Here is a 54,318-nt window from a genome sequence, read left to right as displayed (position 1 = left end):
CGTCTTCACCATCACCGGCCGTGGCACCGTTGTTACGGGCCGCGCCGAGCGTGGAACCCTCGCCATCAACTCCGAGGTCGAGATCGTCGGCATCCGTCCGGTCCAGAAGACCACGGTTACCGGTATCGAGATGTTCCACAAGCAGCTCGACGAAGCATGGGCCGGCGAGAACTGTGGCCTCCTGCTCCGCGGTCTGAAGCGCGACGATGTCGAGCGTGGCCAGGTTGTCGTCAAGCCGGGTTCCATCACCCCGCACACCGACTTCGAGGCTAACGTCTACATCCTCTCCAAGGACGAAGGCGGACGTCACAACCCGTTCTACTCCAACTACCGCCCGCAGTTCTACTTCCGTACCACGGACGTAACCGGCGTTATCACCCTGCCCGAGGGCACGGAAATGGTTATGCCCGGCGACAACACTGAGATGACCGTTGCGCTCATCCAGCCGATCGCAATGGAAGAGGGCCTCGGCTTCGCAATCCGCGAAGGCGGCCGCACCGTTGGTTCAGGACGCGTTACCAAGATCATCAAGTAATTCTTGTTGAACTGGAGAACAGCCCCGCTGCTACTGCAGCGGGGCTGTTCTTTTCGGTTAACGCGGCCCTGATACTGTTGCTGGACCGAAAGGAGTTCACCATGGGCTGGCTAATTTTCCTGATCATCGCGGTTGCCGTCGTGGCCGGTGTGTTTTGGGCCAGGCGGTATTTCCGCCACGAGATCGACCGCGCGAAGCGCATCAACAGGGCTAACAAGGAGCTGTAGCTGCTCACGGCGGCCCCGCCGGGAGCACAAACTAGGCCTTGCCCGCTTTCCTTGCGCGGCTGAGTTCCTGGTACCAGTAGAAGGACTGTTTCGGGGTGCGCGCCTGGGTGTCAAAGTCCACATGGACCAGTCCGAAGCGTTGTGAATATCCGGCCGCCCACTCGAAGTTGTCCATGAGGGTCCACACGTAGTAGCCCCGGAGGTCCACGCCGGAAGCGATCCCGCCCGGAGCGGTGGCATCAAGGGCTGCTCCAAGGTGCGTGGCCAGGTAGCGCACCCGCTCCTCGTCCTGCCATGTTCCGGACACGGTCTCGGGCTCAGGGAAGCTGGCGCCGCCCTCGGTGATGAACACCGGCGGCAGTACTTCGCCGTACCGGTCGTGGAGCTCTTTCAGCAGGACACCCAGATGATCCGGGGCCACAGGCCAACCAAACCCGGTGCTGTCGTATTCCGGGTAGCCCACCTCGTGGAAGGGCAGTCGCGCCACCGCTTTGTGGACATCTGCCGGGATTGATGCTGCGCCGCGTCCCAGGGCCACCTTCACGGGGAAGTAGTAATTCAGGCCGTAGAAGTCCAGTGGCTGGTGGATGGTCCGCAGATCGGCGTCGGAGATTCTGCCGATGGAGCGCAGCCATGGCTTGGCATACAGGGGAAGATTCGGGTAGCGGCCTAGCAGCACGGGATCTGCGTAGATCCGGTTCATCAGCAGGTCATAGAGGTGGGCTACGAGCCGGTCACCTATCTTGCCGCTGGCGGGCCGCACGGGCGCGTGCAGGTTGGTCACCCCGATGCCTCCGGTTACGCCGGCTGCCCGCAGTGCCTGCGCACCAAGGCCGTGGGCCAGCAGTTGGTGGTGAATGGACGGGAGTGCGTCGAACATGAGCGCATGGCCGGGGGCATGCACGCCCAGGGCATAGCCGTTCAGGGTCACCGAGACGGGTTCGTTCAAGGTGACCCACTGCGCCACACGGTCCCCGAAGCGTTCGCCCGCGGCACTGGCATATTCGCCGAAGCGCTCGGCTGTCTCCCGGTTCATCCAGCCGCCGCGGTGTTCCAGCGGCAGCGGGGTATCCCAGTGGTAGAGCGTAGCCATCGGGCTGACCCCGGCCGCAAGCAGCTGATCCAGGAGCCGGTCGTAGAAGTCCAGGCCCTCTTTGTTGAAACCGCCGCGCCCCTCGGGTTGGATCCTCGGCCAGGACAGTGAGAAGCGGTAGGAGTCCACCCCAAGGTCCTTCAGCAGGGCCACGTCCTCCGGCAGCCTGTTGTAGTGATCGCACGCCACAGCGGGGGAGTGGCCGTCCACGATGGCGCCCGGCTTCTCGGCGAAGGCGTCCCAGCCGGAGGGCCCCCGCCCGCCGTCGGCCAATGCTCCTTCAATCTGGAAGGCAGCAGCGGCTACCCCCAAAGTGAACGACGCCGGCATCCGGCTGGCGAGTTCGGTCGCCGAGTCTGTGCTTTCCAGGGTCATGCCCCTATCATCCATTCGGTTGGGACGAGGGGCAATGGCCCCGGAAGAAGCACCCGCAGCCGGGCGTGAGCGGCGCCGATTCGCTTCTGCCGCCAAATTCCGGCATACTAGATGAGTTGTTCAAGCGCTTCTTCGCGTCCCGATCCGGATAATGCCGGATGCCAGGGTCCAAGTGGAAGACCAAACATAACCCACTCCCCATGGAATAGCGGATTTGTATGCGTGCATAGCGCGACACGCCCGACCGCGGGGGTCGGTTGCGCCGGCAAGGTGAGGAACCCGGATTCATCCGGATTCAGCTTGTGCGGCGGGTGGTAGTTACGACTTCAAATGCTTCGGCAGCCATACAACGAGAAATGAACAGGGCAGCCCTAACCAGGGGAAGCACAGACTGAAAGAGAGTCAGGCGACATGGCGGGACAAAAAATCCGCATCCGGCTGAAGTCATACGACCACGAGGTCATTGACGTTTCAGCACGGAAGATCGTTGAGACGGTCACGCGCGCAGGCGCAACGGTAGTGGGCCCCGTGCCGCTGCCTACGGAGAAGAACGTGTACTGCGTGATCCGCTCTCCGCACAAGTACAAGGACAGCCGCGAGCACTTCGAAATGCGCACGCACAAGCGTCTTATCGACATCATCGATCCCACGCCGAAGGCTGTTGACTCGCTCATGCGTCTCGACCTGCCGGCTGACGTGAACATCGAAATCAAGCTGTAGGGAGGTGCTGAGAGACTATGACCGCAACCCGTAACGTAAAGGGCCTGCTGGGCACGAAGCTCGGCATGACCCAGGTCTGGGACGAGAACAACAAGCTCATCCCCGTCACTGTGGTCCAGGCAGATTCGAACGTCATCACCCAGCTGCGCAACGCAGAAGCTGATGGCTACGTCGCCGTTCAGATCGGCTACGGCCAGATCGATCCCCGCAAGGTCACCAAGCCGCTGGCTGGTCACTTTGAAAAGGCGGGCGTCACGCCTCGCCGCCACGTCGTCGAACTCCGTACCGCAGATGCTGCTGAGTACGAGCTGGGCCAGGAGCTCTCCGTAGAGGTCTTCGAAGCCGGCCAGAAGATCGACGTCATCGGCACCACCAAGGGTAAGGGCTTCGCCGGTGTTATGAAGCGTCACGGCTTCCACGGCGTTGGAGCTTCCCACGGTGCCCACAAGAACCACCGTAAGCCCGGTTCAATCGGTGGCGCATCCACCCCGAGCCGCGTCTTCAAGGGCATGAAAATGGCCGGCCGCATGGGCGCCGTTCGTCACACCACGCTGAACCTCACGGTCCACGCGGTTGACGTCGAGAAGTCGCTGCTCCTTATCAAGGGTGCCGTTCCCGGCGCCCGCGGCCAGGTCGTCCTCGTACGCACCGCCGTGAAGGGAGCCTAGTCCAATGGCTAACACTGTCCAGGTTGACCTGCCTGCAGAGATCTTCGACGTCCAGACCAACGTGCCGTTGCTGCACCAGGTTGTCGTTGCCCAGCTCGCTGCTGCTCGCCAGGGTACCCACAAGACCAAGACCCGCGCTGAAGTTTCCGGTGCAGGACGTAAGCCGTTCAAGCAGAAGGGCACCGGCCGCGCCCGTCAGGGTTCAATCCGTGCTCCTCACATGACCGGCGGTGGCGTTGTCCACGGTCCCACCCCGCGTGACTACAGCCAGCGCACCCCCAAGAAGATGATTGCTGCTGCACTGCGCGGCGCACTGTCTGACCGGGCACGCAACGGGCGCATCCACGTTGTCGCCGAGCTGGTAGAAGGCTCCAAGCCTTCCGCCAAGGCTGCACTTGCAGCGCTGCGCGGCGTCTCCGACCGCAAGAACCTGCTGGTCGTCATCGAGCGCGCCAACGATGTTGCAGCACTGTCCGTGCGCAACCTCGCCGGTGTTCACGTTCTGTACGCAGACCAGCTGAACACCTACGACGTTCTCGTGTCTGATGACGTTGTCTTCACCAAGGCTGCCTACGACGCATTCGTTGCCGGCAAGGCAGTGGCAAAGAATGAGGAGGATGCCAAGTGAGTGCAGCCACCATCAAGGATCCGCGCGACGTCGTGCTTGCACCCGTCGTGTCGGAAAAGAGCTACGGCCTGATCGACGAGGGCAAGTACACCTTCCTGGTGGACCCCCGTTCGAACAAGACCGAGATCAAGCTGGCCGTGGAGAAAATCTTCTCCGTCAAGGTCGACTCGATCAACACCATCAACCGTGCCGGTAAGCGCAAGCGCACCAAATTCGGATGGGGTACCCGCAAGAACACCAAGCGTGCGATTGTCACCCTCAAAGAAGGCACCATCGACATCTTCGGCGGTCCGCTCTCGTAGCGGAGACCACTTTAACGAGGAAATAAATTATGGGAATCCGTAAATACAAGCCGACTACCCCGGGCCGTCGTGGCTCGAGCGTAGCGGACTTCACCGAAATCACGCGGTCGACTCCGGAAAAGTCGTTGGTACGTCCGCTGCCCAAAAAGGGCGGCCGTAACAACACCGGTAAGATCACCACCCGTCACAAGGGTGGCGGACACAAGCGCCAGTACCGTCTGATCGACTTCCGTCGTCACGACAAGGACGGCGTGGACGCCCGCGTTGCTGAAATTGAGTACGATCCGAACCGTACGGCTCGCATCGCCCTCCTGCACTACGTTGATGGCACCAAGCGTTACATCATCGCCCCGAACAAGCTGTCCCAGGGTGACTTCGTAGAGGCCGGCGCCAACGCTGACATCAAGCCTGGCAACAACCTGCCCCTGCGCAACATCCCCGTGGGTACCGTTATCCATGCAGTTGAACTGCGTCCGGGTGGCGGCGCCAAGATGGGCCGCTCCGCCGGTGCATCCATCCAGCTTGTTGCCAAGGAAGGCCGTTTCGCCCAGCTGCGTCTGCCTTCCGGCGAAATCCGCAACGTTGACGTGCGCTGCCGCGCAACCGTCGGCGAGGTCGGCAACGCCGAGCAGTCGAACATCAACTGGGGCAAGGCCGGCCGCATGCGCTGGAAGGGCGTCCGCCCGACGGTCCGTGGTGTCGCCATGAACCCGGTTGACCACCCGCACGGTGGTGGTGAGGGTAAGACGTCCGGTGGACGTAACCCCGTCAACCCCAACGGTCAGCGGGAAGGCCGCACCCGCCGCCCCAACAAAGAGAGCGACAAGCTTATTGTTCGTCGCCGTCGTACTGGCAAGAACAAGCGATAGGAGCCTGGACACATGCCACGCAGCCTGAAAAAAGGTCCTTTCGTCGACCAGCACCTCTTTGTGAAGGTAGCCAGGGAAAACGAAAAGGGCACCAAGAACGTCATCAAGACCTGGTCCCGCCGTTCGATGATCATCCCCGACATGCTCGGACACACGATCGCCGTACACGACGGACGCAAGCACATTCCGGTGTTTGTCACTGAGTCGATGGTCGGGCACAAGCTCGGCGAATTCGCTCCCACGCGGACATTCCGCGGCCATGTCAAGGACGACCGTAAGGGCAAGCGCCGCTAGGCGCCTGCACTTACGTCAAAGACGAGAGAAGGAAAGCAATGGAAGCCAAGGCAATTGCGCGCCACATCCGCGTAACGCCTATGAAGGCCCGGCGCGTCGTCAACCTTGTTCGTGGATTGCAAGCGAATGAGGCTCTGGCAATTCTGAAGTTTGCCCCCCAGGCAGCTTCGGAGCCGGTATTCAAGGTAGTACAGTCGGCAATCTCCAACGCCCGGGTCCTCGCGGACCGCGACGGCGTGGCGTTTGACGAAGGTGACCTCATCATCAGCGAAGCGTTTGTTGATGAAGGCCCGACCATGAAGCGGTTCCAGCCGCGTGCCCAGGGTCGTGCATTTCAGATCAAGAAGCGCACCAGCCACATCACCGTGGTAGTCGCTACCCCGGAGAAAGAGGAGGCTCGCTAAGTGGGACAGAAAGTAAACCCGCACGGGTTCCGACTCGGCATCACCACCGATCACGTATCGCACTGGTTCGCTGACAGCACCAAGGCCGGCCAGCGGTACAAGGACTTCGTTCGCGAAGACATCCGCATCCGCCAGCTCATGTCCACGGGCATGGAGCGCGCCGGTATCGCCAAGGTTGAGATCGAGCGCACCCGTGACCGCGTCCGCGTGGATATCCACACGGCCCGTCCCGGTATCGTCATCGGCCGCCGTGGAGCAGAAGCAGACCGCATCCGCGGCGAGCTCGAAAAGCTCACCGGCAAGCAGGTCCAGCTGAACATCCTCGAGGTCAAGAACCCCGAGATGGAAGCCCAGCTTGTTGCCCAGGGCGTTGCTGAGCAGCTGACTTCGCGTGTGGCGTTCCGCCGCGCAATGAAGAAGGCCATGCAGTCTGCGCAGCGTGCAGGTGCCAAGGGCATCCGTATCGCCTGCTCCGGTCGACTGGGTGGCGCTGAAATGTCCCGCTCGGAGTTCTACCGCGAAGGCCGTGTGCCCCTGCACACCCTCCGCGCGAACATCGACTACGGCTTCTACGAAGCCAAGACCACCTTCGGCCGCATCGGCGTGAAGGTCTGGATCTACAAGGGTGACGTCACGGCCAAGGAACTGGCCCAGCAGGCCGCTTCCGCCCCGTCCCGTGGCCGCGGTGCCAGCGACCGTCCGGGCCGCCCGGGTGGCGCTGACCGTGGCGACCGCCGCCGTCGCAACGACCGCCCGGCCGCTGACGCAGCTCCTGCTGCCGAGGCTCCGGCAGCTGAGGCAGCTGCTGCCGCACCGGCACAGGCTGTAGAAGGAGGACAGGCTTAAATGCTTATCCCACGTCGAGTCAAGCACCGTAAGCAGCACCACCCGGGTCGTTCCGGCGCTGCTACGGGCGGCACCAAGGTCTCCTTCGGTGAGTACGGCATCCAGGCCCTGAGCCCGGCATACGTCACCAACCGTCAGATCGAGTCTGCCCGTATCGCGATGACCCGCCACATCAAGCGTGGCGGTAAGGTCTGGATCAACATCTACCCGGACCGTCCCCTGACCAAGAAGCCTGCCGAAACCCGCATGGGTTCCGGTAAGGGTTCACCGGAATGGTGGGTCGCAAACGTCAAGCCGGGCCGGGTTCTCTTCGAGATCTCCGGTGTCGAGGAATCGGTAGCCCGCGAGGCACTGCGCCTGGCAATCCACAAGCTCCCGTTGAAGGCACGCATTCTGCGTCGCGAAGGTGGTGAATAGAAATGGCAGTAGGATCCAAGGATCTGGCTCCCGCACAGCTGGACGGTTTCGACAACGAGCGTCTCGTTGAAGAACTCCGCAAGGCCAAGGAAGAGCTGTTCAACCTGCGTTTCCAGTCCGCCACCGGACAGCTGGAGAACCACGGTCGTCTGCGCGCGGTAAAGAAGGACATCGCCCGCATCTACACCGTTCTCCGTGAGCGCGAGCTGGGCATTCGTGCCGAGGTTGCCGCACCGGTTGTGGAAGCCAAGGAAGAGAAGAAGTCCAAGAAGGCCGCAACCAAGAAGGCCGAGCCGGCTGAAACGGTTGAGACCGAGGAGGATGCCAAGTGAGTGAAAAGGACGAGAACGTGACGGAAACTGCTACCGCAGCCACGGCTGAGCAGCGCGGTTACCGCAAGACGCGTCGCGGCTACGTGGTCTCTGACAAGATGGAAAAGACCATCGTTGTCCAGGTTGAAGACCGCGTGAAGCACGCCCTGTACGGCAAGGTCATCCGCCGTACCTCCAAGGTCAAGGCTCACGACGAGAACAACACCGCCGGCATCGGCGACCTCGTTGTTATCGCCGAGACCCGCCCGCTGTCCGCCACCAAGAACTGGCGGCTCGTGGAAATCCTCGAGAAGGCCAAGTAGCACCTGCTGCTTCGGTAACCGGAAACCCCTGCTCCCCTGGGAGCGGGGGTTTCCGCTTTAACGGCGTGCACGCGTGGTGACCGCACGACGGCGGCGCTGCGGCTTCGCGGGGGAGTGGCACGCAAGGTGCGCCGAAAGAATTCTGCGCATGGCGCCGTCGTGCCCCCCGACGCTCTCTCACTTAACGTCGGTTTTTGGCCGATGCTCTCTCACTTTCCTGAGGACAGTGAGAGAGCGATGACCGAAAAGGCGCATTAAGTGAGAGAGCGTCCGACGGCGGGGAGCGGCACCAGAGGTGGGCCGTCAGGCTGCGGTGCGTAACGGCGTCGTCCGCCTTGCGGGGGAGCGCCGGCGGTGATATGGGGACTGGCCGGAACTGTGCTAAGATTTTGAGTTTGTATGGCGCCTTTCGTGCGCCGTCATCAACCTCGTAAACAAGCGTGCCACGGCATAGTGCCCCCTTGCGCCCAGGAGCAGTCCTGGACCGGATGGGAGCAACTGCTTCTGGCACGGGAGTTTAGGCCTGGTCTGGCAAAATCCAGGCAGGTCAAGAGACACCCCGATCAACCGTTCCGCAAGGCTCATTCCGTAGGAAGATTTTCGGTCTGAGAACCGGCGCGACGCAAGGAGTAAATAGTGATTCAGCAGGAGTCGCGACTCAAGGTCGCCGACAACACGGGTGCTAAGGAAATCCTTACCATTCGCGTTCTCGGTGGATCTGGCCGTCGCTACGCAGGCATCGGTGACGTCATTGTCGCCACCGTCAAGGATGCAATCCCGGGCGGCAACGTAAAGAAGGGCGATGTTGTCAAGGCAGTCATCGTCCGTACCAAGAAGGAACGCCGCCGTGCGGATGGTTCCTACATCAAGTTTGACGAGAACGCAGCTGTGATCCTGAAGGGCGACGGTGACCCCCGCGGTACCCGTATCTTCGGACCGGTTGGTCGTGAACTCCGTGACAAGAAGTTCATGAAGATCGTTTCTCTGGCTCCGGAGGTGCTCTAGTCCATGGCTTCTAAGATCAAGAAGGGTGACCTCGTTCAGGTCATCACTGGCGCCAAGGCTGAGCGCGGCGGCGACCGCGGCAAGCAGGGCAAGGTCCTGCGTGTTTTCACCGACACCAACCGCGTGTTGGTTGAAGGCGTTAACCGCGTAACCAAGCACACCAAGGTCGGTCAGTCGCAGCGCGGCACCAAGACCGGTGGCATCGAGGTTGTTGAAGCCCCGATCCACATCTCCAACGTGGCTCTGGTTGACCCGTCCACCAAGAAGCCCACCCGCGTCGGCTTCCGCACTGAGACCGTTGAGCGTAACGGCAAGCAGCGCGAAGTCCGCATCCGCGTGGCCAAGAGCTCAGGGAAGGACATCTAATGACTGAGACTCTCGAGACTCCGGCAACGAAGATCGTTCCTCGTCTGAAGACCAAGTACGCCGAATCCATCAAGAGCACGCTCATTGAGGAATTCAAGTACCAGAACGTCAACCAGGTTCCCCGCCTCGTGAAGGTCGTTGTGAACATGGGTGTTGGAGATGCCGCCAAGGACTCCAAGCTGATCGACGGCGCTGTCCGCGACCTCACCCAGATCACCGGCCAGAAGCCGCAGGTAACCAAGGCCCGCAAGTCGATCGCACAGTTCAAGCTGCGCGAAGGCATGCCCATCGGTGCGCACGCTACCCTGCGTGGCGACCGCATGTGGGAATTCCTGGATCGTCTTGTCACCCTGGCACTGCCCCGTATCCGCGACTTCCGCGGACTGAGCGGCAAGCAGTTCGATGGCAACGGCAACTACACCTTCGGTCTGACCGAGCAGGTTATGTTCCACGAAATCGACCAGGACAAGATCGACCGCGTCCGCGGTATGGACATCACGGTTGTTACCACTGCCAAGACCGATGACGAAGGCCGTGCGCTGCTCAAGGCGCTTGGTTTCCCGTTCAAGGCCGAAGACTAATCTAACTACGTAAAAGGTCCGGCGGCACGGCCCTGACTCCGGTCAGGGAAGCTGCGCCGCGGAAACCGTTACGAGGAAGGGCAAGAGCCCACCATGACAATGACAGATCCTGTCGCAGACATGCTTACGCGTCTGCGCAATGCAAACTCGGCATACCACGACACCGTGACCATGCCGTACAGCAAGCTCAAGGCACGCGTCGCCGACATCCTCAAGGCCGAAGGTTTCATCGCCGGCTGGAAGGAAGAGGACGCTGAGGTTGGCAAGAAGCTGACCATCGAGCTCAAGTTCGGACCGAACCGCGAGCGTTCAATCGCTGGCGTTCGCCGTATCTCCAAGCCGGGCCTGCGTGTTTACGCAAAGTCCACCAACCTGCCGCACGTGCTCGGTGGCCTGGGTGTCGCAATCCTGTCCACCTCTTCCGGCCTCCTGACTGACAAGCAGGCCGGCAAGAAGGGCGTGGGCGGCGAAGTCCTCGCGTACGTCTGGTAACGGGAAAGGAAGAGAATAATGTCACGTATTGGACGTCTCCCCATCACCGTTCCTGCCGGCGTTGAGGTCAAGGTTGACGGCTCTGTCGTCAGCGTCAAGGGATCCAAAGGCGAGCTGAACCACACTGTGGCCAGCCCGATCGAGGTCACCCTGGATGCAGACACCCTGACTGTCGCCCGCCCGAACGACGAGCGCGCCTCCCGTTCACTCCACGGCCTGACCCGCACCCTGATCTCCAACATGATCGAGGGCGTCACCAAGGGCTACGAGAAGAAGCTTGAAATCGTCGGTACCGGTTACCGCGTTCAGGCCAAGGGATCTGACCTTGAGTTCGCTCTCGGTTTCAGCCACCCGGTCAATGTCTCCGCACCGGAGGGCATCACCTTTGCAGTTGAGACCCCGACCAAGCTCTCTGTTTCAGGTATCAACAAGCAGCAGGTCGGCGAGGTTGCTGCCAACATTCGCAAGCTGCGGAAGCCGGACCCCTACAAGGGCAAGGGCATCCGTTACGCCGGCGAAGTCATCCGCCGCAAGGTCGGAAAGGCTGGTAAGTAACCATGGCCATCTCAATTAACAAGAAGCGTACGAACAAGAGCAAGTCTGCTTCGCGCAGCCGCCGCCAGCTTCGTATCCGTAAGCGCATCTCCGGTACGTCTGTACGTCCGCGTCTGGTCGTCAACCGTTCCGCACGCCACGTATTCGTCCAGGTTGTCGATGACACCAAGGGCCAGACCGTAGCGAGCGCCTCCACTCTGGAAGCCGACCTTCGTGCATTCGACGGCGACAAGACTGCCAAGGCCAAGCGCGTTGGCGAACTCGTCGCAGAGCGTGCCAAGGCTGCCGGTATCGAAGCTGTTGTCTTCGACCGCGGTGGTAACAAGTACCACGGCCGGATCGCCGCCGTCGCTGACGGTGCACGTGAAGGTGGGCTGTCACTGTGACGGAAGCAAACAAGGAAAAGGACACTGTGTCTGCAGATCAGAAGGCTACTGAAGCCGTAGCTGCCGCTGAGACCACTGCCCCCGCAGCTGCCGATGACCGCCGTGGTGGCGCTCGTCGCGGCGAGCGTGGCGACCGTGGCCAGGGCCGCGGCGACCGTGGTGGCCGTGGCGGCCGCGATGGCGGCCGTGAAGCCGAGAAGAGCCAGTTCGTAGAGCGCGTCGTTACCATCAACCGCGTTTCCAAGGTGGTCAAGGGTGGTCGTCGCTTCAGCTTCACCGCCCTGGTCGTCGTCGGTGACGGCAACGGTATGGTCGGCGTTGGCTACGGCAAGGCTAAGGAAGTTCCTGCCGCAATCGCAAAGGGCGTAGAAGAAGCTAAGAAGTCCTTCTTCCGCGTTCCCCGCGTTGGCAGCACCATCCCGCACCGCGTTCAGGGTGAGGCTGCCGCAGGCGTCGTAATGCTGCGTCCGGCCTCCGCCGGTACCGGTGTTATCGCCGGTGGCCCGGTCCGTGCAGTACTGGAGTGCGTGGGCATCCACGACATCCTCTCCAAGTCGCTCGGTTCCTCCAACGCCATCAACATCGTTCACGCGACTGTTGACGCCCTGAAGCGCCTCGAAGAGCCGGCAGCAGTGGCAGCACGCCGCGGCCTGCCCCTCGACGAGATCGCTCCGCCGGCACTGGTGAAGGCCCTTCTGAACATGAAGGCAGGTGCCTAGTCATGGCTAAGAACCTGATTCCCTCCGACGCGCAGTTGGAGATCACTCAGATCAAGTCCGCCATTGGCGGCAAGCAGAACCAGCGCGACACCCTGCGGTCCCTCGGCCTGAAGCGGATCGGACAGACTGTTGTCCGCACCGCCGATGCCGTGACTGTTGGAATGCTCAACACGGTTCCGCACCTGGTAAAGGTAGAGGAGGCGAAGTAAATGGCAGAGAACACTGCTGATAAGGCACAGGCTGCTGAGAAGCAGAACGCCCTGAAGGTTCACCACCTGCGTCCCGCCCCGGGTGCCAAGACCGCCAAGACCCGTGTTGGTCGTGGTGAAGCATCCAAGGGTAAGACCGCTGGCCGTGGCACGAAGGGTACTGCAGCCCGCTACCAGATCAAGGCTGGCTTTGCCGGCGGCCAGCTGCCGCTGCACATGCGCCTGCCCAAGCTGCGCGGCTTCAAGAACCCGTTCCGGGTCGAGTACCAGGTTGTAAACCTGGACAAGCTCAACGAGCTGTTCCCCGAAGGTGGCGCAGTCACCGTGGAGAACCTGGTCGAAAAGGGTGCCGTTCGCAAGAACCAGCCCGTCAAGGTGCTGGGCACCGGCGACATCACCGTCAAGGTTGACGTCACCGCCCACGCATTCTCGGCCAGCGCCGCTGAAAAGATTGCCGCAGCAGGCGGAAGCACCACCGCTCTCTAGAGCCGGTGGGCGCCAAGCCCGTTGTTGAACTCCCGGTCCCGGGGCTACGGCCCCGGGACCGGGAGTTTTTTCCATCCGCCCGGCGTTTTTTCGCCGCCATCCGGCGCAGCGCCGCTTCCGCGGATTGTTCGCAGGGCGCATACACCCGTTAGACTCGGTTGTTGGGATTCATCGATCCCCATCACACCACTCTTATAGACACCACAGGAGGACGCTTGCTTAGCGCATTTGGCCGGGCCTTTCGCACGCCTGATCTGCGACGCAAGTTGTTGTTCACGCTGGGAATCATCACCATCTTCCGCTTGGGTGCCTTCATTCCCTCGCCTGGTGTGAACTACCAGAACGTGCAGCAATGCTTGCAGGGCGGTCAGACGGCAGGCGGGCTGTACCAGCTCGTGAACCTGTTCAGCGGCGGAGCCCTGCTGCAGGTGTCCATCTTCGCCCTGGGTATCATGCCGTACATCACGGCAAGCATCATCGTCCAGTTGCTCCGGGTGGTCATTCCCCGGTTCCAGGAACTGTACGAGGAAGGCGCGTCCGGCCAGTCGAAACTGACCCAGTACACGCGCTACCTCACCATCGCACTGGGCCTGCTCAACGCCACCACCCTGGTGTCGCTGGCGCGTTCCGGCCAGCTGCTGCCCGGCTGCAACCTGCAGATCATTCCCGACAGCAGCGTGATCACCACCATCCTGATCATCATCACCCTGACGGCCGGTACCGGCCTGATCATGTGGATGGGCGAACTCGTGACCGAGAAGGGCGTGGGCAACGGCATGTCGCTGCTGATCTTCACGTCCATTGCTGCCACCTTCCCCACCTCCCTGGGCGCCATCTGGACCTCGCAGGGTCCCGGCACCTTCTTTATCGTCCTTGCCGTGGGCCTGCTCACCGTGGCCCTGGTGGTCTTCGTTGAGCAATCGCAGCGCCGCGTTCCTGTTCAGTACGCGAAGCGGATGATCGGCCGCCGGACCGTGGGCGGCACCAGCACCTACATCCCCATCAAGGTCAACATGGCCGGTGTCATCCCGGTGATCTTCGCGTCCTCCATGCTGTACCTGCCGGGCCTGGTTGCGCAGTTCAACCAGCCCAAGCAGGGCGAGCAGCTCCAGCCGTGGGTTGAATGGATCAACAACAACCTGACACGCGGTGACCACCCGATCTACATGGTGCTGTACTTCGCCATGATCGTGTTCTTTACCTACTTCTATGTCGCGATCACCTTCAACCCTGAAGAGGTCTCGGACAACATGAAGAAGTACGGCGGCTTTATCCCGGGTATCCGCGCGGGTAAGCCGACCGCTGACTATCTGCAGTACGTGCTCTCCAGGATCACCCTGCCAGGAGCCATGTACCTGGGCTTCGTGGCGCTGATTCCGCTGGTTGCACTGGTACTGATCAACGCGAACCAGAACTTCCCGTTCGGTGGCACCTCGATCCTGATCATGGTGGGCGTGGGTCTGGAGACCGTCAAGCAGATTGACGCACAGCTACAACAACGTCACTACGAAGGGCTTTTGCGATGACGAGAATGCTGATTATTGGGCCTCCGGGCTCCGGAAAAGGAACGCAGGCGGAACGGATTTCAGAGCGCCTCGGCGTTGTGGCCATCTCCACCGGCGACATCTTCCGTGCAAACGTGAAGGGCGAAACGCCGCTTGGCATCGAGGCCAAGAAGTACATGGACAACGGCGACTTCGTTCCGGACAGCGTGACCAACAAGATGGTGCGGGACCGGCTCAGCGAGTCCGACGTCGAAAACGGCTTCCTGCTGGACGGCTACCCCCGCACCACCGCCCAGGTGGACTACCTGGACGAGATCCTCGCCAAGGGTGAGGAAAAGCTCGACGTCGTCCTGCAGTTGACTGCCGACGATGAGGAACTGGTGCACCGGCTGCTCGGCCGGGCCAAGGAAACGGGCCGGAGCGACGACAACGAAGCCGTCATCCGCCACCGCCTTGACCTGTACCACGAGCAGACCGAAGCCGTGGTGGCCAAGTACGCCGAGCGCGGCATCCTCACCCAGGTGGACGGCATCGGCCCCATCGACGAGGTCACCGACCGCGTGATGCAGGCCATCAAGGCAGCGCAGGCAGCCTGATCCAGGCGGCAGTTATCCGAGGCTCCTCCCGTCATCCGGGAGGAGCCTCAGCCATTTGAAAGAAGGAACACCATGGCCTTTGGCCAGCCCCGCATCGAATACAAGACCAATGCCCAGATGCGCATCATGCACGAGGCAGGCCTGGTCCTGAGCCGCGCGCTTGACGCTGCCGTTGCCGCGGCCGTGCCCGGAGTGACCACCAAGCACCTGGACGACGTCTTCGCCGCCGTGCTGAACGAGGCCGGCGCAAAGTCGAACTTCCTCGGCTACCACGGCTTTCCGGCCACCATCTGCACCTCAGTCAACGAGGAAGTGGTGCACGGCATCCCCGGCAGCCGCGTGCTCAAGGACGGGGACATCATCTCGATCGACGGCGGCGCAATCGTGAACGGCTGGCACTCCGACTCCGCCAGGACCGTCATCGTGGGCACCGCCGATCCGGAGGACCAGCGCCTGTCTGACGTGACCAATGCAGCCATGTGGCGCGGAATCGCGGCACTGGCCACCGGCAAGCATGTGGGTGACATCGGGGCCGCCATCGACGACTACGTTTCCGCAGTCCCCGGCAAGCCGTTGGGGATCCTCGAAGATTACGTAGGCCACGGCATCGGCTCGGAAATGCACATGGCCCCGGATGTGCTGAACTACCGCACCAGCCACCGTGGACCCAAGATCCGGCCCGGCCTCTGCCTCGCGATCGAGCCCATGCTGGTGCGCGGCGGCATCGACACCGCTGTCCTTGAGGACGACTGGACCGTGGTGACCACGGACGGCCAGCGCTCCTGCCAGTGGGAGCACTCAGTGGCTGTCCATGAGAAGGGCATCTGGGTGCTGTCAGCGCCCGACGGCGGCGCGGAGCACCTGGTGCCCCTCGGGGTCACCCCGGTGCCGGTCCCGTAGCCCCGCGGCCTTCCTGCCCAGGCAGAAGCGCCGGCTGCCGTTGTGATTCCACAACGTCAGCCGGCGCTTCGTCCTTAAGGAGAAACTCAACCGAGCTTCGGCTTGACGTCCTTTTCGTAGATGCCCTCCAGCGTCTTCTTCAGGCTGGTCATGGTGGACTTGACGTCCGCCTGCTGGGTAAGGATCGCTGCGGCCGCCTTGGCCAGTTCCTGGTCAGCACCCGGGAGGAACACGCGGGCATTGTCCTGGACCCGCGTAACAGCCAGCTGGTCCACGGCAGTCTGGATCTGCGGCGTCCGGGCCAGGACCGCCTTCATGTCCGCCGACTCGCGGGTGGGCATGTAGCCGGTGGCAGCCGAGAAGGCTGCGCTGTTTTCCGGCTCGGTCATGAACTTGATGAACGTGCCGGCTGCCAGCTGCTCTTCCTTGGTGATGCCGCTGGGGATGCCCAGCCCTGCGCCGCCGGTGGGGCAGACGTTGGTCTCGGCCTTCGGTCCGCCGGGAAGGAAGCCCACACCCACATTGAACGGCGCGGACTTCAGCACGCCAAGGAGGGATCCGGTGGAGGAGATCGTGGACGAGGTCAGCCCGGCGGAGAAGTCGTCCGCAGCTTCCTTGGAGGAGACGCCGGCCCATCCGTTCTTGTAGATGGAGTCCTGGGCCCACTGCAGCGCTTCGATGGATTCAGGCGAATCGCAGGTGATCTCCCATTCCTTGGACCAGGAGCCACCCCAGCCCCAGAGGTTGTTTTGCAGGGTCCACCCCGCGTAGCCCGCCAGCGCAGGATAGATGTAGGCGTACTGCGCGCCTGAGCTGGCCTTCAGCTTGGGCGCCCACTCGCCGAACTCCTGCCAGGTTTTGGGTGCCCGGTCCGGCAGCCCGGCCGCCTTGAAGTGGTCCTTGTTGTAATAGAACAGGGGAGTTGAACGCCCGTAGGGGAGCGCCCATTGCTTGTCGTTGTACTTGTAGTCGTCCACGAGTGACTTCCGGAAATCGTCCAGCTTGATGTCCAGCTGCTTGACGAGGGCGTCCACCGGGATGATGCTGCCGTTGGTGAAGTAGCGGAACCACCAGACATCGGAGAGGACCACGACGCCCGGGAGGCCGGATTTTGCCGCCTGCGAGGTCTGGAACTTCTGCGCGATTTCCTCGTAGTTCGCGCCGGCTGTGACCAGGTTGACCCGGATGTCCGGGAACTTGGCGTGGAACTTCTCAATAATGGCCTTTTCGACGTCCTGCGACTTACCGGGGTGGTTGGACCAGAAGTCGATTTTCGCGGCCGGTTTCACTCCACTGAAGTCGAGTTCCGCGGCTTCGCTGGCCTTGGGCGTGCCGCTCGTGGACGGGCCGCCGCAGGCTGCCAGGGCAGCGGCCGACGCCGTGACCCCGGCGAGTCCCAGGAAGTGCCTCCGATCGAGGTGCTGTGTCATGTGCAGGTCCTTTCATTGGGTGCCGCATTGAGGAGTGGGGTGCTTCTTCTGTGACGAACGACGGCGGCACGGGCTTACCCGGTGACGCTGCCCTGGGTGAGCCCGGCGACGATGTAACGCTGGAGGGCTGCGAAAACGATAAGGATGGGGACGATGACCAGGACGGCGCCGGCCATGAGGATGCCCCATCCGGAGGCGTTGCCCTCGGAGTTCTGGAGCAGTGTCAGGCCCACCGGCAGGGTCATGGTGTCGGGACGGTCCGTGATGATCAGCGGCCAGATGTACTCGTTCCACTCGCTGACAATGGTCACGAGTGCCACCGTGGCGATGGAGGGAACGGAGACCGGCACCACGATCCGCCAGAGGCGGCGCCAGTGGCCGGCGCCATCGATTTCCGCCGACTCAAGGATGGAGGCGGGCAGTGTGAGGAAGTGCTGGCGCAGGAGGAAGGTTCCGAAGGCGGTTCCGAGGCCCGGGAGGATGATGCCCCACAGGGTGTTCTTTCCGCCCATTCCCGAGATCAGGATGTAGTTGGGCAGGATGGACACCTGGGGCGGCACCATAAGGGCCACCAGGATCAGGACGAAAATCGCGTTCTTGAACGGGAAGCGCACGAAGACCAGGGCGTAGGCCGTCAGGATGGCAAGGATGACTTTCACGCTGGCGCCCGTCACCGTGACGATGGTGCTGTTCAGGAAGAACTGGCCGAAGGGCACAGTGGTCATCGCGATCTGGTAGTTCTGCAGATTGAGGCTTTCCGGCAGGATCTTCAGGTCCATGGTGATGATCTCACCAGGCTGCTTGAATGAGCTGAGCACCATCCAGAGCAGCGGCAGGAAGACCACCAGGGTTGCCAGGACCAGCGGGACGTAGCCGCCGAGGACGGCTTGCGCCAGGTTGCGCCGCGAGAAGGGCCGATCGCGGGGAAGAAGTGGTTCGGCTTCCTGCGTTGCCGGGACGGTGGGGTCCGGGTTGACCGGTGACAGGGAGCTCACGAGTAGTGCACCTTCCGCTCCACGAAACGCAGTTGGAACACGGTGATCACCAGGAGGATCGCGAACAGGACCACCGAGATGGCCGCCGAATAGCCTGCGCGGTTGAAGGCACCAAACGCCTGGAGGTACGCCTCGTAGATCAGGGTGCTGGTACCGGTTCCCAACGGGGTCATGATGCGGATCAGGTCGAAGGCCTGCAGCGAGGACAGCATGGTGGTGATCAGCAGGAAGAACGTGGTGGGGGACAGGAGCGGCAACGACATGCTGATGAACCGCCGGAACCCGTTCGCGCCATCCAGGGACGCCGCCTCCATGACATCCTGTGGCAGGGACTGCAGCCCGGCCAGGTAGACCACCGCGCAGTACCCCAGGTTCTTCCAGACGTAGACGAGGATGACCATGACCAGGGAAAGCTGCGGGTCATTGATCCACTGCGGGCTCTGCTGGCCGATGCCCCGGAGCAGCCAGGCCAGGACGCCGTAGCCGGGATCGAAAATGAAGAGCCACACCAGGCCCACGCCCACGCCGGACAGGACGTAGGGAGCGAATACCGCTGAACGGGCGAAGGTGGTTCCCGGGACTTTCGCATTCAGCGCCAGGGCGATGAGCAGCCCCAGGATCATGGATCCGCCCACCGTGACTGCAGTGAAGATCGCCGTGGTGCCCAGTACCTTGGAGGCGTCGTCGCTGGTGAAGAAGGTGACGTAGTTATTGATGCCCACCACCGTGGCTGAGGGCGACCCCAGGGTCCAGTCCAGCGTGGAGTAGTAGATGTTGCTGACCAAAGGCCTGTATGTGAAGACGGCGATCAGCACCAGGTTGGGCAAAGCGAGGGCAAGGAACACGAAGAAGTCACGCCGGGTTCGCTGCGTCCAGCGCCGGCGTCCAGGGGCGGCGGCGGGTCCGGGCTTCGTGGGATCGGTGGACGGATGGGGTGCGAGTTGACGGGTCATGCGGTCTCTCACGGGATTCGTGCCTGCTCGTGGCCGGCCGTGGTCGGGGGAGTCTAGCCATTACTTCACCACAAAGTCAGTAGGCGGAAAGCTACGAATGCCCTCGTGAGGGGACTGTTATACGAGGCTTCATTGCCTGTTAACGCTGTGCTGCCTGCAGTCTTGCACAAACTTTGTTTGAAAGTCAGGGACCCGCCGTATTCATCAGTTTGCTGGTCAAAAGGGCAGAATGGATGGCATGGGAGCGATCACCGATGTCCCCGGCATCCGGGTTGGCCACGCGCAAAGGTCCGACGACGGCTGGCTGACCGGGGTGACGGTGGTCCTTCCGCCGCCGGGCACGGTGGGTTCGGTGGATGTCCAGGGAGGCGGACCGGCCACCCATGAGACGGACGCTCTGGATCCCACCACCCTGGTCAGCGCCGTCGACGCCGTGGTCCTCACCGGCGGCAGCGCGTACGGCCTTGCCTCCGCCGCCGGCGCCCAGCGCTGGTGCGAGGAGAACGGCCGCGGGTTCCCGGTGCCCGGGGGAGTAGTCCCTATCGTGCCGGCCGCCGCGATCTTCGACCTGGGCAGGGGCGGGGACTTCTCCGCACGTCCGACGGCGGACATGGGCTACGCGGCAACCGCCGCCGCTGCGTCGCAAACGGAAGGGCACGACGTCGGACGCGGCAACGTGGGCGCCGGCACCGGGGCCCTCATCGGCAGGGGACAGTTCAAAGGCGGCGCAGGCACGGCCTCCATCACGCTGGACAACGGCATCGTTGTCGGAGCCCTTGCCATCGTCAATGCGTTGGGACTCCCCTTTGGGTTCGAGAGGCCCAATCGCCATGATGCAGACGCCCCGCTGAACACCACCCTCGTTGTTGTCGCCACCAATGCGGTGCTCGATGTTGCCGAGTGCAAGCGAACTGCTTCGGCGGCGCACGCCGGGATAGCAAGGGCCCTGAATCCGAGCCACACCCTGGCTGACGGGGACACTGTATTCTGCCTGGCCACCCAGGCTGCGGCACTCGATCGTTCGGACGAAGCTGCCCGGCGGCTCAGCCTCATCACCCTGCAGAGTGCGGCAGCCGACGTCGTACGTTTGGCCATCCTCGACGGCATAGCCAGTGCCCGGGCCGTGAGCACTCCGGCGGGGGAATATGGTGCGTACGGCGGCGGGATGCGCTAGCATGGCTGGATTTAACTTTCGCTGCAAAGTGGCGTAGTGTTGTTTGTTGGTTGTCTGGACTGCCACGCCCTTTTGGGTCTGGAGCCGGCAATCGATCCAACCAAAACGTTCGTGGCCATGCCCGGTGCAATCCGGCAGGGCTGCGGCAACAACAGTTAGCGGAGGGTATGGCCAAGAAGGACGGGGTCATTGAGATCGAAGGCGTTGTGACCGAGGCGCTGCCTAACGCGATGTTTCGCGTTGAGCTCACCAACAAGCACATCGTTCTGGCACACATCTCTGGAAAGATGCGTCAGCACTACATCCGAATCCTCCCAGAGGACCGCGTAGTGGTGGAGCTGAGCCCGTACGACCTCACCCGTGGTCGTATCGTCTACCGCTACAAGTAAATTGCTGGGCGGCTTCAGCGCGAGCTGAGCGCCGCTCCAGTTGACCAACTGTTACACGCAAAGGAATGCCATGAAGGTCAAGCCGAGCGTCAAGCAGATCTGCGAAAAGTGCAAAGTGATCCGCCGTAATGGCCGGGTCATGGTGATCTGCGAGAACCCGCGCCACAAGCAGCGCCAGGGCTAATTTCCCTTCATCGGGAAATCCTGGGTTGCTAACCCACGCAAGTAAATAAAGGCAGCACAAGCTGATCTGGAACATTGAGCTCGAAAGAGTCCGGACAGCTAACCCCCGGTCGGAGGCTGGGGCCGCACAGAACGTGCGGGTGTACTGCCTAGGACCTCCGGTTTATCAAGGAGTACTGCCACTATGGCTCGTCTCGCTGGCGTAGACATTCCCCGCGAAAAGCGGCTGGAAATTGCGCTTACTTACATCTACGGCGTGGGCAAGACCCGTGCACACGAAACCCTGGCTGCCACGGGCATCAGCGCTGACGTTCGCGTCAAGGACCTGACTGACGCCCAGCTGGTTGAGCTGCGTGACTACATTGAAGGCAACTACAAGGTTGAGGGTGACCTTCGCCGCGAAGTAGCAGCAGATATCCGCCGCAAGGTTGAGATCGGCAGCTACGAAGGCCTGCGCCACCGCAAGGGCCTGCCCGTACGCGGACAGCGTACGAAGACCAACGCACGTACCCGCAAGGGCCCGAAGCGTACCGTCGCCGGCAAGAAGAAGGCCCGTTAAAATCCCCGCCGGGACTAACGGACTTTCCCCCGATAACTTTCTGTAGGAGAAAAAATGCCCCCGAAGACTCGTGGCGCGGTTCGCAAGCCGCGTAAGAAGGACAAGAAGAATATCGCGCTGGGCCAGGCGCACATCAAGAGCACTTTTAACAACACCATCGTTTCCATCACGGACCCGAACGGCGCTGTTATCTCTTGGGCTTCCTCAGGTGAGGTTGGCTTCAAGGGCTCGCGTAAGTCCACCCCGTTCGCAGCCCAGATGGCCGCCGAAGCTGCTGCCAAGCGTGCGCAGGAGCACGGCATGCGCAAGGTAGACGTTTTCGTCAAGGGCCCGGGCTCCGGACGCGAGACCGCGATCCGTTCGCTCCAGGCCGCCGGTCTCGAGGTTGGCTCCATCCAGGACGTCACCCCCGCTGCGCACAACGGCTGCCGCCCGCCGAAGCGCCGCCGCGTCTAAGGCTTTTCCGCCGTTTGAGCTTGCCCGGACCGTCGACGGTCCGGGCAAGCCCAGCGCGTTAAGTCTTCAGACCGAATTTCCACCACCTGTGTTGCGTCATATAGCGGATGCTCGCCGAAAGGAAACCTAAGTGCTCATTGCACAGCGCCCCACCCTCTCCGAAGAGGTAGTCTCCGAAAACCGTTCGCGTTTCATCATTGAACCGCTGGAACCGGGCTTCGGCTACACCCTCGGAAACTCCCTCCGCCGTACCCTGCTCTCCTCCATCCCCGGTGCTGCCGTAACCAGCATCCGGATCGATGGCGTGCTGCACGAGTTCACCACGGTTCCGGGTGTCAAGGAAGATGTCACTGAGATCATCCTGAACATCAAGAGCCTCTCGGTCTCCTCCGAGCACGATGAGCCGGTTGTTGCATACCTGCGCAAGCAGGGCCCCGGAGTCGTCACCGCCGCGGACATCGCTCCGCCGGCCGGCGTCGAATTCCACAACCCGGATCTGCACATCGCCACGCTGAACTCGAAGGGCAAGTTCGAACTCGAACTGACCATCGAGCGCGGCCGCGGCTACGTTTCGGCAGCTCAGAACAAGTCCGGCGATGCAGAGATCGGCCGCATCCCGGTCGACTCCATCTACTCGCCGGTGCTGAAGGTTACTTTCCGCGTGGAAGCAACCCGTGTTGAGCAGCGCACCGACTTCGACAAGCTGATTGTCGACGTCGAGACCAAGCAGGCCATCGCCCCGCGCGATGCTGTTGCTTCCGCAGGCACCACCCTGGTGGAGCTCTTCGGTCTGGCACGTGAGCTGAACACCGCAGCTGAAGGTATCGAGATCGGCCCGTCGCCCACCGACGCTGCCCTGGCAGCCGACATGGCACTGCCGATCGAGGATCTGGACCTCACCGTCCGTTCCTACAACTGCCTCAAGCGTGAGGGCATCCACACCGTGGGTGAACTCGTTGCCCGCTCCGAGGCTGACCTGATGGACATCCGCAACTTCGGTGCCAAGTCCATTGACGAGGTCAAGGCAAAGCTGGTTGAACTGGGCCTGTCCCTCAAGGACTCGCCTCCCGGTTTTGACCTCGCAGCACGCGCCGCAGCAATCGAAGAGGACGACGCCGCCTTCGGCGACGACGAACTCTAAACCAGACCTTGGCCGGCGGGCAGGCACCACGGTGTGCAGCGCCCACGGCTTCCATTTGAGGAGAAACAATTATGCCTACCCCCACTAAGGGTCCGCGCCTCGGAGGCGGCCCGGCTCACGAGCGCCTCATGCTCGCGAACCTGGCAGCATCCCTGTTCGAGCACAAGCGGATCACCACCACGGTGACCAAGGCCAAGCGCCTGAAGCCGTACGCAGAGCGCCTGGTCACCTTCGCCAAGCGTGGCGACCTCGCTTCCCGCCGCCGGGTCCTCGGCCTGATCAGCAACAAGGGCGTCGTCCACGAGCTGTTCACCGACATCGCCCAGGCTGTGGAGAACCGCGACGGCGGCTACACCCGCATCACCAAGATCGGCAACCGCAAGGGCGACAACGCTCCCATGGCTGTCATCGAGCTCGTCCTCGAGCCGGTTTCCGCCAAGCAGGCTGTTGTAGCCGAGGCTACCTCCGCTGCGAAGCGCGACGCTGACAAGAAGGAAGCTGCTGCTGCACCCGTTGCAGAAGAGGCTCCCGAGGCAGAGGCTGTTGAAGCCGACGCTGTTGAGGCTCCGGCTGAAGAGGCTGCAACCGAAGAGGCTCCGGCCGCTGAGGAAGCCCCCGAGGCTCCCGCAGCCGAGGAAAAGGATGCGAAGTAATTCGCTGACTTCCTTCGCATAGACTTGAGTCTATGAACGACCAAAAACCCGCGGCCCCCGTATTGGGGGGCGGCGGGTTTTTGCGTGTCCGGCTTGATTTGTCGTACGACGGCGGCCCTTTCAGCGGGTGGGCACTGCAGCCTGGCCTCCGCACCGTCCAGGGGGTCCTCGAGGAGGCCCTGCACCTGCTGGTACGGCGGCCGGTCCGCGTCACCGTTGCAGGCCGGACGGACGCGGGAGTGCACGCACGCGGCCAGGTTGTCCACCTGGACCTCACGGAAGCCGAGTGGCGGGGACTGCCCCGCGGGCACGAACTGGATCCCGCCGTCGCCATGCTCCGCAGGATCCGCGGCGCCCTGAGCCGGGTGCTCGGGGACCTCACCGGCGCCGTGGAGGTGCACAGGATTACGCTGGCACCCGAAGGCTTTGACGCCCGTTTCTCGGCCCTGTGGCGGCGCTACAGCTACCGCATCGCGGACGGGCCCGCCCTGTGGGACCCGCTGGGCCGGTACTCCACCCTGTGGCATAAGAACCCGCTGGACGTGGACCTGCTCAACGAGGGTGCCTCCAAGCTCCTGGGGCTGCAGAACTTCCTGTCCTTCTGCAAGCCGCGGGAGGGTGCAACCACTATCCGCGAGCTCCAGCGCTTCGAGTTCACGCGGGCCGAAGACGGCGTCATCGTGGCCGCTGTCCAGGCCGACGCTTTTTGCCACAACATGGTGCGCGCCCTGGTCGGCTCTGCCCTGTACGTGGGGGAGGGCGTTGAGGAACCGGGCTGGCTGCACGAGCGCCTGCTGGCCAGGAAGCGGGACGCCAAGTCCGTGCTCGCCGCGCCGCACCCGCTGGTGCTGGAGGAAGTGGCCTACCCGTCCGACGACGAGCTGCTGGCCCGTGCGGAACTGACAAGGGCGCTCCGGGAGCACTGAACCCATCGGTTGCTCCGTAGATGCCGTTTTGAGCCGTCAAAACGGCATCTACGGAGCAGTCGATTCCCTAGAACGACGGCGGGGGCCCGTCCGCCGGGAGTGTCAGCGTGAACGTGCTGCCCTTGCCCTGGCCGCTCTCACAGGTGATGCTGCCGCCGTGGCCCTCCACGATCATCTTGGTGATGGACAGGCCAAGCCCGGCGCCGGCTATGGCCGCTTTCCGTGCAGATTCCGTCCGGAAGAAGCGCTTGAAGACCCTCGCGGTGTCTTCCCGGCTCATCCCCATTCCCGTGTCGCTGACGCTGAGCCGGACCCATTCCTCGCTGAAGCTGGCGCTGACGCTGACCGTCCCGCCGTCGGGGGAGTACTTGATGGCGTTGGAGACGAGGTTGTCCAGCGCCTGGCCGATGCGCAGCGGGTCGGCGTAGGCCCAGAGAGGTGAGGGAACGTCGGCCCTGAGCTGGATATGGGCCCGCTCGGCCTGGGCCTGTGCGGAGCCCAGGCTGGTTTCCACCAGGCTGGCCAGGTCTGTCCGCTTGGGGTGCACGTTCAGGGCCGTGGAGGCGGTCGCCGTCAGGTCGGACACCAGGGCTGCCAGCCGTTCAGCATTCCGCTGGACCACCAGCAGGCGCTGGGCCACCTGTGGCGGCAGTTCAGCGCCGGCGTCATCCAGGACAAGGTCGATGTTCCCGATGATCGAATTCAGGGGCGACTTGAACTCGTGGGAGACGTTCGTGACGAGTTCCTGGTTGGCGGCGAGGGCTTCCACCCAGCCGGTGACATCGCTGTAGACCACCACCGCACCGTTGAAGCTGCCGTCCTCGCTGACCAGGGGCCGGGCGGCCGTGGACACGGCGCGCTGTTCTGTTCCCTCACCGGCCCACACCAGGTAGTCAGCGAAGGACTCACCTGCGATCGCCCGGCTGATGGGACGCTTTTCCGGCGGCAGCAGGGTCCGCCTGTCCTGGCCGAAGATCAGCTGGTGCCCCTGCCCCGGGGCGGCATCGTCGGCGCCGGTGGCCCGGCGGAAGTTCCGCTGCCGGTCGTTGGAGACGAGGAAGCGGCCGGAACGGTCGACGGCGGCAATTCCGACGTCGGTGGCGTCCAGGACCGTCTGGAGCAGCTTTTCCCGTTCCCGGCTTTCGCGCAGCAGCGTCCGGAGCTCCCTGTCCTTTTCCGCGAGTTCACGCTGCTGGAGACGGACGTGGATACTGGCAAACCGGATGGCGAGCGATACCGAGAGCATCATGAGGGGAAAGAGGACAACGGTGGTGATGTCCGTGGCGTTCAGGTTGGGGAAACGTCCCGCAAGCGGGGGAAGCATGATGAACATTGGGCCAACAAAGCTCAGCACCAGGCTGGTGCGTGTGAGCATTCCTGAGGCGGAAAGCCAGATCACCGGGAAGACCACCAGGACAGCGAGCCCCGGTAGGAGCGGGGCGGCGCCGTTGCGCAGAAGCCCGATGGCCGCGAAGTCCAGGACGGGGACAAACAGATAGGACCGGTGGCCCAGGCGCTCCCACGGCACCAGGAAACAGCCCAGGAAGAGGATCCCATGGAGCAGGATTCCGGCCATATAGAGCGGACTGTGCAGCAATGCTGGCCAGGCGACGGGCGTAGCCGCCGCAAGGCCGGCAACAATCAGCGTCAGCGGAAGCTGGCACAGCACCACCTGGGCCCGGGGTCCGAGACCGCGGAAGAACCGTATAGGTCCACGCTGGAACAAGTGCTCAGCCATGAGTGCGATTCAAACCCCGCGGTGTTGGAATGGAATGCCGGGTGGCAAGTGCGTTCGAATTCCTGATGGTCACCGTTAGCACATCCTTTCGGCTCGTAATCCACATGTCTTGTCATGATAATTGACTTTCCGAAATGAATGGGGAAGTAGATGTGGTCAGTAGAGGTGACGAGTAGCGTATAAATGGTTGGAGCGGATATGGCATTGGCGCTGGGCTGATGGGGGGCCATGTCCGCCTGGCATGGGGATATCAATGGACGAACTTGGCGTGGCTGTGGTAATTGAAGACGATGCCGACGTGCGCAACCTTTTAGAAGGAGTGTTGACGCAGGCAGGGTTTGAAGTGCATACAGCGGCAGACGGACGGGCCGGCGTGGAAGTGGTCCGCGACAAGCAGGCAAATGTTGTGACGCTGGATATCGGGCTTCCCGATATTGACGGTTTTGAAGTACTGCGGCGGATCCGACATTTCAGTAACGCCTACGTGGTGATGCTGACCGGCAGGACAGAGGAGCCGGACCTGCTGTCCGCACTCAATGCGGGTGCGGACGACTACATCGCCAAGCCTTTCCGGCCCAGGGAACTGCGGGCCCGCGTAGCAGCCATGATGCGCAGGCCTCGGCACGAAATCCAAGGGCAGAAGTCCGCCGGGTCCGCCTGGGGAGCACCTCCCGCGCCGGCCGCCGTCCCGCGGACCCACGACTCCGCCGTCCTGCACCACAACGGACTTACCTTGAACCACCGAACGCGTACTGTGGAGATCAAAGGTCAACCGCTGGGGCTCACCCGCAGCGAGTTCGACCTGCTCCATGTGCTGCTGCGCGGCGGCGGTGCGGTGTGCACCCGGGCTGACCTGGTCCGGGCCGTGCGCGGCGAGTTCTATGACCATGACACGTACATCAGCGAGGCGGACGAACGCGCCGTCGAAGTGCATGTGGGCAACCTGCGGCGCAAGCTCAAAGAGGACCAGGTGTCCCCGCGCTGGCTGCAGACGGTCCGCGGCGTGGGCTACCGGCTGGCGCCCAGCAGGCCCCCCGAGGGTTAGGTTGGGCTCAGTCGTTTTCCAGGATGTAGTTGGCCTGGAGCTCGGACACCGTTTGCCCGCCGTCCTCGGCCACCCGCACCATCAGCACCTGGCCCCGGCGGAAGTCACCCATGCGGATCACCGCTTCCAGCAGTTCGGCAAGTTTGGCCAGCCGGAGCCCGCCCACCATGGCTGACGTGATCTTCAGGCTGATCACGGCATCAAGGGCTGAGGCCCGGTCCTGGTTCGCAACGGCTGCCGCCAGCCGGGCGTAGCGCTGGTCCCACATGGCGGCGTAGTCGCGGGCGAAGCGCTGGGCCAGGCCGGAGCCGGCGAGCTCGTCTTCTAGCTCTTCGAGGACGGCTGCGTCAACGAGCGGCAAGAGCCCGGCCGCTTCCTGTGAGGGTGGGGTTCCTGCGGCTGAAGCGACCCCGGACGGCAGGGAGCCCGCAGCGGCGGCCTCGCTGCCGGAATCGGGATCTATACTGTGCATTGTTCAAGGCTACTTCCTGTGATTCTTTCCGTTGTCCTATTTCGGGTGATCCTGTGGAAACCTTGAGCGATTTTGCAGCCGGTACTGGGATGCCCTACTGTCCGCTGAAAGTCACGACGGTGTTGATGACGGCCGGTCCAAGAATGGCGATGAAGAGGACCGGGAAAATGAAGAAGAGCAGTGGAAACAGGATCATCACGGGAAGCTTCATCGCCTTTTCTTCCGCGCGCTGCCGCCGCTTTACACGCATCACCTTCGCCTGGATTCGGAGCACCCGGCTGATGGCGATGCCGTAGGTGTCAGCCTGGACTACTGCCTGCACAAAGCTGCGCAGTTCCGGAATGTTGGTCCGTTCCGCCAGCGCCTGGTAGGACTCGCGCCGGCTGCGGCCCACCTGCATGTCCTGCAGGGTGCGGACCAGTTCCTCGGCGAGCGGCCCCTTGCCGTTTTCCCCTGCACGGGCCATGGCGCCCTCAAAACCGAGGCCGGCCTCCACGGAGATCAGCATCTGGTCCAGCGTGTTGGCCAGTTCCAGCTGCATCGCCTTCTGCCGTTCGATGCCCTTGCTGTAGAGCAGCAGGTCCGGGATGAAGTAGCCCAGGAACAGGACGAACAGGCCCGCAAGCTTCATGACGGGCGTGCTGCCGATGGCGCTGAGGTAGAGGCCCAGGGACGCCCCCGCTACGCCGAGCCCGAGCTTGGCGGCGAGGACCTTTGCCAGCGGCATGGACTGAGGCCTGCCGGCCAAGGACAGCAAACGGTCCAGTTTCCGGACATAGGCTGGCGGGGTGAGCCTGTGACCGATGCCCGCCAGAAGGCCTGCCGTATTCTTCTCCGGAGCCTCGGCAGCCCGACGGCCCCGGGTGAGAATGGCAACGGTGGCCGTGCGGGCCTTCCGGTCAACGGAGAGGACGGACCATGCCAGGTAAGCAATGGGCAGGGAAACAAGCATCAGGGAAAACAGCACTGTGGGATTCATGATCATCTCAGAACTTCAGATCAATGATTTTGCGCATCCACAGGCTGCCGATCGTCATCAGCACAGCCGACGCGCCGATCATGCCCCAACCGAGCGGGTGGGTGAACAGCGAGTTCATGTAGCCGGGATTGACGGTCATCAGCATCAGCACAATGCCGAAGGGCATCGCGATGAGGATGTAGGCGGAGAACTTTCCTTCTGCTGCAAGGGATTTGATGTGCCCCTTGATCTCCGCGCGCTCGCGGATGGTTTCATTCACCTGGTCCAGAACCTCTGCCAGGTTTCCGCCCACCTCGCGGTTGATCTGGATAGCCTGGGCAATCCAAACGAAGTCCTCGTTGCGCATGCGCTCCGATGTATCAATGAGGGAGGCCAGCAGATCGCGTCCCAGGCTTGTCTCGGTGATCACCCGCCGCATCTCCTCGGACGTTGGGCTCTGTGATTCGGCTGCTGCGGCATCAATGGCACGAAGGATGCTGTGCCCGGCGCGGAGGCCGCCGGAGAGAAGTTGAAGGGTGTCGCCGAGCTGGCTGTCGAACTTGGCCCGCCGCTTGCCTGCGAGGAATCCGAGCACAAGGTGGCCTACGAAAGGCGCCATGACAAACAAGAGGACGGAGAGCGCAGGAACTCCGATCACCAACCCCACCAAGACGCCGACGGTAGCGCCCGCAATGACCAGCACCATGTATTCGGTCTGCGTGAAGCGCACGCCGGCATTTTCAAGTGCGTCGCGGTTGAAGAGACGGACGTTGCGGGTTGCCAGGAACCGGTCCAGGGCGCCAACCGTCGCGTCGGCCAGACGGGTAAGGTTCGACGGCGGATCTGCCTGGAAGGGCCGCCGCCTTTCGAGCGCGATGTCGGGAGTGCGCGGCAGCACCAGCGCCACGCCCACCATGATGGGGGCGAGGAACAGGAGGGCGGCGCCGATAATGATCAACATGCGGTCCTAGGCCTTTCCTGTGCCGGAAGGGTTTGCACCAGCCGGAGCAGCACCGGCCGGGGTGGCGAACACCGACGGCGACACATGGATCCCAAGGTCCTCGAACCGGTCGATGAACCGTGGCCGGATGCCTGTGGCCACGGGCTTGCCAAGGAAGCGTCCGTGCTGGTCAACGCCGGCAGAGTAATCGAAGACGAATGCATCCTGCAGGGTCACGATGTCCCCTTCCATGCCTTGGACCTCGGTCACATGCGTGATCCGGCGCGACCCATCACGCAAACGGGAAATCTGGACAATCAGGTTCACCGCCGAAGCAATCTGTTCACGGATGGCCCGGAGCGGCAGATCCATGCCGGCCATCAGCACCAGGGTTTCGAGCCGGGCTACGGCGTCGCGGGGTGAATTGGAGTGCACCGTTGACAGGGAGCCGTCGTGGCCGGTGTTCATGGCCTGGAGCATGTCCAGGGATTCCCCGCCGCGGACCTCACCCACCACAATCCGGTCCGGTCGCATACGGAGCGAGTTCCGGAGCAGTTCACGGATGGTCACCTCGCCCTTGCCCTCCGTGTTCGGCGGGCGGCTCTCCAGCCGGACCACGTGCTCCTGCTGGATTTGGAGTTCCACGGCATCCTCGATGGTGACGATCCGCTCGTCCGAGGGCAGGAAGGAGGACAGCACGTTAAGGAGCGTGGTTTTGCCGGTGCCCGTACCGCCGGAGACGATGATATTCAGCTTTGCCTTGACGCAGGCGTTAAGCAGCTCGGCCATCTCTGGCGTCAAGGTTCCGAAATCAATCAGGTTCCGGACAGTCAGCGGAGTCTTGCTGAACTTACGGATGGTCAGCGACGAGCCGCCCACCGCCAGGGGCGGGATGACGGCGTTGACACGGGAGCCGTCCTCGAGGCGGGCATCCACCAGCGGTGAGGACTCGTCGATGCGGCGGCCCACCTTGGAAACGATGCGCTCGATGACCTTGCGCAGGTGCTCCTCCGAGCTGAAACGCGAGTCTGCAAGGGTAAGGTGCCCTTTGCGCTCCACGTAGATCTGGTCCATGCGGTTGACCATGATTTCCGTAACGGCTGGATCATCGAGCAACCGCTGCAGCGGGCCGTAGCCCAGAACGTCGTCGGCCACGTCCTGGACCAGCCGTGTGCGTTCCTCAGGCGATAGTGGCACCTGCTCAGCGTCGATGATCCTCGTAAGCTCATCGCGGGCAGCGGTTTTCAGCTCATGCTCCGTGATGCCGGAGTCATTGAACCGGGCGCCCAGATGTTCAAACAAGGCGGTCGCGGCCCGCTGCTTAAGTGCTGCGAAAACATCGACGGATTGCTGGAGTTTTGGCTTCGGCTCTTCAAAGAGCGCATTGGGTGCGACGACGGCGGCAGCCGGTGCCGCCGTCGTCCGCTTTTCTCGGGACTGTTCCAGCCACTGCACCCGTTGGGCGGGAACCTCGGGGCGCGGCGCGTCGAGCGTGGGAGCTGAAGCCTTGGCCGAGGCGGGCTGGGCAGACGGCTGGGATTTCGCCTGTGCGGCGTTGATGCGCTCTGAAAGTTTCATCTAGACCACTACCCTTCGATGCAGTTTGCGCTGGGATTTTGCCCGCCACGCGGGGTTGAACCGCTCCACGAGGTGGTTAAGCCCTTTGACGGCCGGGTCTTTTACCGGCTCCTGGAGCACCGGGATTCCCCGGTTTGTGGACAGGGCAACCGCGCGGGATCGCGGGATGCTCACGTCAATGGGCGCCCCGATGGTTGATTCGAGGTCCTGGACGGTGAGGCCGGTCTTGGAGTCGGCCATGTTCAGCACCACATGGCGGGTATCGGGGTTGATGTCCAGCTGGCGCAGGATATCCAATCCGGAACGAAGTCCGCGCACGCTCGGGATATCCATGCCGCTGACCCAGACCACATCGGTGCACTTTTCCATGGCTGCCAGCCCAATCTCGGGCAGCCCCGGCGCGGTGTCCACCACCACGTACTGGAACTGCTGTGACAGCTGTTCGATGAGCCGGCCGATCTGGTCCGGCGTGATCTCGTCCGCGTCGACGGGGGTAGGGGGAGCGCAAAGGGCATAGATACTGCTTGGGTGAACCGTGAGGAAAGCCTTGAGGACCAGCGAATCCTGGCTGGCGGCCGGAGACACAGCGTCCGTCACTGTGTGCTCCGGGTCCAGGTAGAGCCCTGAAGCGACATCCCCGAACTGGAGGTCGAGGTCCACAATGACAACGCTCATGGGGGCGATCTTCCCCAGCCCAATGGCAATATTGGTGGCAATCGTGGTTTTGCCCACGCCGCCTTTGGGCGAGAAAACACCGATCACCAGTCCCTTGTTGCTCTCGGCCGCCTGCTGGGGTGCGAGTGTCCGGTGGCGGCTGGCGAAGGACTGGCTGGCACGCTCCAGCAGGACACGCAGCTGGGCGGCGTCGGAATCGGGGGAGACGATGTCCTTGATGCCTGCCCGCATGGCATGCAGGAGGAAGTCGGGCTCGGGCTCGGCGGCCACAATCACGCCCAGCGCCGGGAAGCTGACGTTCAGGACGGTGGCGAACCGAAGCGCTTCGTCCAAGGGAACCTCAGGCCCCAAAATCAGGACCTCAGGCTGCTCCTGGTCCAGGCTCGCGAAGAGCTGGTGCGGGTCAGAAGGCAACATGCTGGTGAAGAAGGTCTGGACTCCGCCCTGAAGGCCACCCGCGACAGCCTGGCGGAGCCGGGAGTCGAAGTCCACGTCGGGAGTGATGAGGACAAAGCGGCTCACTTGTACAGGTCCTGCCGGGTCATGACGCGGGGTCCGCTTTCCTGGGCGTCGACTGGTTCGCGGCTGAGCCAAAGGGAGGCGTATTCTGCAGCAAAAACGATCTTGTTCGAGTTCACATCGTTGACGGCCACCGTGACCATGAGCATCCCCGTGGGCAGGTTCACGTCCTGGGGGTCCGGCTGGGCAGGGTCGGTTGCGGCGGCGGAAGGCTTTGCCGCTGTTGCTTCCGGCGCCCGCTGGACTGCCGTCACCAGGGCTTTGTGGATCGAGAGCTGGACAGTTTCCTTGTCTGGCTTCGCCTCAAGGCCGCCGTTGGGCAGGGAGATGAAGATGCCTACAGTGTCGCCGGGAGCCAAGCGGCCGCCCACAACGCGCTGGGGCTCAAGCTGGAAGGAGACTTCCTGCAGCCCTGCCGGCACGGGTACGGAGCCGGAGGTCTTTAGTTCTTCGGGGGATACCAGCCGCTCTGCTACGAGCTGCTCACCGGGGACAAGGTCCGCGGACGTGACCTTTCCGGCGGACCCTTCGAGGGTGTTCAAGGCGGTCTTTGCGACGGCGGTGCCGGGCAACTGCTGAAGCGCCACGGAGGCTTTCAAAGTTTCGACCGACGATCCTGCGGGCACGGCTTTGTTGACCACAAGGACTCCCACGGGATCGAGGTTGGCGACTGCCCGCTGGTCGGCACCCTGGGCGTAGGTCACCACAATGACCGCGCCGACGATGGCAAGCAGTACCGCCACCACACCGGCTAACAAACGAGACTTCACTGACTGCTCCTGAATATCCTAAAAATCATGGTTTGCCGGCTAACGGAGTTCAACGACGGTTGCGCCATCGGAGTTGACGTCACCCAAGGTGTAACCCTTGGCGAGGGAAACATATTTGACGAACGTTCCGATGATGCCTCGGCAGGGCTCGCGGCACTCAAGCGCGGCCGGAACGTCGGGTGTTCGGTTGCGGAAAGTGTAGGGAAGTCCCGTGTTGCCGACCTTCCAGCCAGCCACCTTGAAAGCGGCGAAGGTGGTGAGTCCGTACACAGCGCCCGTGCCGGTTCCTGTGACGGAATTGAATATCGGCAGCAAGATGATGACGTCCTTGCCTGCATTCATGTCCGCCGCCCAGCCATTCAGGAGGGCTTCGCAATTGGAGGGCGGATCAACGCCAGTGGATCCGCCGGCGGTGCCGGTGCTCGCCTTGATGTCGATTAGCGCGCCGCACTGGCCGGGGTCCTGTTTTAGGCCTCCGAACCCGCCTTGCACCGCGGCGCCGGACGGTCCGTAGTTGCAGTCTTCGTTAGCGTTCTTTCCATGCAGCTGCAAGAGCTGCATCACTCCTGCCTTGTCGCGGACCTGGCAGATGGAGACGGTGATGGGAAAGACAGTCGGTCCCTTGACCGGACTGCCCCAAGCGACGGTTGAGGAGGCATTGATCTCGGCGGTGTTGAAGCCCAGGGCGCGAGCAAGGAAGAGGGACACCTGGTTTGGGGCGTGACCGGCTTCCTGGGATCCGACGGTGGCCGTCACGGTGCGGGTAGTCGTGTTGAGCACTATCGACTTGATATTGCTCAGTCCATCATTCGCGTTGCGGTTCGCGAGGCTCTTTGCCAGGGAGGAGGTGTTCGAGCAGTCGACGTCGCCGGCGTTCTTCGCGCACTTTTGGGCCACGGACAAGGCAGCTGCGTCTGCTCCATTCCGGAGTTGAGCGCGTTCTGAATACATCATGGCCACGTCCACGGCCATGGCGCCGAAGCCCAAAAGAACCACCAGCGTAATGGCGACGATCACGCTCACGGCGCCGCGTTCGCCGTCGTTATTCTTCGTCGTTGGTGCTAGCCGCCGCATAGCATGGCTCCCTTGCCGGTCAAGGTGAACGGTCCAGCTATTCCGGTCAGCGTGGATAGGGAATAGGTGATGGTAATGGTGGCCTGGGGGCTGGTCCCGGTGCTGACCGTTGAGGGGCATGGCGTCCCAAAGACTATGTCGGCGTCCTGCAACCCGGGCTTTAGAGAAACAGCTGTGGTCTTTGCTGCTGACTTGGCTGTCGTTTGGTTGCCGGTGATTGCCATCACCCGAACCCCTTCGCGGGCAGCAGCCGAGAGCGAGGCCTGAGCGTTGTACGCGCGGCTGAACTCCATGATGCCCAAGAGCAGCATGACCAGGACGGGGGCCACGATGGCGAACTCCACCGCAACTGCTCCGCGCTCGGATGCCTTGGACACGGGGCGCCTTTCACTCGGTCTTGCTTCGACACACGGAGTGGCGGCGGCTTGAATGCCACCGCCACTCTCACGTGTTTTGTTGGGGGTGCCTTAGGGGGTGCAGGTTCCACCCGCGGAGGTTGTGGTTGTCTGCGCGACGGCCGTCCACGTGCCGCCACCGACCTGGCACTTTACCTGCTCGAACATGGCGTTCAGCGACCCACCGAGGAGGCTAACGGCAACGATGATGACCACAGCGATGAGCGCGACCATGATGCCGTACTCGACGGCGGTGGCGCCCTTTTCGTTGCGCTGGAGGCGGACTGCGAGGTTGGTGTAGAGAGAAAGCATTTGAGACTCCTGAGCGAGTGGGGAAGCTGGTCCTGCACCAGCTCTGAAATCAAGTTAGCAACGGACGCTAGCCCTGCGGCCGGATCTTGGAGCATCCTGCGCGAAGGCTTTACGCAGTGTATTTTTCTTGCGCTTATCCTTGGTTTTCGCTGCGCTAACGCTGGGTTTGGAGTTGCCCGGGCACACAAACGGACCCCCTCGGTTCTGGGTGCCGAGGGGGTCCGGTCTATAGGGCGCCAAGGCGGCGCGGTACTTTCATCAGGTGAGCTAAGGGATGCCCAGGGCTGCGCTTAGGGCTGCCGTAAGGCTTTGGTAGTGAAGATTCAATGCGTGACCGAAAGCCGTGACACCGAGGACCAGCGCCAAAGCCAGGAACGAAACCAAAATCCCGTACTCAGTGGCGGTGGCGCCACGTTGGTCCTCAAGAAGGGTCTTGAGTGTCCCTGAAAGACGCACCGGGCATCTGCTGATATGGAGATGCATAACTTCCCCTAGGAGAACACAGACATGATCTGAAGCACGGCCGGCCCCAGCAGGACGATGAAAAGAGTAGGCAGGATGAAGAAGATGAGCGGAAAAAGCATCTTGACCGGCATCTTCATTGCGTGTTCTTCCGCGAGCTGCCGGCGCTTGATTCTCATATCCTTCGCTTGCGTCTTGAGGACGCCTGCGATGGCAATGCCGTACGTGTCGGCCTGCACGACGGCCCGTACGAAAGTACGGACTGAAGGAACATCGACTCGTTCGGAAAGCGCCAAGTATGCCTCCTTGCGTGAACGTCCCACCTGGATGTCCTGCAGGGTCCTGATCAGCTCGTCGGCCAATGGCCCGCGGCCGTTCTCGCCCGCCCTGCCCATCGCAGATTCGAAACCCAGGCCCGCCTGGACGGAGATGAGCATTTGATCCAAGGCGTTGGGAAGTTCAAGACGGATCTCTTCCCGCCGCTTTTGGGCCCGGTTTCGGATAAGAAGGTCGGGAACGAAGTAGGCCAGCGCAACCATGACCACAGCGATGGCGAACCTGCCGGCCGAGGGTGCGCCCAGGAAAACCACGAGGCCAAGAAGCGCGCCAGCGAAAGCGAGCAGGGGCTTCACCATAAGAATCCGGGTAAGCGGCCATTGCTTCGGCCGACCTGCACCAGCCAGCTGCTTGTCCAGCCAGGCTTCGTAGCTCTTGGGCGTAATGCGCTTGGACAGATCCGTGAACTGCTGGCTGATGTTGAGGGACTGCACGGCTTGACTTGGGCGGCCGCCAAGGTTGGCCTTGATCCGACGCAATCCTGCACGGTCTCCCGTGAAGGACAGCCAGACCATGCCGGAGATAGGAACGATAATTGCCAAGATTGCTGCTAGAGCGATGGGTTGCATGTCGTGTCCCCTAGTACTTTGGCTTGATGATGCGGCTGAGCCAAAACCCGCCGGTAGAGAGGAGTGCGATCGCGGCGGCCAACATGACAAATCCGATGAAGGTCGTCGTGAACACCCGCGCGTAGGTCGGGTTGAACGTCACCAGTCCGATGAACATCAGGATGGGCAAGGCCATGAGAACCAGGGCGGAAATTCGCCCTTCCGCACTCAGGGCCCTCACCTGGCCTTTCACCTGGTTCCGGTCACGGATGGTGTCACCCACGTGGTCCAGGACCTCGGCAAGGTCACCACCGACTTCACGGTGAATCTCAATTGCCTGTGCGATCCAATAGAAATCTTCGCTCGCGGTTCTCCTGGAGACATCCGCCATCGATTCGCCCAGGTCCCGGCCGATCCTGGTCTCGTTGACGATGCGGCTAAGCTCCTCGGCCATCGGACCATCGTTTTCCTGAGCGGCTGCATCGATGGCACGGAGCAGGCTGTGGCCTGCACGAAGACCTCCCGAGAACATTTGAAGCGTATCCGGTACTTGGGAGTCGAACGTCTTTCGACGCCGGGAAATAAGGAAGTTGAGGGCGACGTAAAGGAGGACTGGGGCCATGATGAAGGTAAGGACGCTGATGCCGAGACCGCCGAGCAAGAAGCCCAGCACCGTCGCCACCAGCGTGATTGCCCCCGCCATCAGGAGGTAGTCTCCCGGTTCTTTGTTGAGGCCTGCCTGCTCGAGCTTTTCCCTGTTGAAGAGGCCCGTGGGTCGCTTCTTAAGACTGCGGTTCAGGACCCCGACGGCCTGGTTGGTCAGGCGGGACAGGCTCGAAGAATGCTGGGCAATGTCCGGACGTCTCCGCGAGAGGGGGACGGCGGAGCTTCTCCACACAACCGTGAATACCAAGGCCAGTGCCGCATAGACCAGGAACAGTCCGGCCATGAACACCGCGACAGGAGTGTCCACTGCCATTGTCATCGACCCCTGATCGGGTCGGCCCCAAAGATGTGGGGTGAAACGTGGATCCCGAGCTCAATAAACCGGTCAGTGAACCGCGGGCGAACGCCTGTAGGAATGGGCTTCCCGAGGAAGCGTCCGCTTGCATCTACCCCGGCCGAGTAGTCAAAGACGAAGGCATCCTGAAGGGTTACGATATCCCCCTCCATCCCTTGAACCTCGGTGATGTGAGTGACTCTCCGGGTTCCGTCGCGGAGCCTGGAAATGTGGACGATGAGGTTCACGGCGGAAGCTACTTGTTCCCTTACTGCTCGGAGCGGCAGATCCATGCCGGCCATCAGGACCAAAGTCTCCAGGCGGGCGATTGCGTCCCTGGGTGAGTTCGCGTGGACCGTTGAGAGGGAACCGTCGTGCCCGGTGTTCATGGCCTGCAACATATCGAGGCATTCGCCGCCGCGGACTTCGCCTACAACGATTCGGTCAGGCCGCATGCGAAGCGAGTTCCGGACAAGGTCCCGGATGGCAACCTCGCCCTTGCCCTCGATGTTTGCCGGCCGGCTCTCCAACCTCACTACATGGTCCTGCTGCAGTTGGAGCTCTACCGCGTCCTCAATAGTAACGATCCTGTCCGAAGCCGGGATGAAGGACGACAGTGCGTTGAGCAAAGTGGTTTTGCCTGTACCCGTACCGCCGGAAACGATGATGTTCATTCGTGCCAGTACGCAGGCCTGGAGAAGTTCTGCCATCTCAGGGGACAGGCTGCCAAAACCAATCAGCTTCTGTACGGTGAGCGCATCACCTCCAAACTTCCGGATGGTCAGTGCCGGTCCGTTGACCGCCAGCGGCGGGATGATTGCATTGACGCGGGAGCCGTCAGCCAAACGTGCGTCCACCAGGGGAGAGGACTCGTCAATACGGCGGCCAACCTTGGAGACGATACGTTCGATGACGCGACGCAGTGCGTCGTCGGAACCGAACTTGGTATCCGTGAGTGTCAGTTTGCCGGCGCGCTCCACGTAGACCTGGTCAAACCGGTTCACCATGACTTCGGTGACCGACGGATCATCCAGGAATCGCTGGATGGGCCCGTGGCCAAGGACGTCGTCGATGATTTCCCGAATCAACCGCTGCCGTTCAGCGGATGTGAGGGGGACCTGCTCCTCGTCGACGACGATTTTCAGCTCGTCTTTGACATATTGATGGAGCTCTGCCTCCTCAAGCGACGAGTCAGTGATGCGCGCGCCCAGGCGCTCGTAAAGCGCTTGGCTAGCACGTTCCTTCAGGGCGCTGAGAGCGCCGCTGGCCACGGCGGCTGTGGGTGCCAACTCAACGACCTCGGCTATTTCCGCTGATTTCGCCTCATGGATCCGCCCGAGAGTGGCCGGTTCAAGAGGGCCCATCGCTGGCACGAAGACGTTTTGCGGCTCGACTTCCGCTACTGGCGCGGTTGACTCAGTACCGCGTACCTTTTCAAGCCTGCGTGAGAGGTTCACTGGACAACCGCCCTTCTATGCAACTTCTTGTGTGGTCTTTCTTCCCAATTGGGCTTGAAACGCTCTACCAGCTGCCGGAGCCCCCTTGTTGCGGGATCCCTGGTGCCGTCCTGGAGCAGCGGTATGCCTTTGTTGGTTGAGAACGGCAAGGTCCTTGAACGGGGGAGTACGACATCCACCGGCGCGCCGATGGTTGCTTCGACGTCCTGAAGGGTCAGTCCGCTTCTGCGGTCAGCCATGTTGAGTACTACGTGCCGCCGTTCCGGCAGAAGGTTCAACTCCGCAAGAATCTGGTTGCCGGTGCGAAGACCGCGGATGCTCGGAACGTCCATTCCGCAGATCCATACGGCGTCGGAGGCCATGTCAAGCGTGGCCAGAACGTGCTCGCCGAGCCCAGGTGCAGTGTCAACCACAACGTACTGGAATTCCTGGCGGAGCTGTGAGAGGAGATGACTGACGTTTTCTCCACTAATCCTGTCCATTTCGACGGGGTTTTTTGGCGCGCACAGTGCATAGATTCCGCCTGGATGAACTGTCAGGTATGTCTTGAGAACCATGGAATCCTGGCTGGCCGCGCCCACAACAGCATCCGTGATGGTGTGCTCAGGTTCCAGCATCAGCCCGCTCGCAACGTCGCCAAACTGGAGGTCGAGGTCGACGATGACCACACCCATTGGTGCAATCTTCCCCAGCCCTATGGCGATGTTCGTTGCAACGGTTGTCTTGCCGACGCCGCCCTTCGGTGAGATGACAGCGATGATGCGTCCGCCGGCGGCATGCTCGTGGTGCTCGGAGCTGCTTGGCGCCAGACCGCGCCGGCGACCTGCTGATGCCAGGCTGGCACGTTCCACAATGATCCGGATATGGTCCACGTCCGCTGCTGGATCCAAAAGATCGCGGATTCCGGCGCGCATCGCTTGGATTGCCACGTCCGAGGACTCACCGGCCACCAGGATCATGCTGATCTCCGGATACTGCAGGTCCATGACGGCGGCGAACTTCAGAGCGTCGTCCGCAGGAAGGCCCGGACCGAGGACGAATACCTCGGGTGGTTCCCCCAGCAGCTGCCTGAGGACCTCTTCAGGGCCCTGCGGGAGGTAATCGGCTTGGAAGTACTGGAGGGAGCCAGGCATGCCGACTGTTGCCATACGAACCCGGCGTTCAAAATCCGTATTGGGTGTGATCAGTACGAAGCGGCTCATCGGAATACCTTCGTCTTATCCACAACACCGTTGTTGCCCTCGGTGGCTTCGCTGGGTTCCTTGGAGAGGTAGATCCTTCCGAATTCGGCAGCGTATACGAGCCGTTCGGCTTCTACGGAGTTGCGGGCAACCGTGATGAGGTAGGTGCCGTCGCTCTGGTTTTCTCCGGAACTCAGCTTGCCGTCAGACTGCCCTTCCTTCGCTGCGTCCGGCTGGGCGGGGCTGCCGTTGCTGAACTGGGTGGCGGTTACGAGCACCTTGTGGAATGTCAGCTGCGTGCCGGCGGACTGAGTGGCGTTCGCGCCTTCTCCGGTTGAGTCCGTCAGGGAGACGAAGATGCCCACGGTGTCACCGGCGGTTATTTTTCCGCCCACAACACGTTCAATAGGAAGTTTGAGCGAGATCTCCTGCATGCCATCGGGGACCGCAACCCTGGAAGGACCAAGGAACGAGTTGGCTTCGACCAGACGGCTGGCGAGCAACTGTTCACCAGGAACGAGCGACACCGCGGTGACTTTGGCTCCTTCATCAGCAAGGTCAGTGACTGTGTCACTCGTCAGCGCGGACTTTGGCAGCGGCTTTTTTACCACCAGCCCGCCTATTTCGCTGACCGGTGTTCCCGCTGGAATGGGTGCCTGGACCACAAGTACCTCGGTGGTTTCGGTTCCTGCCATTGCGCGCGCGTCGGCACTTTGTACATAGGTGATCAGAAGGACTGTGCCGGCTATCGCAATAACCAACGCGGCGATGCCTCCCAGTAGGCGTGCTTTCACTTTCTTCCCCTTTGATGATGCTTACTTGATCAGCCCCAGGACAACGACGTTGCCCGTGGGTGTGGTTGTTCCTCCGGTGAAGAGGTTGGGATCTGCGGAGTAACCGACGAAGGTGCCGTAAAGACCTTTCTCGCTTCCGCTGAACACTGGGGTCGGGTCATATTTGGCCTGACCGGACAAGTTCCAGGCCTGGATTTTGAAGCCGGCCCATTTTTCGATGAAGTACTGGACGGAACTGCCGTTGCAGGTGCCGAACTGCGCAGCGGGCATTCCATCGCAGGTGTATTTGTAGACAGGCAGTGCCACTGTGGACCCCGCCAGCGAAGGGTTTAGAGAGGGGTTGAAGAGGTCAATGCATCCGTTAGGGACTGCGGCTCCTGCGCTTGTTTTGCTCCATTGGCCAACTTCCGCTGTGACATTGCATCCTGTCGAGCCATCGGGATTAAGCCATGCGAAACCACCAGGAATGATCTGGTTCGACGGGTTGAGGCCATTGCAATCCTGGGCGCCGCCACCGCCGCCTTGGGTCAGTATCTTGTGCGGAAGCCCGTCATCCTTGAACTCGCAGGGGGCAAACGTCAGGGGAAGGACCGTGATCCCTTTTGTCGGGTACAACCATTTAGCTGTGGCCGTTGCTCCCACCGTGGCTGCGGGGGCGTTTAAGGCGCTGGCAAACATCTTGCTGAGGAAGCCTGCGTTCGTGGTCCCGTCCTTCGTGGATGTTGTGACAGTAACCTCCCCTGGGACAGAAAGGTCCACGCTCTGAACCGTGGACTTGTTGTCGTTGGAGTTGCTGTCGGCAAGGGCCTCGGCCACCGCATTTGCGTCCGCTTGCGTGCAGCCCCCGGCTTCGGAGCAGATGTCCACACCAGCAAGGGCGCCGGCATCCGCTGCGTTTTGCAGTTGGGCGCGTTCGGCGTAAATCTGCCCCGTATCGACGGCCAAGGCGCCGGCGCCGATGAGGACGATCATCATGACCGCCACCATGACCCCGGCAGCTCCCCTCTCATGATCCTTCTGGTCCTTGACTATCCGTTGCATCTCATCGCTCCTACGCCGGTAAGCGTTACTGAGCTGCCAAAAAGCCCCGTTAGCGTTGCAGCCGGGTAAGTGATGGTCACCTTGGCTGTAGCGTTGGGCGCGCAGGATGCCGGGCTGAACGAATACGCGAACGCTGCCGAGTTGACTCCGGGGGCACCAGCGACCGCCGCTGCTTTGGCGTCCGTTTGACTGTTCTTGACCGCCATCCCACGGGCAGCTTCACGCGCAGCCTGGGTGACAGATATTTGGGCGTTGTAGGCGTTGGCAAACTCCACGATGCCGACAACGAGCGCCAGCAACACGGGAGCGACTAAAGCAAACTCCACGGCGATGGCGCCACGGCTCTTGTTTTCCGTGTCTTTCACGAAGATCTTCTTCAACGGATCCCCCGAGGATGGTTGGATTTTTGAATGTGCCGCGCGCTCTCGCCCGCGGCACATTCAAGAGGGCTTCGGCTACCAGGTGCCGACGGTGGAACCGAGGGTGGAGAACCAGGTGTTCAACGCGGTTCCGAAGGCAGTGACGCCGATGATGATGAGGAGCGCGATGAAGGCGACGAGGAGCGAGTATTCTGTCGCGGTTGCGCCCTTTTCCGAAGAGGTCCGCTCCTTGACGCCAGCTACGAAGGCCAGCACGTAGACCATGAGAGAAGTCATCTCAGTTCCTTACCAGGTGCCGACGCGGGAACCGAGGGTGGAGAACCAAGTGTTCAGCGCGGTTCCGAAGGCGGTGACGCCAATGATGATGAGGAGGGCGATAAAAGCGACGAGGAGGGAGTACTCCGTCGCGGTGGCGCCCTTTTCAGAAGAGAAACGATCCTTGACGCCGGCAACGAATGCCATCATCGAGACCATAAGTGAAGTCATTGTAATTTCCTTTAATTCGGTGAAATGGAGTGATTTGATTTCAACGAATTTCCAGCTGCCCCCGTAATTCTTTAGCGGCTGGACTTCGCTAAGAAAAGATTGTCATTGCGAGGGAGGGGCAACAATGCGTAGTTGTACTCGACTTTTTTCGCACGGCCAAAATGGTCGTACTCAGAACATGGGACCAGTACTCAGGTGCGCCAGGATTTTCCAGACTCGACTACTTGGATGGTCGCGAACAGGCGGAACGCCAACGGACAGTTTGGCCGGAACGAGACTAGAGGGTGAGAAGTGAGGCTGCTGCGGCGGCGAGGAGCATCGAAGGACCATGGGCCACTTCCGCCCCGCTAATCCGGCCATTCTTGGCTGCAACTACTATCGACACCAGCCCATTGATGATGAAGCCCAGGAGCCCCCCGTAGAGAAGCTGGGTCCAGCCTAGGTACCCGAGGTAGAGGCCTATGGGGGCAGCGAGCTTAACGTCGCCCATCCCGATGCCCGCGGGTGAAATCAGCGCCAGAATCACGTACGCGAAGAACAAAATCAAGCCGCCAGCAAGTGCTCGCCCGAGTGCACCAGCTTGATTATCGAAGAGGGCCGGCAGCATTAACAGGAGGAGGCCGCCAATAAGAAGCGTTAAGACAAGTGGGTTGGGCAGCAGGTGCCGGGCTACGTCAATTCGCCCCAGCTGCGTACCCATAACCGCCAGGAATAGAAAAGCGGGCAGGCTTAACGTAATTCCCAAGCGAAGGGAAAAGGCCGCGCACGCTGCGAAGGTAATTGCCGCCGTCGTAATTTGGACAGGGATGCTGGGGCGGATTCCGGCCCTGGGCAGGAAGCGGGCGATGGCAACCTCCGCGGCAGGGGAGAGGATGCCGCCAAGGACGCCGGCTCCGACGACGAAAAGCCACACAGCGGACCCATCGTTGACCCAAGAATGCACTGTGTCCCCCCGCGAACGTCGATCCGGCTCGGCACGCACCAGCGTCCGGCTACCCCATTTTGACCCTGAACCCCTTAACGCGCTAATCTTGGTAGTCGTTGTGCGTGTCCTATTCCGATGGTGCGTGCCCGCTTGAGAATCCGGTTGCAGGATGACTACTCAACGTGCACATTCGGAAGCAAAGGATGACTGGTTACATAGAGCCCTCACCTCTGTTCCGGTAGCGCGCAGATAGTAGGTGCACGAGCTAGTGACACCTAAACAAGAACGCCAGAACAAGAACGAGGCAAACACCGTGCGTACGTACACCCCGAAGCCCGGCGATATCAACCGCCAGTGGCACGTCATTGACGCCACAGACGTTGTCCTTGGTCGTCTCGCGAGCCAGACCGCAATCCTGCTGCGCGGCAAGCACAAGGCCACCTTTGCGTCCCACATGGACATGGGCGACTTCGTCATCATCATCAACGCTGAGAAGGTCGCCCTGACCGGCGCCAAGCTGGAGCAGAAGCGCGCATACCGCCACTCCGGCTACCCGGGCGGCCTGACCTCCGTCAACTACGCGGAACTCCTGGAGTCCAACCCGGTCCGCGCCGTGGAGAAGGCCATCAAGGGCATGCTCCCCAAGAACTCCCTCGCTGCCCAGCAGCTCGGCAAGCTGAAGGTGTACCGCGGTGCTGAGCACCCGCACGCCGCCCAGCAGCCCAAGACTTTCGAAATCACCCAGGTCGCCCAGTAGTCCTGGCCACCAAACAACTTATCTATACAAGGAGAATCGTGGCTCAGAACGAAGAGACCACCGAAGCCGTTGAGGCTGAGGAAACCCTGACCAGCTACACCTCTGAAAGCTCAGCAGCTGACGCTGCTGCGCCGAAGAAGGAGCGCCCGGCACTGACCGTCGCCGGCGCAGCTGTTGGCCGCCGCAAGGAAGCTGTTGCACGCGTTCGCGTTGTCCCCGGCTCCGGCAAGTGGACCATCAACGGACGTGCGCTGGACAACTACTTCCCGAACAAGCTGCACCAGCAGGACGTCAACGAGCCCTTCAAGATCCTTGATCTCGAAGGCGCCTACGACGTCATCGCCCGCATCCACGGCGGCGGCATCTCCGGCCAGGCCGGCGCCCTGCGCCTCGGCATCGCCCGTTCCCTGAACGAGATCGACGTCGAGAACAACCGCGCCACCCTGAAGAAGGCCGGTTACCTCTCCCGTGACGCCCGCGTCATCGAGCGTAAGAAGGCCGGTCTCAAGAAGGCCCGCAAGGCCCAGCAGTACTCCAAGCGCTAAATCCGCTTGTACAGAAGCCCGTCCCGCCTTTGGCGGGGCGGGCTTCTTCGTGCAATTGGACGGCAGTTGGGATGGTAGGCGCCGACAGGCTAGTCCCGGGTCAGGCGATAAACCGTGAATCCTTCTATTACTTCTGGGTCAAATGCGCCCTGCACCCACTCATGGATGGCCAATAGTTCTGCACTGTTGCCTGGGACCTTGAGCTGCTCAGGTTGAACTACCAAGTAGCAGAGCCGACCTCCAGCTACCCAATCTTGGAATTGTTCCAAGGTAGGACTTGGGTCGGTAGCGGCGAACCCACCCAACGGCATGATCGGACGGTTTGTCTCGAGTTGGAAGCGGGCTGCAGTTTGGCCCGGATAGGTCGCCGCAGCCCACGTACATGAAGAATTGGAGCTTTCAAGCACGGGTTTAAGGGACGACCCGGGCGCATTTCCGATGGCGAGTCCTGTTGCCCATGCCGGATCCAATGACTTGGCCCCTGCCATAAACCGACTCAGCGTATTTGGGTTGGAGGAGATGCCCCCGGACAACGGATTTGAGCCAGTTTGGGGAGAACCCACTGTGATCACGGAGCAAAATATGGGCCCGACCATAAGGGTGCATAACACCAACCATGAGGCCGCAGGGATGACCCATTTTGCCGGCGGCGGGATCAGCACCAGGACACTCGCAGACAGGCCAATATAGAGCAATAGTTGGCCAATCCACTGCGGATAGGCATCGCTTATTTGCCACATGGCATGGGAGAAGACGGCGCTGATCAGCATGCCTAAGAAAACAAAAAGACGGCTCCATAGCGTTCTCCCGCTCCCAAGCACGAGTTCCATGCCCAAGCCAAGGCATAGTGCCAAAGGCGCGGCCAGGGACGCGGTGTAGTAGGAGTGAAAACTGCTTCCCATAAAGCTGAGTACCAAGTAGGTGAGCAAAAGCCAGGATGCTGCGGCTACAGCAAATACTGATTTTTCCCTCGTGTATTTCTTTTTCACAACGCAAGTGAGAACTGCCAAACTTGACAGCAGCGCCGGTAGCAAAAGCCAGCCAATCTCCTGCCCATAGTTACCGTTGAAGAGCCGGAAGAATCCGGAGTCTGTCTCTACTGTTCTCATGCTTTCCGGCAGGAGAGCTGACCATGGATCATTTTCGCGTTTTAGAACACGATCGACGCCGTTATAGCCCAACGTCAGTTCGACCATGCTGTTGCTCGAGGAACCGCCTATGTAGGGTCGGCGTCTTGGATCAACCATGTCCACTATCAGTGGCCACGCAAGCGACCCGGAGATGAGCATTAGTCCTGCGGCGACAAGCGACAAGAGGCGCGCACGCCAAATCACAATCGAAAAGACACAGAAGACCAGGACGATCGAGGGAAGCACCAGGAAAGCTTGCAGTTGTTTCGCCATGAACCCGAGGGAGAGAAATCCTGCACTGAGATATAAGTGGCGGCCCTGGCATGATTCGGTCGCTTTGATGCCCGCATGGAGTGCGCAGAGCATCAGAAGAACCATAAGAGGGTCAGGATTGTTGTAGCGGGCGAGCAGCAAGGTGATGGGTGTCGCGGCAAAGACAGCAGTCGAGAGTAGGGCGACTGTCGCAGGGAGGTGACGGCGCGTCATTGTGTAAAGGAGCGCGGCACTGCCAAGCGTCAGTGCCGCTTGTGGGAGCAGCATAGCCCAGGTATTCAGCCCGAAAAGGCGGACAGAGAGTCCCATGATCCAAAGGCTCAAGGGAGGCTTGTCCACTGTTATGGAATTGCCCCAGTCGGCGGAACCAAACAAGAATGCAGAGGGATCATGAAGACCGGACTGGACTGCTGCCGAATAGTACGCATTTGCCCAGCCGTTTGCTCCAAGGGCCCAGGAATACGAGATAGCGGCAAGTGACAGAATCCCGGCCAGACAGTATTTTTCCCATCGCCCGCGGGCGACTACGCTCTGTTTTGGCCGGAAGGCCTCCCTACTGCCTAAGATCGTAGATCGTGACTCCATCGATAACCTCCCCCTTGAAATTGGAATGAACCCAGTCGGTTATGGCCCTGGCGTCGCTTCCTAGCGGTACTTCATCAAGGATTGGCTGTTGCCAAATGAAGTAGGTGATCTTTCCTTCCTGCACGAGCGCTTTGAATTGGTCGATCGTTGGTGCGGGGTCGTTGCCCAGCCAGCCTCCCAGGGCAATAACGGGCCGTTCGGAAGCGAGCTGATATTGTGCTGCGTTCTGCGCGGTATATGTTGCGGCGGCCCATGTCGACGGCGAAGAATCGCGAAGAAGCGACGTGATTTCCTGAGACGGCTCAACACCGAATCCCAGATGTCTAGCAAGCGGCGGGTCACCTCGGCGGGCGGCGTCCAAGTGGGCCGATAGGGAGCCCAAATTGTTCCCGACTGGTCCTGAAAGGGGATTAGTTCCGGAGTGTGGTTTGGATAGCGTTATCACATCCGTCGCGAGTGGGCCGATCACCAAGGCCATAGACACCATCGCCAAGGCAAGAAGCTCTAAGTATCGTGGCCGGAGGAACAGCCACCCCACCACAGCCAGGAGCGTTACGCCAAGCAGAACAGCGGGCCAGGCCCCCCAAGCATCGCTGTATTGGAAAATACGAATTGCCATGTACCCGGTCCCGGCAAGGAGCACCGCCCCTAAGCACCGGGGCACAATCCGCTGCCGTTGGCTCCACAGCAACTGCGTTCCCAACGCAACAACTACAGCCATCGGCGCCGCGAGTGAAAATACGTAGTAGGTGTGTGTCATGGTGCCCATGAAACTCAACACCACGTAGGCGGTGAGGAGCCAAAGCACGGCACAAATGATCAATGCTTTCGCGGTCCGGCTTCCGCCAGCCTGCTGCCAAAGCAGTATCAAAGCCAGCGAGCACGTCGCCGCGGCAAAGAGGAGCCACGCCCCCTCAGGAGCAAAGTTTGCGTTAAACAGGCGGCTTAGCCCGCCGTCGTACTCTGGGGCAGGTCCCGGAGCTGCGGGCGCTGTTTGAGGATCAGCGCTGAAACGCAAGAATCGTGCGAGGCCGTTGTAGTCGAGGGTGAGTTCGAGGATGCTGTTGGTTGCGGATCCGCCGACGTAAGGTCGGTTGGCGGCGGGTGTGAGCTCGACTATCGTCATCCACCAGCCGCCGCTGATGACCAGTGCGGCGAGCGAAGCGAGGAGCCGGAGGAACCGGGATGCCATGGTTCCCGCGCCGAAGAGCAGGACGGCGAGAATGAGGGCGGGGATGGGTAGGAAGGCTTGGATCTGCTTGGCCATGAAGCCCAGTCCGAGTGAAGTGCCGGCGAGCAGGTACCAGGTCCAGCGGTTGTCTTCGGTGGCCCGCATGACGAAGTAGACCGCTGCGACGGTCAGCAGACCCATAAGCGGTTCGGGGTTGTTGTACCGGGACATGAGGACAACGACGGGAGTGGTCGCGTAGATCAGGCCGCCAAGGAGGGCGGGTGCGGCGGAGTGGCTGCGGCGGATGATTTTGTAGATCAGCCACGTGGTGGCGACGCCCATAAGTGCTTGGGGTACGAGCAGGGCCCAGGAGTTCAGTCCGAAGAGTCGGACTGAGAGGGACATGATCCAGATGCTCAGGGGCGGCTTGTCTACGGTGATGAGGTTGCCGGCGTCGAGGGAGCCATAGAAGAAGGCTTTCCAGTCCTGGGAGCCGGCTTGTGCTGCGGCGGAGTAGTACGGGTTGGCCCATCCGTTCCTGTCCAGTCCCCAGAGGAATGTTGCTGCTGTGGCGGTGAGGAGGGCGGCAAGCCCGATGTACTCCCACGGCAGTGGCGTGCGGACGCCACGGACCGTTGAAGGAGCCGCGGCACGGCTGGCCTCGGCCACACTCACCGGACAGGTTCCCCGGCAGGACGCAGTCCACGTACGGCCGCCTGTTCTCCTTGCCGCACCCTAAACACCCAGAGCCTCAAGAGGATAAACCTCAGCAGAGTGGCGAAGATATTAGCCGCCGTCAGGGTCAGCAGTTCCAGATTCGGTGCTGCATCTGGGTTTACGGCGTGCAGAACCAGCAGGGATGACGACGTGATTGTCCAGGCCAGCAGGAACACCATCAAACCCTGGAACTGCTGGGTGAACAGCTTCGCCGGTCCGCTGATGCCGAACGTGAACCGGCGGTTGGCCGCCGTGTTGCCCACGGCCGTCATAAGCAGGGACAAGAAGTTTGCTTCCTGCGCCCCAAAGGGACCCTGCAGAACCAGGTAAAGCAACGCGAAGGCCAAGGTTGACACCGCGCCAACCATGCCGAAGCGAAGGACCTGGCCGAAGAAGCTTGGTCGGCTCTCCGGAACAATGGGACGGCGCCCCAGTTCGGCGTATATCGCTTGGACGGGAATTACCCCTTTTACCAGGGAGCCTGCCACGCGCACCATGCCCCTCAGATCATCCAGGGCGGTCTGCTTGATATCCACACGGCTGTCGGGGTCGTCCACCCAGTCAACAGGGATTTCGTGAATCCGGAGACCAGAACGCTCCGCAATTATCAGGAGCTCGGTGTCGAAGAACCAGCCGTTGTCCTCCACATGCGGCAGGAGGCGCTTGGCTACGTCAGCACGAATGGCCTTGAATCCACACTGCGCATCCGAAAAGCGCACCTGCATTGTCCGGCGCAACAGAAGATTGTAGGACCTGGATATGAATTCACGCTTGGGTCCCCGGCTTACCCGGGAGCTTTGCCCCAGCCGGGTGCCAATGGAAATGTCCGAATGCCCCGACAGCAAGGGAGCAACCAAAGGGGGCAAGGCCGCAAGATCGGTGGACAAGTCTACGTCCAGGTACGCTAAGACCTTTGCTTCAGATGCGCCCCACGCATCCCTGAGGGCGAAGCCGCGTCCCTTGACTTCAAGGCGTCGGTATTCAACGTTCGGCATGTGCTCGCTGAGCCGAGCGGCAATCACCGGAGTCCGATCGGTGCTTGCATTGTCGGCGATCGTGATTTTCCACGCCGACGGCATTTCGTGCGTCAGATATTCGGCGAGCCTCGTGATGCTGCTTTCGAGTACCGCTTCTTCGTTGAAGACCGGTACAACAATTTCGAGCGCCAAGCCCCCATAGCTAGGTGTCATGCATGGATCGTAGGGGCGACGAAATGGCCGTGGCGAGGCTTTTGGGCAAAGACAGGTACTCGAAGCCAGAATCCAAGTAGTCGGGTACCTGGGTCGGCCCAGAAGGCAGCGGAGTTGTGTGTTTACGCGTGCTGTACTTGGTGCGGCTTCTTGGCGGAGAATCTACGCCGAAGCCATCTCTCGGCAGGTTTTTCCACGACCTCGTGCAGAAGCCCCGACAAGGCGACGGATGTCAGAACGACGAGGGCCGCGATCACGATCGACTCGCCCACGGATACGCCGGCGGCAAACTCTCGTACCACTTTGATCACGAGCTCATGAATAAGATACAAAGCATAAGACCACTGGCCGAGCCGAATCAGGCCGGAGGAACGAAGCAGGCCCTTCTTCCCCGACAAGTCTCCATCAGCGCAAGCAGAGATGACAATCAAAAACCCAGGGATCATTACAAGATTGGCGACGGTCACCGGTATGGGGCCCACAAGACCATTTGCGAGGAGCGAGGCGACAAAAAGACCAGCCGAAAGGATGCCCAGAATTAGGGTTGCTTGCACAGCATTGAAGGGTGGGCGCCAGCCGCCCTTCATTAGCTTGGCAAGCGATATCCCGAGGATGAATTCACCGAGTCGGTAAAGCGGCATGGTTCCCAACAAATAGTCTGCTGTCGACACGGAGGACATCGCGGCCAGACCCACCATCGCCACGAGTAGGGCGACGGGTATCGTGAAGATGGCGCGAACAGACGCTTGGGTCGTGGCAAGCTTCCTGCATAGGAAGGGGAACGCCAAATAAAAAAATGCCTCGCATGACAAGGACCAGGAAACTCCATTGAAGGCATTTAGGAACGGGCTTGCCGGGATCCAAGCTTGAGTCAACGAAAGAACAAATGGCGTGGCGACCCAACTAGAACCTCCTGATGTCGGCAACGGCGGAGCCCAGATCGCCAACAGCATGGTGAGTACGTGGAGAGGCCAGATTCGGGATATTCGATTCCAATAAAAGGCGCGGGGACGGACTTCGTCCGCGTGGGACCATGTGAGTACAAACCCCGAAAGAATGAAGAAGAAGCTAACTCCTGTGAAGCCATACTCAAATACGGTTAGACTCTCGCCCAGTGGGTTGAAGTAGAGGCGCAGGTGGTACATAACCACCGCCATAGCTGCGAAGAATCGAAGTCCTGTCAGGCTCGCCAACTGGTTGCTTCCTGCTGCCATAATTTCCCCCCAATTACCGGCACGCGCCAGAGCGCTAGTGAGAGCATATCCAAAGCGCAGCGAAGCAGCGCTTCTAAGTCGTTCACTCCGTCGCGGGCGGGGTAGAAGACCGCCCATCCCCATCCTCTAGACTTGACCGGTGTCTAGATTATTTGGAACTGATGGTGTCCGGGGACTGGCGAACGGCCTGTTGACTGCTGAGCTGGCGCTGCAGCTGGCCCAGGCGGCCGCCGTCGTGCTCGGCCACGACCGCAACTCCAACGGGACGCGGCCGCGCGCCGTGGTGGCGCGTGACCCGCGGGCCAGCGGCGAGTTCATCGCCGCTGCCGTGGAGGCCGGGCTCTCAAGCTCAGGCGTGGACGTCTACGACGCCGGCGTCCTCCCCACGCCTGCGGCGGCCTACCTGGTAGCTGACCTGGACGCCGATTTCGGCGTGATGATCTCCGCCTCCCACAACCCCGCACCGGACAACGGCATCAAGTTCTTCGCCCGTGGCGGCCAGAAACTGCCGGACGACGTTGAGAATGCCATCGAGGCGCAGATGTCCAAGGAAGCGGTGCGGCCCACCGGCGCTGATGTGGGCCGGATCCAGCGCTTCTCCGACGCCGAGGACCGCTACATCGTCCACCTCCTGCGCACGCTGCCGCACAACCTCGAGGGCATCAAGGTGGTCCTGGACTGCGCGCACGGCGCCGCCAGCGGCTGCTCACCCCAGGTGTTCAAGGATGCCGGCGCGCACGTGGTGGTCATCGGCGCCGAACCCGACGGCCACAACATCAACGACGGCGTCGGCTCCACCCATCTTGGCCCGCTCAAGGAAGCGGTGATCAAATACCAGGCCGACCTTGGCATCGCCCACGACGGCGACGCCGACCGCTGCCTCGCGGTGGACCACGAGGGCAACGAGGTGGACGGCGACCAGATCATGGCCATCCTCGCAGTTGCCCTGAAAAAGTCCGGCAAGCTCAAGGACGACGTCCTGGTGGCCACGGTCATGAGCAACCTCGGCCTGAAGATCGCGCTCCGCAACGCGGGCATCAGCATCCGAGAAACAGCCGTGGGGGACCGTTACGTCCTGGAGGAAATGCGCGACGGCGGCTTCAACCTGGGCGGGGAACAGTCCGGCCACGTAATCTTCGCCGACCATGCCACCACGGGCGACGGCGTCCTGACCGGCCTACAGTTGGCGGCCCAGATCGCCCTGACCGGAAAGCCGCTCAAGGAACTGGCCACCGTGATGACCAAGCTTCCCCAGGTGCTCATCAACGTCAAGGGCGTTGACCGCACACGGGTGGGCAGGAACGAAGTCCTGGCCCAGGCCGTGGCGGCTGCGGAGGCCGCCCTCGGCGAGACTGGCCGCGTCCTGCTCCGCCCCTCCGGCACCGAGCCCGTCGTGCGCGTGATGGTGGAGGCAGCTGACGAAGATACAGCCCAGTCCATCGCCGAACACCTGGCCCAGGTGGTGCGCACCGAGCTCGCCCTGGAACTGGTCAGCGAGTAACAAACCGACATAACAAGAAGTGGCCCGTTTCCAAAGGGAAACGGGCCACTTTCGTCTGGAATGTTAGGAAGAGCGGGTTTTGAGGGCGTCCCGGATCTCGGTAAGCAACGCGATCTGCGGGTCTTCCGCGGACTCCTTTTTCACGTCCTGGCCGATCCCCAGCCTGCGGTTGCGGCGTTCAACCATGAGGTTCATGGGCATCACCACGACGAAGTAGATGGCGGCCGAGATCAACAGGAAATTGACGATCGCCGTCAGCAGGACGCCAAACTCGATGGCGTTGCCGTTGAAGTCAATCTTGGCGAAGCTGTCAAAGTTGGGTGAACCGGTCAGCCCGGCGATGAACGGCATGAGCACCTTGTTCACCAAAGCAGTCACTACCGCGCCGAAGGCGGTGCCGATAACCACGGCGACGGCAAGGTCAACAACGTTGCCCTTCATGATGAAGTTCTTGAATCCAGTCAGCATAGGAACCAAACTAGCGCAGTTGCCTTACGGGTAGCCCGGTGCCGCCTCCACGCCGAAGTACTCCTCCAGCGTGAAAATGCCGCGCGCAACCATGTCCGTGGCCGCCTCCACGCCGATATACCGCAGGTGCCACGGCTCGTAGTAGTACCCCGTGACGGGGTGGAACATCCACGGGTACCGCACCACGAAGCCGAACCGGTGCCCGTTCGCCTTGGCCCACACGGCGGCGGGCTGGTCAGCAAAGCACGGCTGGAAACTGCACGCGCCCCCGCCGTCGGCGATGTCGAACGCCCAGCCCGTCTGGTGCTCCGAGTAGCCGGGGCGCGCACTGGCCGTGTCCGCGTCGGCCTGCCCCCGCGCCGCGACGTAGTTGTTGTAGGTCCCCACCTGCGTCCCGTACGAGCGGTACCCGCTGGCCAGGACCATCGCCACGCCGTCCCGCCCGGCAGCGGCGAACATCGCCTCCGCAGCCGCCGCCGTTGTGCTGTTCAGCAGGGCAGCCTCGCCGGACGCGGTCATTGCGACGTTGGGCGGCACCAAATCAGCCGGGACGTAGTCGGCCGGGACCAGGGGGCGGTGCTTGTTGACCACCAGCCAGGGGCTCGCGGGGTCTGTGAGCGAGAACTGCCGCGGCAGGGCTGCGGAGGGCGACGGCGCGGGGGACGGAGCGGCAGGTGCGGCAACCTCGGTGGGGGGCGCCGCCGTCGTGCTTTCCGGGGCGGGTGCGGGGGCACCGCCCGCGGGGGATGAGGGGGAGGTGGACGACGGCGCCATCGCCGCGGGTGCCTCCGGCGTGCACGCTGCCAAAACAGTCAGGCCGGCGCCGGCTGCCAGGAACTGGGTGAAGGTGCGCCGGCTGGGCGCCCCTGATTCAACCGGGGGGACAGCCGCACCGGGCGAGCAGTCGTGGCACACCTGTGTTAAACCTTCCGGAGCAACATCCGGCGGATCGAGTGGTCCGCCTCCTTCGTCAGCACCAGCTGCGCACGGCCCCGGGTGGGAAGGACGTT

The 54,318-nt window shown here is 61.9% G+C and carries 69 protein-coding genes (2 of these 69 running past the window's edge); 37 read left to right on the top strand and 32 right to left on the bottom strand.

The features are described 5' to 3' along the window. Together tuf and ACQ3DC_RS02430 are read left to right on the top strand one after the other, a co-directional pair. Positions 1-535, top strand: partial view of an elongation factor Tu gene (tuf, locus tag ACQ3DC_RS02435; RefSeq protein ID WP_104998637.1) — the 3' end only. The gene continues 656 nt to the left of window position 1, outside the view; the window shows 535 of its 1,191 coding nt (coding positions 657-1,191); its start codon lies beyond the left edge, outside the window; the stop codon is at positions 533-535. 101 nt (positions 536-636) lie between these two features. Beyond that, a complete protein-coding gene (locus ACQ3DC_RS02430; RefSeq protein WP_255428758.1) occupies positions 637-762 on the top strand; it encodes a hypothetical protein in 126 nt (41 codons plus the stop codon). Positions 763-793: 31 nt separating this feature from the next. On the opposite strand, the gene ACQ3DC_RS02425 is transcribed toward ACQ3DC_RS02430, so the two are convergent. Beyond that, positions 794-2,230, bottom strand: a complete 1,437-nt coding sequence (locus ACQ3DC_RS02425) for a GH1 family beta-glucosidase (protein ID WP_430751436.1) — start codon at positions 2,228-2,230, stop codon at positions 794-796. A 411-nt stretch (positions 2,231-2,641) separates the two neighbouring features. Between ACQ3DC_RS02425 and rpsJ the strand changes: the two genes are divergently transcribed. The 23 genes from rpsJ (at position 2,642) to map (ending at position 15,812) form a co-directional block, all read left to right on the top strand. Continuing rightward, positions 2,642-2,950 carry a 30S ribosomal protein S10 gene (gene rpsJ / locus ACQ3DC_RS02420; protein ID WP_003803825.1) on the top strand — a complete coding sequence of 103 codons (309 nt, stop codon included), beginning with the start codon at positions 2,642-2,644 and terminating at the stop codon, positions 2,948-2,950. Between the two features lie 17 nt (positions 2,951-2,967). Continuing rightward, complete coding sequence (gene rplC, locus ACQ3DC_RS02415; RefSeq protein ID WP_013601833.1) at positions 2,968-3,618, top strand: 50S ribosomal protein L3; 651 nt, start codon at positions 2,968-2,970, stop codon at positions 3,616-3,618. A gap of 4 nt (positions 3,619-3,622) precedes the next feature. Next, positions 3,623-4,246: a 50S ribosomal protein L4 gene (gene rplD / locus ACQ3DC_RS02410; RefSeq protein ID WP_104998635.1), complete on the top strand. Its 624-nt coding sequence runs from the start codon at positions 3,623-3,625 to the stop codon at positions 4,244-4,246. Then, entirely contained in the window at positions 4,243-4,548 is a 306-nt protein-coding gene (gene rplW, locus ACQ3DC_RS02405) for a 50S ribosomal protein L23 (RefSeq protein ID WP_102975110.1), read from the top strand. The genes rplD and rplW overlap by 4 nt, the downstream gene beginning before the upstream one ends. Positions 4,549-4,577: 29 nt before the next feature. Beyond that, on the top strand, positions 4,578-5,417 hold the full coding sequence (gene rplB, locus ACQ3DC_RS02400; protein ID WP_066277871.1) for a 50S ribosomal protein L2: 840 nt from the start codon (positions 4,578-4,580) through the stop codon (positions 5,415-5,417). A gap of 12 nt (positions 5,418-5,429) precedes the next feature. Continuing rightward, the gene (rpsS, locus tag ACQ3DC_RS02395; RefSeq protein ID WP_003803803.1) at positions 5,430-5,711 is read left to right on the top strand and encodes a 30S ribosomal protein S19; all 282 of its coding nucleotides are present in this window, start codon (positions 5,430-5,432) and stop codon (positions 5,709-5,711) included. A gap of 38 nt (positions 5,712-5,749) precedes the next feature. Then, the gene (gene rplV / locus ACQ3DC_RS02390; protein WP_009358304.1) at positions 5,750-6,115 is read left to right on the top strand and encodes a 50S ribosomal protein L22; all 366 of its coding nucleotides are present in this window, start codon (positions 5,750-5,752) and stop codon (positions 6,113-6,115) included. Next, positions 6,116-6,961, top strand: a complete 846-nt coding sequence (gene rpsC, locus ACQ3DC_RS02385; protein ID WP_321214079.1) for a 30S ribosomal protein S3 — start codon at positions 6,116-6,118, stop codon at positions 6,959-6,961. It abuts the gene before it with no gap. Then, the gene (rplP, locus tag ACQ3DC_RS02380) at positions 6,962-7,378 is read left to right on the top strand and encodes a 50S ribosomal protein L16 (RefSeq protein ID WP_013601829.1); all 417 of its coding nucleotides are present in this window, start codon (positions 6,962-6,964) and stop codon (positions 7,376-7,378) included. A gap of 2 nt (positions 7,379-7,380) precedes the next feature. Further along, complete coding sequence (gene rpmC, locus ACQ3DC_RS02375) at positions 7,381-7,710, top strand: 50S ribosomal protein L29 (RefSeq protein ID WP_013601828.1); 330 nt, start codon at positions 7,381-7,383, stop codon at positions 7,708-7,710. Continuing rightward, the gene (gene rpsQ, locus ACQ3DC_RS02370; RefSeq protein WP_013601827.1) at positions 7,707-8,012 is read left to right on the top strand and encodes a 30S ribosomal protein S17; all 306 of its coding nucleotides are present in this window, start codon (positions 7,707-7,709) and stop codon (positions 8,010-8,012) included. The genes rpmC and rpsQ overlap by 4 nt, the downstream gene beginning before the upstream one ends. Positions 8,013-8,648: 636 nt before the next feature. Then, entirely contained in the window at positions 8,649-9,017 is a 369-nt protein-coding gene (gene rplN, locus ACQ3DC_RS02365; protein WP_009358299.1) for a 50S ribosomal protein L14, read from the top strand. 3 nt (positions 9,018-9,020) lie between these two features. After that, positions 9,021-9,383, top strand: a complete 363-nt coding sequence (gene rplX / locus ACQ3DC_RS02360; RefSeq protein ID WP_102975106.1) for a 50S ribosomal protein L24 — start codon at positions 9,021-9,023, stop codon at positions 9,381-9,383. After that, positions 9,383-9,964 carry a 50S ribosomal protein L5 gene (gene rplE / locus ACQ3DC_RS02355; RefSeq protein WP_102975105.1) on the top strand — a complete coding sequence of 194 codons (582 nt, stop codon included), beginning with the start codon at positions 9,383-9,385 and terminating at the stop codon, positions 9,962-9,964. The genes rplX and rplE overlap by 1 nt, the downstream gene beginning before the upstream one ends. 93 nt (positions 9,965-10,057) lie before the next feature. After that, positions 10,058-10,456: a 30S ribosomal protein S8 gene (gene rpsH / locus ACQ3DC_RS02350; protein WP_041652213.1), complete on the top strand. Its 399-nt coding sequence runs from the start codon at positions 10,058-10,060 to the stop codon at positions 10,454-10,456. 18 nt (positions 10,457-10,474) lie between these two features. Then, the gene (gene rplF / locus ACQ3DC_RS02345; protein WP_050054319.1) at positions 10,475-11,011 is read left to right on the top strand and encodes a 50S ribosomal protein L6; all 537 of its coding nucleotides are present in this window, start codon (positions 10,475-10,477) and stop codon (positions 11,009-11,011) included. 2 nt (positions 11,012-11,013) lie between these two features. After that, positions 11,014-11,397, top strand: coding sequence for a 50S ribosomal protein L18 (gene rplR, locus ACQ3DC_RS02340; RefSeq protein ID WP_421093985.1), 384 nt, complete (start codon positions 11,014-11,016; stop codon positions 11,395-11,397). Then, entirely contained in the window at positions 11,394-12,116 is a 723-nt protein-coding gene (gene rpsE / locus ACQ3DC_RS02335; protein WP_104998631.1) for a 30S ribosomal protein S5, read from the top strand. Before rplR ends, rpsE begins: the two co-directional genes overlap by 4 nt. Before the next feature lie 2 nt (positions 12,117-12,118). After that, a complete protein-coding gene (rpmD, locus tag ACQ3DC_RS02330; protein WP_078027228.1) occupies positions 12,119-12,325 on the top strand; it encodes a 50S ribosomal protein L30 in 207 nt (68 codons plus the stop codon). Beyond that, positions 12,326-12,811 (top strand): 50S ribosomal protein L15, encoded by a 486-nt coding sequence (gene rplO / locus ACQ3DC_RS02325; RefSeq protein ID WP_157241606.1) that lies wholly within the window; start codon positions 12,326-12,328, stop codon positions 12,809-12,811. A 215-nt stretch (positions 12,812-13,026) separates the two neighbouring features. Further along, a complete protein-coding gene (gene secY, locus ACQ3DC_RS02320) occupies positions 13,027-14,337 on the top strand; it encodes a preprotein translocase subunit SecY (RefSeq protein WP_321214077.1) in 1,311 nt (436 codons plus the stop codon). A 5-nt stretch (positions 14,338-14,342) separates the two neighbouring features. Continuing rightward, positions 14,343-14,912 carry an adenylate kinase gene (locus tag ACQ3DC_RS02315; protein WP_197432583.1) on the top strand — a complete coding sequence of 190 codons (570 nt, stop codon included), beginning with the start codon at positions 14,343-14,345 and terminating at the stop codon, positions 14,910-14,912. Between the two features lie 72 nt (positions 14,913-14,984). Continuing rightward, complete coding sequence (gene map, locus ACQ3DC_RS02310; protein ID WP_157241608.1) at positions 14,985-15,812, top strand: type I methionyl aminopeptidase; 828 nt, start codon at positions 14,985-14,987, stop codon at positions 15,810-15,812. 86 nt (positions 15,813-15,898) lie between these two features. Here map and ACQ3DC_RS02305 read toward each other — a convergent pair whose 3' ends face one another. The 3 genes from ACQ3DC_RS02305 to ACQ3DC_RS02295 form a co-directional block, all read right to left on the bottom strand. Beyond that, on the bottom strand, positions 15,899-17,242 hold the full coding sequence (locus ACQ3DC_RS02305) for an ABC transporter substrate-binding protein (protein WP_321214076.1): 1,344 nt from the start codon (positions 17,240-17,242) through the stop codon (positions 15,899-15,901). A gap of 74 nt (positions 17,243-17,316) precedes the next feature. After that, on the bottom strand, positions 17,317-18,237 hold the full coding sequence (locus ACQ3DC_RS02300) for a carbohydrate ABC transporter permease (RefSeq protein WP_321214075.1): 921 nt from the start codon (positions 18,235-18,237) through the stop codon (positions 17,317-17,319). Beyond that, positions 18,234-19,190: a carbohydrate ABC transporter permease gene (locus ACQ3DC_RS02295; RefSeq protein ID WP_197432481.1), complete on the bottom strand. Its 957-nt coding sequence runs from the start codon at positions 19,188-19,190 to the stop codon at positions 18,234-18,236. Before ACQ3DC_RS02295 ends, ACQ3DC_RS02300 begins: the two co-directional genes overlap by 4 nt. A 238-nt stretch (positions 19,191-19,428) precedes the next feature. Here ACQ3DC_RS02295 and ACQ3DC_RS02290 point away from each other — a divergent pair, with 238 nt between their 5' ends. The 8 genes from ACQ3DC_RS02290 to ACQ3DC_RS02255 all read left to right on the top strand — a co-directional run bounded on the left by ACQ3DC_RS02290 (position 19,429) and on the right by ACQ3DC_RS02255 (position 24,671). Further along, a complete protein-coding gene (locus ACQ3DC_RS02290) occupies positions 19,429-20,364 on the top strand; it encodes a P1 family peptidase (RefSeq protein WP_157241610.1) in 936 nt (311 codons plus the stop codon). Positions 20,365-20,531: 167 nt separating this feature from the next. Further along, positions 20,532-20,753, top strand: a complete 222-nt coding sequence (gene infA, locus ACQ3DC_RS02285; protein WP_009358723.1) for a translation initiation factor IF-1 — start codon at positions 20,532-20,534, stop codon at positions 20,751-20,753. A gap of 70 nt (positions 20,754-20,823) precedes the next feature. Continuing rightward, positions 20,824-20,937 carry a 50S ribosomal protein L36 gene (rpmJ, locus tag ACQ3DC_RS02280; RefSeq protein WP_009358722.1) on the top strand — a complete coding sequence of 38 codons (114 nt, stop codon included), beginning with the start codon at positions 20,824-20,826 and terminating at the stop codon, positions 20,935-20,937. Between the two features lie 183 nt (positions 20,938-21,120). After that, positions 21,121-21,495: a 30S ribosomal protein S13 gene (gene rpsM, locus ACQ3DC_RS02275; RefSeq protein WP_003803743.1), complete on the top strand. Its 375-nt coding sequence runs from the start codon at positions 21,121-21,123 to the stop codon at positions 21,493-21,495. 54 nt (positions 21,496-21,549) lie between these two features. Next, positions 21,550-21,951 (top strand): 30S ribosomal protein S11, encoded by a 402-nt coding sequence (gene rpsK, locus ACQ3DC_RS02270; protein ID WP_018769149.1) that lies wholly within the window; start codon positions 21,550-21,552, stop codon positions 21,949-21,951. A gap of 130 nt (positions 21,952-22,081) precedes the next feature. Further along, a complete protein-coding gene (locus ACQ3DC_RS02265; protein WP_013601812.1) occupies positions 22,082-23,092 on the top strand; it encodes a DNA-directed RNA polymerase subunit alpha in 1,011 nt (336 codons plus the stop codon). A 71-nt stretch (positions 23,093-23,163) separates the two neighbouring features. Further along, a complete protein-coding gene (gene rplQ / locus ACQ3DC_RS02260) occupies positions 23,164-23,745 on the top strand; it encodes a 50S ribosomal protein L17 (RefSeq protein ID WP_430751435.1) in 582 nt (193 codons plus the stop codon). Positions 23,746-23,777: 32 nt separating this feature from the next. Further along, positions 23,778-24,671 (top strand): tRNA pseudouridine synthase A, encoded by an 894-nt coding sequence (locus ACQ3DC_RS02255; protein ID WP_430751434.1) that lies wholly within the window; start codon positions 23,778-23,780, stop codon positions 24,669-24,671. A 67-nt stretch (positions 24,672-24,738) separates the two neighbouring features. Here the strand turns inward: ACQ3DC_RS02255 and ACQ3DC_RS02250 are convergent, their stop codons facing one another. Beyond that, on the bottom strand, positions 24,739-26,409 hold the full coding sequence (locus tag ACQ3DC_RS02250) for a sensor histidine kinase (protein ID WP_430751433.1): 1,671 nt from the start codon (positions 26,407-26,409) through the stop codon (positions 24,739-24,741). Positions 26,410-26,662: 253 nt separating this feature from the next. Between ACQ3DC_RS02250 and ACQ3DC_RS02245 the strand changes: the two genes are divergently transcribed. After that, positions 26,663-27,454, top strand: a complete 792-nt coding sequence (locus tag ACQ3DC_RS02245; RefSeq protein WP_157241613.1) for a response regulator transcription factor — start codon at positions 26,663-26,665, stop codon at positions 27,452-27,454. 7 nt (positions 27,455-27,461) lie between these two features. Here the strand turns inward: ACQ3DC_RS02245 and ACQ3DC_RS02240 are convergent, their stop codons facing one another. From ACQ3DC_RS02240 to ACQ3DC_RS02145, 20 genes are all read right to left on the bottom strand, one after another. Further along, positions 27,462-27,926 (bottom strand): Hpt domain-containing protein, encoded by a 465-nt coding sequence (locus ACQ3DC_RS02240; protein ID WP_421092922.1) that lies wholly within the window; start codon positions 27,924-27,926, stop codon positions 27,462-27,464. A gap of 94 nt (positions 27,927-28,020) precedes the next feature. Then, on the bottom strand, positions 28,021-28,905 hold the full coding sequence (locus ACQ3DC_RS02235; RefSeq protein WP_430751446.1) for a type II secretion system F family protein: 885 nt from the start codon (positions 28,903-28,905) through the stop codon (positions 28,021-28,023). 7 nt (positions 28,906-28,912) lie between these two features. Then, positions 28,913-29,845 carry a type II secretion system F family protein gene (locus tag ACQ3DC_RS02230; RefSeq protein WP_157241614.1) on the bottom strand — a complete coding sequence of 311 codons (933 nt, stop codon included), beginning with the start codon at positions 29,843-29,845 and terminating at the stop codon, positions 28,913-28,915. Positions 29,846-29,851: 6 nt separating this feature from the next. Then, the gene (locus ACQ3DC_RS02225; protein ID WP_421092924.1) at positions 29,852-31,402 is read right to left on the bottom strand and encodes a CpaF family protein; all 1,551 of its coding nucleotides are present in this window, start codon (positions 31,400-31,402) and stop codon (positions 29,852-29,854) included. Beyond that, positions 31,403-32,599: an AAA family ATPase gene (locus tag ACQ3DC_RS02220; RefSeq protein WP_421092925.1), complete on the bottom strand. Its 1,197-nt coding sequence runs from the start codon at positions 32,597-32,599 to the stop codon at positions 31,403-31,405. Further along, the gene (cpaB, locus tag ACQ3DC_RS02215; protein WP_370460636.1) at positions 32,596-33,366 is read right to left on the bottom strand and encodes a Flp pilus assembly protein CpaB; all 771 of its coding nucleotides are present in this window, start codon (positions 33,364-33,366) and stop codon (positions 32,596-32,598) included. Before cpaB (ACQ3DC_RS02215) ends, ACQ3DC_RS02220 begins: the two co-directional genes overlap by 4 nt. 39 nt (positions 33,367-33,405) lie before the next feature. Further along, entirely contained in the window at positions 33,406-34,440 is a 1,035-nt protein-coding gene (locus tag ACQ3DC_RS02210; protein WP_430751432.1) for a pilus assembly protein TadG-related protein, read from the bottom strand. Next, positions 34,428-34,817: a TadE/TadG family type IV pilus assembly protein gene (locus tag ACQ3DC_RS02205; protein ID WP_321214064.1), complete on the bottom strand. Its 390-nt coding sequence runs from the start codon at positions 34,815-34,817 to the stop codon at positions 34,428-34,430. The genes ACQ3DC_RS02210 and ACQ3DC_RS02205 overlap by 13 nt, the downstream gene beginning before the upstream one ends. Before the next feature lie 90 nt (positions 34,818-34,907). After that, a complete protein-coding gene (locus tag ACQ3DC_RS02200; protein WP_430751431.1) occupies positions 34,908-35,147 on the bottom strand; it encodes a Flp family type IVb pilin in 240 nt (79 codons plus the stop codon). A gap of 267 nt (positions 35,148-35,414) precedes the next feature. Beyond that, complete coding sequence (locus ACQ3DC_RS02195; protein WP_421092931.1) at positions 35,415-35,630, bottom strand: Flp family type IVb pilin; 216 nt, start codon at positions 35,628-35,630, stop codon at positions 35,415-35,417. An 8-nt stretch (positions 35,631-35,638) separates the two neighbouring features. Further along, positions 35,639-36,514 carry a type II secretion system F family protein gene (locus tag ACQ3DC_RS02190; protein WP_430751430.1) on the bottom strand — a complete coding sequence of 292 codons (876 nt, stop codon included), beginning with the start codon at positions 36,512-36,514 and terminating at the stop codon, positions 35,639-35,641. Between the two features lie 10 nt (positions 36,515-36,524). Beyond that, positions 36,525-37,472: a type II secretion system F family protein gene (locus ACQ3DC_RS02185; protein WP_421092932.1), complete on the bottom strand. Its 948-nt coding sequence runs from the start codon at positions 37,470-37,472 to the stop codon at positions 36,525-36,527. A gap of 2 nt (positions 37,473-37,474) precedes the next feature. Continuing rightward, complete coding sequence (locus ACQ3DC_RS02180) at positions 37,475-38,950, bottom strand: CpaF family protein (RefSeq protein ID WP_430751429.1); 1,476 nt, start codon at positions 38,948-38,950, stop codon at positions 37,475-37,477. Next, positions 38,947-40,152, bottom strand: coding sequence for an AAA family ATPase (locus ACQ3DC_RS02175; RefSeq protein WP_321214060.1), 1,206 nt, complete (start codon positions 40,150-40,152; stop codon positions 38,947-38,949). Before ACQ3DC_RS02175 ends, ACQ3DC_RS02180 begins: the two co-directional genes overlap by 4 nt. Further along, positions 40,149-40,925: a Flp pilus assembly protein CpaB gene (gene cpaB / locus ACQ3DC_RS02170; protein ID WP_321214059.1), complete on the bottom strand. Its 777-nt coding sequence runs from the start codon at positions 40,923-40,925 to the stop codon at positions 40,149-40,151. The genes ACQ3DC_RS02175 and cpaB (ACQ3DC_RS02170) overlap by 4 nt, the downstream gene beginning before the upstream one ends. 21 nt (positions 40,926-40,946) lie before the next feature. Continuing rightward, a complete protein-coding gene (locus ACQ3DC_RS02165; RefSeq protein ID WP_430751428.1) occupies positions 40,947-41,966 on the bottom strand; it encodes a pilus assembly protein TadG-related protein in 1,020 nt (339 codons plus the stop codon). Then, positions 41,954-42,346: a TadE family protein gene (locus tag ACQ3DC_RS02160; protein ID WP_321214057.1), complete on the bottom strand. Its 393-nt coding sequence runs from the start codon at positions 42,344-42,346 to the stop codon at positions 41,954-41,956. Before ACQ3DC_RS02160 ends, ACQ3DC_RS02165 begins: the two co-directional genes overlap by 13 nt. Positions 42,347-42,421: 75 nt before the next feature. Beyond that, positions 42,422-42,622: a Flp family type IVb pilin gene (locus ACQ3DC_RS02155; RefSeq protein WP_430751427.1), complete on the bottom strand. Its 201-nt coding sequence runs from the start codon at positions 42,620-42,622 to the stop codon at positions 42,422-42,424. A gap of 9 nt (positions 42,623-42,631) precedes the next feature. Beyond that, complete coding sequence (locus ACQ3DC_RS02150) at positions 42,632-42,832, bottom strand: Flp family type IVb pilin (protein ID WP_430751426.1); 201 nt, start codon at positions 42,830-42,832, stop codon at positions 42,632-42,634. A gap of 277 nt (positions 42,833-43,109) precedes the next feature. Next, positions 43,110-43,745 carry a prepilin peptidase gene (locus tag ACQ3DC_RS02145; protein WP_430751425.1) on the bottom strand — a complete coding sequence of 212 codons (636 nt, stop codon included), beginning with the start codon at positions 43,743-43,745 and terminating at the stop codon, positions 43,110-43,112. Positions 43,746-44,070: 325 nt separating this feature from the next. Between ACQ3DC_RS02145 and rplM the strand changes: the two genes are divergently transcribed. After that, on the top strand, positions 44,071-44,514 hold the full coding sequence (gene rplM / locus ACQ3DC_RS02140; RefSeq protein ID WP_015937805.1) for a 50S ribosomal protein L13: 444 nt from the start codon (positions 44,071-44,073) through the stop codon (positions 44,512-44,514). Positions 44,515-44,552: 38 nt separating this feature from the next. Further along, positions 44,553-45,059: a 30S ribosomal protein S9 gene (gene rpsI, locus ACQ3DC_RS02135; RefSeq protein ID WP_050684362.1), complete on the top strand. Its 507-nt coding sequence runs from the start codon at positions 44,553-44,555 to the stop codon at positions 45,057-45,059. A gap of 89 nt (positions 45,060-45,148) precedes the next feature. Here rpsI and ACQ3DC_RS02130 read toward each other — a convergent pair whose 3' ends face one another. From ACQ3DC_RS02130 to ACQ3DC_RS02115, 4 genes are all read right to left on the bottom strand, one after another. Continuing rightward, entirely contained in the window at positions 45,149-47,047 is a 1,899-nt protein-coding gene (locus ACQ3DC_RS02130) for an ArnT family glycosyltransferase (protein WP_430751424.1), read from the bottom strand. Then, the gene (locus ACQ3DC_RS02125) at positions 47,016-48,893 is read right to left on the bottom strand and encodes a glycosyltransferase family 39 protein (RefSeq protein WP_430751423.1); all 1,878 of its coding nucleotides are present in this window, start codon (positions 48,891-48,893) and stop codon (positions 47,016-47,018) included. The genes ACQ3DC_RS02130 and ACQ3DC_RS02125 overlap by 32 nt, the downstream gene beginning before the upstream one ends. Then, positions 48,890-50,125 carry a glycosyltransferase gene (locus ACQ3DC_RS02120; protein WP_430751422.1) on the bottom strand — a complete coding sequence of 412 codons (1,236 nt, stop codon included), beginning with the start codon at positions 50,123-50,125 and terminating at the stop codon, positions 48,890-48,892. Before ACQ3DC_RS02120 ends, ACQ3DC_RS02125 begins: the two co-directional genes overlap by 4 nt. A gap of 122 nt (positions 50,126-50,247) precedes the next feature. Then, positions 50,248-51,339, bottom strand: coding sequence for an acyltransferase family protein (locus ACQ3DC_RS02115; RefSeq protein WP_430751421.1), 1,092 nt, complete (start codon positions 51,337-51,339; stop codon positions 50,248-50,250). A gap of 139 nt (positions 51,340-51,478) precedes the next feature. On the opposite strand from ACQ3DC_RS02115, the gene glmM reads away from it, so the two are divergent. Then, positions 51,479-52,840, top strand: a complete 1,362-nt coding sequence (gene glmM / locus ACQ3DC_RS02110; RefSeq protein ID WP_430751420.1) for a phosphoglucosamine mutase — start codon at positions 51,479-51,481, stop codon at positions 52,838-52,840. A gap of 63 nt (positions 52,841-52,903) precedes the next feature. On the opposite strand, the gene mscL is transcribed toward glmM, so the two are convergent. The 3 genes in view from mscL to coaA are tightly spaced (at most 24 nt apart) and all read right to left on the bottom strand, a layout consistent with a single transcriptional unit that may run on beyond the window. Then, on the bottom strand, positions 52,904-53,308 hold the full coding sequence (mscL, locus tag ACQ3DC_RS02105) for a large conductance mechanosensitive channel protein MscL (protein ID WP_157241631.1): 405 nt from the start codon (positions 53,306-53,308) through the stop codon (positions 52,904-52,906). Between the two features lie 24 nt (positions 53,309-53,332). Next, positions 53,333-54,223, bottom strand: a complete 891-nt coding sequence (locus ACQ3DC_RS02100) for a M15 family metallopeptidase (RefSeq protein WP_430751419.1) — start codon at positions 54,221-54,223, stop codon at positions 53,333-53,335. 5 nt (positions 54,224-54,228) lie between these two features. Continuing rightward, positions 54,229-54,318, bottom strand: partial view of a type I pantothenate kinase gene (coaA, locus tag ACQ3DC_RS02095; RefSeq protein WP_321214048.1) — the 3' portion only. The gene runs 906 nt beyond the window's last position; the window shows 90 of its 996 coding nt (coding positions 907-996); the start codon falls outside the window, past its right edge; the stop codon is at positions 54,229-54,231.

Source organism: Paenarthrobacter sp. NEAU-H11, assembly GCF_050573415.1.
Lineage (GTDB): Bacteria > Actinomycetota > Actinomycetes > Actinomycetales > Micrococcaceae > Arthrobacter.
Note: the sequence above shows the minus strand (reverse complement) of the source record. Positions and strands in the feature narration are given on the sequence as shown.

Bases quoted from the DNA above. Each gene is read 5' to 3' on its own strand.
- ACQ3DC_RS02430 (WP_255428758.1), top strand. From the start codon at position 637: ATGGGCTGGCTAATTTTCCTGATCATCGCGGTTGCCGTCGTGGCCGGT.
- ACQ3DC_RS02425 (WP_430751436.1), bottom strand. From the start codon at position 2,230: ATGACCCTGGAAAGCACAGACTCGGCGACCGAACTCGCCAGCCGGATG.
- rpsJ (WP_003803825.1), top strand. From the start codon at position 2,642: ATGGCGGGACAAAAAATCCGCATCCGGCTGAAGTCATACGACCACGAG.
- rplC (WP_013601833.1), top strand. From the start codon at position 2,968: ATGACCGCAACCCGTAACGTAAAGGGCCTGCTGGGCACGAAGCTCGGC.
- rplD (WP_104998635.1), top strand. From the start codon at position 3,623: ATGGCTAACACTGTCCAGGTTGACCTGCCTGCAGAGATCTTCGACGTC.
- rplB (WP_066277871.1), top strand. From the start codon at position 4,578: ATGGGAATCCGTAAATACAAGCCGACTACCCCGGGCCGTCGTGGCTCG.
- rpsS (WP_003803803.1), top strand. From the start codon at position 5,430: ATGCCACGCAGCCTGAAAAAAGGTCCTTTCGTCGACCAGCACCTCTTT.
- rplV (WP_009358304.1), top strand. From the start codon at position 5,750: ATGGAAGCCAAGGCAATTGCGCGCCACATCCGCGTAACGCCTATGAAG.
- rplP (WP_013601829.1), top strand. From the start codon at position 6,962: ATGCTTATCCCACGTCGAGTCAAGCACCGTAAGCAGCACCACCCGGGT.
- rpmC (WP_013601828.1), top strand. From the start codon at position 7,381: ATGGCAGTAGGATCCAAGGATCTGGCTCCCGCACAGCTGGACGGTTTC.
- rplX (WP_102975106.1), top strand. From the start codon at position 9,021: ATGGCTTCTAAGATCAAGAAGGGTGACCTCGTTCAGGTCATCACTGGC.
- rplE (WP_102975105.1), top strand. From the start codon at position 9,383: ATGACTGAGACTCTCGAGACTCCGGCAACGAAGATCGTTCCTCGTCTG.
- rpsH (WP_041652213.1), top strand. From the start codon at position 10,058: ATGACAATGACAGATCCTGTCGCAGACATGCTTACGCGTCTGCGCAAT.
- rplF (WP_050054319.1), top strand. From the start codon at position 10,475: ATGTCACGTATTGGACGTCTCCCCATCACCGTTCCTGCCGGCGTTGAG.
- rplR (WP_421093985.1), top strand. From the start codon at position 11,014: ATGGCCATCTCAATTAACAAGAAGCGTACGAACAAGAGCAAGTCTGCT.
- rpmD (WP_078027228.1), top strand. From the start codon at position 12,119: ATGGCTAAGAACCTGATTCCCTCCGACGCGCAGTTGGAGATCACTCAG.
- rplO (WP_157241606.1), top strand. From the start codon at position 12,326: ATGGCAGAGAACACTGCTGATAAGGCACAGGCTGCTGAGAAGCAGAAC.
- ACQ3DC_RS02315 (WP_197432583.1), top strand. From the start codon at position 14,343: ATGCTGATTATTGGGCCTCCGGGCTCCGGAAAAGGAACGCAGGCGGAA.
- map (WP_157241608.1), top strand. From the start codon at position 14,985: ATGGCCTTTGGCCAGCCCCGCATCGAATACAAGACCAATGCCCAGATG.
- ACQ3DC_RS02305 (WP_321214076.1), bottom strand. From the start codon at position 17,242: ATGACACAGCACCTCGATCGGAGGCACTTCCTGGGACTCGCCGGGGTC.
- ACQ3DC_RS02295 (WP_197432481.1), bottom strand. From the start codon at position 19,190: ATGACCCGTCAACTCGCACCCCATCCGTCCACCGATCCCACGAAGCCC.
- ACQ3DC_RS02290 (WP_157241610.1), top strand. From the start codon at position 19,429: ATGGGAGCGATCACCGATGTCCCCGGCATCCGGGTTGGCCACGCGCAA.
- infA (WP_009358723.1), top strand. From the start codon at position 20,532: ATGGCCAAGAAGGACGGGGTCATTGAGATCGAAGGCGTTGTGACCGAG.
- rpmJ (WP_009358722.1), top strand. From the start codon at position 20,824: ATGAAGGTCAAGCCGAGCGTCAAGCAGATCTGCGAAAAGTGCAAAGTG.
- rpsM (WP_003803743.1), top strand. From the start codon at position 21,121: ATGGCTCGTCTCGCTGGCGTAGACATTCCCCGCGAAAAGCGGCTGGAA.
- rpsK (WP_018769149.1), top strand. From the start codon at position 21,550: ATGCCCCCGAAGACTCGTGGCGCGGTTCGCAAGCCGCGTAAGAAGGAC.
- rplQ (WP_430751435.1), top strand. From the start codon at position 23,164: ATGCCTACCCCCACTAAGGGTCCGCGCCTCGGAGGCGGCCCGGCTCAC.
- ACQ3DC_RS02255 (WP_430751434.1), top strand. From the start codon at position 23,778: ATGAACGACCAAAAACCCGCGGCCCCCGTATTGGGGGGCGGCGGGTTT.
- ACQ3DC_RS02250 (WP_430751433.1), bottom strand. From the start codon at position 26,409: ATGGCTGAGCACTTGTTCCAGCGTGGACCTATACGGTTCTTCCGCGGT.
- ACQ3DC_RS02245 (WP_157241613.1), top strand. From the start codon at position 26,663: ATGGACGAACTTGGCGTGGCTGTGGTAATTGAAGACGATGCCGACGTG.
- ACQ3DC_RS02240 (WP_421092922.1), bottom strand. From the start codon at position 27,926: ATGCACAGTATAGATCCCGATTCCGGCAGCGAGGCCGCCGCTGCGGGC.
- ACQ3DC_RS02235 (WP_430751446.1), bottom strand. From the start codon at position 28,905: ATGAATCCCACAGTGCTGTTTTCCCTGATGCTTGTTTCCCTGCCCATT.
- ACQ3DC_RS02230 (WP_157241614.1), bottom strand. From the start codon at position 29,845: ATGTTGATCATTATCGGCGCCGCCCTCCTGTTCCTCGCCCCCATCATG.
- ACQ3DC_RS02225 (WP_421092924.1), bottom strand. From the start codon at position 31,402: ATGAAACTTTCAGAGCGCATCAACGCCGCACAGGCGAAATCCCAGCCG.
- ACQ3DC_RS02210 (WP_430751432.1), bottom strand. From the start codon at position 34,440: ATGCGGCGGCTAGCACCAACGACGAAGAATAACGACGGCGAACGCGGC.
- ACQ3DC_RS02200 (WP_430751431.1), bottom strand. From the start codon at position 35,147: ATGCTTTCTCTCTACACCAACCTCGCAGTCCGCCTCCAGCGCAACGAA.
- ACQ3DC_RS02195 (WP_421092931.1), bottom strand. From the start codon at position 35,630: ATGCATCTCCATATCAGCAGATGCCCGGTGCGTCTTTCAGGGACACTC.
- ACQ3DC_RS02190 (WP_430751430.1), bottom strand. From the start codon at position 36,514: ATGCAACCCATCGCTCTAGCAGCAATCTTGGCAATTATCGTTCCTATC.
- ACQ3DC_RS02185 (WP_421092932.1), bottom strand. From the start codon at position 37,472: ATGGCAGTGGACACTCCTGTCGCGGTGTTCATGGCCGGACTGTTCCTG.
- ACQ3DC_RS02175 (WP_321214060.1), bottom strand. From the start codon at position 40,152: ATGAGCCGCTTCGTACTGATCACACCCAATACGGATTTTGAACGCCGG.
- ACQ3DC_RS02165 (WP_430751428.1), bottom strand. From the start codon at position 41,966: ATGCAACGGATAGTCAAGGACCAGAAGGATCATGAGAGGGGAGCTGCC.
- ACQ3DC_RS02155 (WP_430751427.1), bottom strand. From the start codon at position 42,622: ATGACTTCTCTCATGGTCTACGTGCTGGCCTTCGTAGCTGGCGTCAAG.
- ACQ3DC_RS02150 (WP_430751426.1), bottom strand. From the start codon at position 42,832: ATGACTTCACTTATGGTCTCGATGATGGCATTCGTTGCCGGCGTCAAG.
- ACQ3DC_RS02130 (WP_430751424.1), bottom strand. From the start codon at position 47,047: ATGGAGTCACGATCTACGATCTTAGGCAGTAGGGAGGCCTTCCGGCCA.
- ACQ3DC_RS02120 (WP_430751422.1), bottom strand. From the start codon at position 50,125: ATGACACCTAGCTATGGGGGCTTGGCGCTCGAAATTGTTGTACCGGTC.
- ACQ3DC_RS02115 (WP_430751421.1), bottom strand. From the start codon at position 51,339: ATGGCAGCAGGAAGCAACCAGTTGGCGAGCCTGACAGGACTTCGATTC.
- mscL (WP_157241631.1), bottom strand. From the start codon at position 53,308: ATGCTGACTGGATTCAAGAACTTCATCATGAAGGGCAACGTTGTTGAC.